This window comes from Kitasatospora sp. NPDC034023 (assembly GCF_055575795.1).
In genome coordinates this window covers 1-55,324 of record NZ_JBVIRY010000001.1, presented here as the reverse complement: position 1 = coordinate 55,324, position 55,324 = coordinate 1, and the positions used below count along the sequence as shown (strand labels likewise).

Sequence of the window (55,324 nt, the reverse complement as noted above, 5' to 3'; positions counted from 1 at the left end):
AACGCCTCGGCCACACCGCCGGCCGCGACCACGTGGTTGTCCTTCACCAGGGCGGCGTCGGACAGCGCCATCCGGTGGTTGGCGCCGCCGCCGCAGCGCACCGCGAACTTCTCCAGCGCCCGCAGGCCCGGGGTGGTCTTGCGGGTGTCGCGGACCACCGCGCCGGTGCCCTCCAGGGCGTCCGCCCAGGCGCGGGTCGCGGTGGCGATGCCGGACAGGTGGCAGAGCAGGTTGAGCGCGCTGCGCTCGGCGGTCAGCAGGTCGCGGGTGCGGGAGCGGACCGAGAGCAGCACCTGGCCGGCCTCGACCCGGTCACCGTCCTCGACGTGCCGCTCGACCTCGAACTCCTCCTCGCAGATCAGCGAGACGACCGCCTCGGCGACCCGCAGACCGGCCACCACGCCGGCCTGACGGGCGGTGAAGTCGGCGGTGGCGACGGCGTCGGCGGGCACGGTGGCCACCGAGGTGACGTCCTCGCCGCCGGCCAGGTCCTCGGCCAGCGCCAGGGTGGCGATGTCCTCGACCTCGACCGGGTCCAGCCCGGCCTGCTCCAGCAGCTCGGCCAGCTGCGGGTCCAGGCCGGTCTCGTAGCCCTCGCCGTCCCCGCAGGCGCAGCCGTCGCCGCAGCCGCCCTGGTCGGCCAGGGGGAGTTCCTCGTGGGAGTGGGTCATGGTTCTACTGCTCCTCAGGGGTGCTGACGGGGCCGCCGGTGGCGGCGAGGGTGGTGATCAGGTGGCGCCGCCAGTGGGCGTCGTCGCGCTCGGGGAAGTCCTCGCGCCAGTGGCAGCCGCGGGTCTCCTCGCGCTGCGCGGCGGCCGCGACCAGCGCGGTGGAGACCAGCAGCAGGTTGGCGGCCTCCCAGGTCTCCACCCGGGGGTCGGCCGGTTTCTCCTCGGCGACGTGTGCGTAGGCCTGCTCGGCGATCAGGGTGAGCCCGGCCGCGGCGTCGGCCATCGAGGCGGCCGAGCGCAGCACGCCCGCGCCGCGCGACATCAGCCGCTGGACGTCGGCGCGTGCCTCGGACGGCGGCAGCGGGACGGGGTGCGCGGCCTGCGCGGCGGCGACGTCCACGGCGCGCTCGGGCAGCTCGCCGGCCAGGTGCCGCCCGGCCAGGTCGGCCGCGATCCGCTCGGCGAAGACCAGGCCCTCCAGCAGCGAGTTGGAGGCCAGCCGGTTGGCGCCGTGCACCCCGGTGCAGGCGACCTCGCCGCAGGCGTACAGGCCGGGGACGGAGGTACGGCCGTGCCGGTCGGTGCGGACGCCGCCGGAGGCGTGGTGCGCGGCCGGGGCAACGGGGATCGGCTCGGTGACCGGGTCGATGCCGTGGGCGCGGCAGGCGGCGAGGATGGTCGGGAAGCGGTGCTCCCACATCTCGGCGCCGAAGTGCCGCCCGTCCAGGTACATGTGCTCGGCGCCCTGCTCCTGCATGCGCCGGGTGATCGCCTTGGCGACGATGTCGCGCGGGGCCAGCTCGGCCAGCTCGTGCTGCCCGACCATGAAGCGGACGCCGTCCGCGTCCACCAGGTGGGCGCCCTCGCCGCGGACGGCCTCGGAGACCAGCGGCTGCTGGCCCTCGGCCTCGGGGCCGAGCCAGAGCACGGTCGGGTGGAACTGGACGAACTCCAGGTCGGTGACGGCGGCGCCGGCCCGCAGCGCGAGCGCCACACCGTCGCCGGTGGAGACCGCCGGGTTGGTGGTGGCGGAGAAGACCTGGCCCATGCCGCCGGTGGCGAGCACCACCGCACGGGCCCGGACGGCGCCGACGCCGTCCCGCTGACCCTCGCCCATCACGTGCAGGGTGAGGCCGGCCGCGTGGCCCTCGGCGTCGGTCAGCAGGTCGAGCACCAGCGCGTGCTCGATCAGCTCCAGGTCCGGGTCGTCGCGGACGGCGGCGACCAGGGCGCGGGAGACCTCGGCGCCGGTGGCGTCCCCGCCCGCGTGCACGATCCGGCGGCGGTGGTGGCCGCCCTCGCGGGTGAGCAGGATCTCGCCGGCCTCGTCGCGGTCGAAGGCGGCGCCGACCGCGATCAGCCGGCGGACGGCGTCCGGGCCCTCGGTGACCATGGTGCGCACGGCCTCCTCGTCGCAGAGCCCGGCGCCGGCCACCAGAGTGTCGTCCAGGTGCTGCTCGGGGGTGTCCCCCTCGCCCAGGGCGGCGGCTATGCCGCCCTGGGCCCAGCGGGTGGAGCCTTCGTCCAGCATCGCCTTGGTGACCACCATGGCCCGCAGGCCGGCCTTGCGGACGTTGAGGGCGACGGTGAGACCGGCGATGCCGGAGCCGACCACCACCACGTCGGTGGCGGCGGTCCAGCCGGGGGCCGGGGCGGTGAGGCGATGCGTAACGGACATGGCTCAGTGGCTCCTTCAGCGAGAGGCGGCGTCGGCCGCGTCGTCCCGGCCACCGTACGCCGCGTCGCCGCGGAGCAGCCCGGTGCCCTCCTGGGCCTCCGCCGGGTCGCCGCCCAGGCCGGTGATCCGGTTCCGCTCGTCCACGAAGACGATGCTCGGCTCGTAGCCCTTGGCCTCGGCCGTGTCCATCTGCCCGTAGGCGATGAGGATGACCAGGTCGCCGGGGTGGACCAGCCGGGCGGCGGCGCCGTTGATGCCGATCACGCCGGAGCCGCGCGGGCCGGCGATGGTGTACGTCTCCAGCCGGGCGCCGTTGTTGATGTCGACGATGTGGACCAGCTCGCCGGGGAGCAGGTCGGCGGCGTCGAGCAGGTCCTCGTCCACCGTGACGGAGCCGACGTAGTGCAGGTCGGCCTGGGTCACGGTGGCCCGGTGGATCTTGGACTTGAGCATGGTGCGGAGCATGGGGTCACGCCTCCTGTGAGTGCATGCCTGAGGGCTGGGCTACCGAACGGTGGTGCTTAGCGAACGATGATGCGGACGTTGTCGATGAGGCGGGTCGAGCCCACCTGCGCGGCGACGGCCAGCACCGCCTCGCCCTGGAAGCCGTCCGCCGCTTCGCTGAAGTCGTGCGGGTCGATCAGGGCGAGGTAGTCAAGGGTGACACCCTCGGCGGCGTCCAGGACGGCCGAGGCGGCCTCGCGGACGGCCTTCGGGCCCTGGGCGGCGGCGTCCCGGCCGGCGAACAGGGCCTTGGACAGGGCCAGGGCGCGGGCGCGCTCCTCCTCCGAGAGGTAGCGGTTGCGCGAGGACAGCGCCAGGCCGTCCTCCTCGCGGGCGGTCGGCACGCCGACGATCTCGACGTCGAAGTCCAGGTCGGCGACCATCCGCTGGATGACCGCCAGCTGCTGGGCGTCCTTCTCGCCGAAGAAGGCGAAGTCCGGGTCGGTGATGTGCAGCAGCTTGGCGACCACGGTCAGCACGCCGTCGAAGTGGCCGGGCCGGGTGGCGCCCTCGAAACGCTCGCCCATCGGGCCCGCCACGATGCGCACCTGCGGCTCGCCGTTCGGGTAGACCTCCTCGACGGACGGCGCGAAGACCACGTCGGCGCCGTTCTCCTCGGCCAGCTTCACATCGTCGTCGAGGCTGCGCGGGTAGCGCTCCAGGTCCTCGCTCGGGCCGAACTGCAGCGGGTTGACGAAGACCGTCACCGCGACCCGGCCGTCCCGGCCGACCTGCTTGCGGGCGGCCCGGATCAGCGCGGCGTGGCCCTCGTGCAGCGCGCCCATGGTCATCACCACGGCGTTGTCCACCGGCTGCTCGTCCGGCCAGAACGCGGCCTCGAAGTCGTCCACGGTGCGGGTGACGACGGCCCGGTGGACCTTCGGCGTCCGCTGGGGCTTGTTCGGCTGCTTGCCGCGTGCCATCAGGGCTTCTCCTCGTTCAGTACGTCCAGCAGCGCCGCCGCCGACGTGTCGTCGATCGTTCCGTTGGCGAGCGCCCGCTGCGCGGTGGCGCGGGCCATCGCTCGGTACGCCGCCGGGATGTCGGGGGACACCGTACTGAGCTGCGCCAGGTGACGCCGTACGGTGCCCGCGTCGCCCCGGGCGACCGGGCCGGTGAGGGCCGCGTCGGCGGAGCGCAGGCTGTTGTCCAGGGCGGCGCCCAGCAGCGGGCCGAGCATCCGGCCGGGCTCGGCGACGCCGGCCGTGCGCAGCAGCTCCATCGCCTGGGCGACCAGGGTGACCAGGTGGTTCGCGCCGTGAGCGAGGGCGGTGTGGTAGAGCGGGCGGACCTCCTCGGGCACCCACTCGGGCTCGCCGCCCATCTCCACCACCAGCGCCTCGGCGACCGGCCGCAGCTCCTCGGGGGCGGTCACGCCGAACGGGCAGCCGGCCAGCCGGTCCAGGTCGACCGAGGTGCCGGTGAAGGTCATCGCCGGGTGCAGGGCCAGCGGCAGCGCCCCGGCCCGGGTGGCGGGCTCCAGGATGGCGACACCGTGCGCGCCGGAGGTGTGCACGACCAGCTGGCCGGGGCGGACGGCGCCGGTGGCGGCCAGCCCGACCACCAGGTCGGCCAGGGCGTCGTCCGGGACGGTCAGCAGGACCAGGTCGGCGGCGGCCAGCACCTGCGGCGGGGTGACGATCCGCACGCCCGGCAGCAGCGCCTCGGCGCGGCGGCGGGAGGTGGCGGACACCCCGGAGGCGGCGACCACGGTGTGCCCGGCGAGCTGCAGGGCGGCGCCGAGCGCGGGGCCGACCCGGCCGGTGCCGACCACGCCGACGGCGAGTCGGGCCGGACGGTTGCCGGGATCGCTCGGGTCGCCGAGGCCGTCGGCGAGCGGGGCGAACTCGCCGAATTCGGCGAAGTCGGACGGATCCACGCATCCACCCTTGTCGTGAATGACCGTTCCGGTCCACTCATCGGGTACCGGACGTACCGCCCCAGTCTACGGTCGGCGCCCGGACGCCGAGGAGGCTCAGTCGGTGGCCCCGGCGCGGATCAGCCCGGCCTCGTACGCCAGCACCACGGCCTGGACCCGGTCGCGCAGGCCGAGCTTGGCCAGGATCCGGCCGACGTGGGTCTTCACGGTGGCCTCGGAGAGCACCAGCCGGGCCGCGATCTCGCCGTTCGACAGGCCCTGGGCGACCACCAGGAACACCTCGCGCTCGCGCTCGGTCAGCGGGCCGAGGACGTCCGAGCCGGGCGCGCTCTGCGGGGTGGGCAGCACCTCGGCGAAGCGGTCGATCATCCGGCGGGTGGTGGTCGGGGCGACCACCGCGTCCCCGCCGTGCACCGCGCGGATCGCGGCCACCAGCTCGGTCGGCGGGACGTCCTTGAGCAGGAAACCGCTGGCGCCGGCCTTGAGCGCGGCGAAGGCGTACTCGTCCAGGTCGAAGGTGGTGAGGATCAGCACGTGCGGGGCGCCCGGCAGCGGGCTGCCGTCCTCGGCGAGGCAGATCCGGCGGGTCGCCTGCACGCCGTCCAGGCGCGGCATCCGGACGTCCATCAGGATCACGTCCACCGTGGTGTGCCGCAGCAGCTCCAGGGCCTGCGCGCCGTCGCCCGCCTCGGCGGTGATCTCGATGTCGCCCTGCGACTGCAGGATCATCCGGAACCCGGTGCGCAGCAGTTCCTGGTCGTCGACGAGCATCACGCGGATGGTCAAGGTGGCTCCTAGAGAGAGGGCGGAGGGTCAGTGTGCGGCCTTGAGCGGCAGGACGGCGCGGATCCGGAAGCCGCCGCCGGGGCGGGGGCCCACGTCGAGGCTGCCGCTGACCATGCCGACCCGCTCGCGCATGCCGATCAGGCCGTGGCCGAGACCGTCCGTGCCGCCGGAGGCCAGCTGTTCGTCGGTGCTGCCGCGCCCGTCGTCCTCCACCAGCACGGCCAGCTCGCGCTCGCCGAAGTCGACCGCGACCCGGGCGTGCACATCGGGGCCGCCGTGCTTGCGGACGTTGGTGAGCGCCTCCTGGACGATCCGGTAGACGGTCAGCTCGACACCGCGCGGCAGCTCGCGCGGGTGCCCGGAGGTCGCGTAGTCCACCTGCAGTCCGGCCGTGCGGACCTGCTCCAGCAGCTCCGGCAGCTCCTCCACGCCCGGCTGCGGCACGTACTCCTCGGCGGTGTCGGCGGTGCGCAGCACGCCCAGCAGGCGGCGCATCTCGACCAGCGCCTGGCGGCCGGTGGAGGCGATCGTGCCGAGCGCCTCCTTCGCCTGCTGCGGGGAGTTGTCGAGGACGTACGCGGCGCCGTCGGCCTGGACGATCATCACCGAGACGTTGTGCGCGACCACGTCGTGCAGCTCGCGGGCGATCCGGGCCCGCTCGGCGGCGACCGCCACCTTGGCCTGGGCGTCCCGCTCGCGCTCCAGCCGGGCGGCGCGGTCCTCCAGCTCGGTCAGGTAGGCGCGGCGCACCCGGGTCAGCCGGCCCCACGCCCAGCACAGGATGAACGGCGTGCTCATCAGCAGCATGATCAGCGCTGCTTCACCGAGGTTGTAGTCGCGGGAGATGTAGTGACCGGAGTTCTCGCGGACCGTCTTCATCGGGTGCATCTGCCAGAACACCAGCGGCCCGGCGGACAGCCCGGCGACCAGCGCCAGCCGCGAGGTCCACTTCTGGCCGAAGGCGGCGCCGGTGTAGGCGAAGACCAGGTAGGCGATCGAGGAGGCGCCCGGCTCGACGCCGGCGAGCACCTGGCTGACGCCGAGGCCGGTGGCGGCGGCCACGGTGACGTCGGGATAGCGCCGGCGGACGACCATCAGCGCGGGCAGCACCAGCGCGACCAGGATGTTCGCGTCGAAGCGCCAGCCGCCGTCGGGGAAGTTGCCGTCCGGGAGCAGGCCGAGGAAGAGCACGATCGCCGCCCATGCGGCGTCGACCACCATGGGGTGACGGCGGAGCCAGGCGTTGAGTCGATGCACGTGTCCAGCGTAGGCAGTCGCTCCACGTGTCCAGGTCCGCCGGTAGGGCGATCCGTCCTACTCCGTAGGTCGGAGAAGCCCCGGCTCCGATTGGGAGGGCCTTCCGGCTGCCGGGTAGCGTCCCGCCCCATGACTTGGATGCGGTGGGCGCCCGCCATGGAACAGGCCCTCTACGACCCCGACCGGGGCTTCTACCGCAGGCCCGAGGGCCCGGCCGGGCACTTCCGCACCTCGGTGCACGCCTCGCCGAGGTTCGCCCGTGCGGTGGCCCGGCTGCTCCTCCAGGTTGACGCGGCCCTCGGTCGTCCGGAGGAGCTGGCCTTCGTCGACGTCGGGGCCGGTCGGGGGGAACTGCTGACCGGGGTCCTGGCCGAGCTGCCCGCCGAGGTGCTGGCGCGGCTGCGCCCGTACGGCGTGGAGATCGCGGACCGCCCGGCCGGGCTCCCGTCCACAGCCCTGTGGACGGACGAGCTGCCGCAGGGCGTGACCGGGCTGCTGTTCGCCAACGAGTGGCTGGACAACGTGCCGCTGGACGCCGGCGAAGTGGACGAGGACGGAGTGCTGCGCTGCGTCGAGGTGGACACCGAGAGCGGAGCGCTGCGGCTGGGCGCGGAGGCGCCGGAGGCGGAATCGGCCTGGGCCGCGCGCTGGTGGCCGGTCTCGGAGCCCGGGGAGGTGGTGGAGTTCGGCGGACCGCGGGACGCCGCCTGGGCGCGGGCCGTCGCCGGACTGGAGCGCGGCCTGGCCGTCGCGGTCGACTACGGGCACACGGCGGGGCGGCGGCCGCCCCTCGGCACCTTCACCGGCTTCCGGGACGGCCGGGAGGTGTCCCCGGTGCCGGACGGCTCCTGCGACGTGACCGCGCACGTGGCCCTGGACGCCATCGCCGTCCCCGGTCTCCACAGCCTGTGGACGACGCAGCGCGAGGCCCTGCGCGCGCTCGGCGTGAGCGGCGGGCGCCCGCCGCTCCTGCTCGCCTCCACCGACCCGGCGGGCTACCTGCGGGCGCTGAGCGGGGCGGGGGAGGGGGCCGAGCTGACCGACCCGAACGGGCTGGGCGGCTTCGGGTGGCTGCTGCAGGCTGTCCGCATGCCGCCCCCTGAGATTTTGAGGAGGGCGGCGAGCTTGGAGCTCCTGCCGGGATGGCAGACTCTGGGGGCATGAGGGAGACCACGGTCGGCATCGGGGCGGGAGCCGAGAACGTCAGCGGCGCGGCGGGCACCACCGACATGGTGCTCAACATCGGCCCGCAGCACCCGGCCACGCACGGCGTGCTGCGGCTGCGCCTGCTGCTCGACGGCGAGCGCATCATCACCGCCGAGCCGGTGATCGGCTACATGCACCGGGGCGCGGAGAAGCTGTTCGAGGCCCGTGACTACCGGCAGATCATCATGCTGGCCAACCGGCACGACTGGCTCTCCGCCTTCTCCAACGAACTCGGCGTCGTCCTCGGCGTCGAGCGGATGCTCGGCATGGAGGTCCCCGAGCGGGCGGTCTGGATCCGCACCCTGCTCGCCGAACTCAACCGGGTGCTCAACCACCTGATGTTCCTCGGCTCCTACCCGCTGGAGCTCGGCGGCATCACCCCGATCTTCCACGCCTTCCACGGCCGCGAAGACCTCCAGCACGTCCTGGAGGAGGCTTCCGGCGGCCGGATGCACTACATGTTCAACCGGGTCGGCGGCCTCAAGGAGGACCTCCCGGCGGGCTGGCTCGGCCGGGTCCGCGCCGCCGTCGCCAAGGTGCGGTCGGAGATGCCGGTGTTCGAGGAACTCGTCCTCGGCAACGAGATCTTCCGCGCCCGCACCGCCGGCGTCGGCACCCTCACCCGGGCACAGGCCGAGGCCTACGGGGTCAGCGGCCCCATCGCCCGGGCCAGCGGCCTCGACCTCGACCTGCGCCGCGACGAGCCCTACCTCGCGTACGGCTCCGAGGAACTGCGGCAGGTGCTCACCGTGGTCACCCGCGAAGAGGGCGACTGCCTGGCCCGCTTCGAATGCCTGCTGGAACAGAGCCTCAACGCCCTGGACCTCGCCGACGCCTGCCTTGACAAGCTCGCCACCCTGCCGCCCGGCCCGGTCAACCAGCGGCTGCCCAAGGTGCTCAAGGCACCCGAGGGCAGCACCTACGCGTGGACCGAGAACCCGCTCGGGATCAACGGCTACTACCTGGTCTCGCGCGGCGACAAGACGCCCTGGCGGCTCAAGCTGCGCTCGGCGTCCTTCAACAACATCCAGGCGCTGACCGAACTGCTGCCGGGGACGCTGGTCGCGGACATGGTGGCGATCCTGGGGTCGATGTTCTTCGTCGTCGGGGACATCGACAAGTAGGTCAGTCCTTCTTGGCCTTCTTGCCCGTCCTGGTCGGGTCCGCCTTCTTGGCGGGGTCCTTCCTGATCGGGTCGGCCGGGTGCGGGGCGATCCTGCGGTCGCCCTTGGTGGCGATCCGCTCCTCGCACAGGCGGGCCAGCACGTCGTACGCCGCCCCGCCCATCAGCTCGGTGAGCTCGGGGCGGTAGCTGACGTACACCGGCTCCGCGCCCTGGTGGGCCGCCGGGGCGCCGGTGCACCACCAGTGCAGGTCGTGGCCGCCCGGGCCCCAGCCACGGCGGTCGTACTCGCCGATCGAGACCTGGAGGTAGCGGGTGTCGTCCGGGCGGTCGATCCAGTCGTAGGTGCGGCGGATCGGCAGCTGCCAGCAGACGTCCGGCTTGGTCTCCAGCGGCTCGCGGCCCTCCTTGAGTGCCAGCGCGTGCAGGGCGCAGCCGGCGCCGCCCGCGAAGTCCGGGCTGTTCACGAAGATGCAGGCGCCGTTGACCCGGCGGGTCTGGCGGTCGCCGTCCTCGTCCAGCATGGTGATGCCGCGGGCGCCGCCGTTACCGCCGTTGCCGGGGTCGGAGACCAGTCGGCCCTTGGCGTCGGTGCCCTCGGCGAAGTTCTCCCACAGCTCGGGCGTCAGCCGCGCCGCGTGGCCCAGGACGCGCTTCTCGTCGTCCTCGTCCGAGTAGTGCGCGCCCAGCGTGCAACAGCCGTCCGACTCGCCGCGGCCCTCACGGATGCCGTGGCAGCCCTGGCCGAACACGCAGGACCAGCGGGAGGTCAGCCAGGTGAGGTCGCAGCGGAACACCTGCTCCTCGTCGGCGGGGTCGGCGAACTCGACCCAGGCGCGCGGGAAGTCGAGCGGGACCTCGTCGCGCGGGATCTCGCGGCGCAGGGTCGGCATCGCGAGGTCGACGGGGGCGGGGGAGGCCGGGGGCTTCGCCTTGGCCTTCTTCTTGGACGTTTCTGCTGGTGCCACCCGGCAAGGGTAGAGCTTTCGCGGGCGTGGTGACGGGGTCGGTGCGCGTGGCGGCGGTTTCGGCACGGCGCTCGGGCCGGGTTCGGGCCGGGCTCAGGCCGGGTTCGGCGCCGGCTTCGGCACGGGGCCGGGCGGGGGCCCGGTACGGGTGAAGGCGGGGTGAAGAGGTCCGTCGGGCGCTGCGGGCAGGCCCGGGAGCGTGCCTAGGATGGCGGTCCGCTACGGGGAGGTACGGGGATGGCAGGCGGCAGCACCGGGGCGTCCGACCGCGCGGGCGGCGCGTTCGTCCTCAAGCCGTGGGAACTGCACGGCGAGGGGCGGGAGTTCGAGAAGATCGGGGGCGAGCTGACGAAGGCCGTCGCCGCCCTGGAACGGGACCTCGCCGCGCTCGGCGCCCCCTGGGGAACGGACACGCCGGGCAGCGGCTTCGCCACCGTGTACGGTCCGGCGCACGGCGAACTCGTCGGCGGGCTGCGGGGGTTGGCCGGACGGGTGGGGAAGGTCGGGACCGGGCTGCACGCGATGGCCGAGCGGACGACGGACACGGACACCTCGGCGGCGAGCGGCTTCGGCGGTGGGGTCGAGGGCGTGACCGGGCCCGGGCCCGGGGCGGCGGCGGTGTCCGCGGTCTATTCGACGACGGGGGCAACCCCGGGGGCGGCGCCCGCCGTCCCCAAGGACATGTCGGTCTGACGGACCCGGCTCGGAGGGGGAAGCGCGTGTCCCGGAAACTGCCCGAGGAACTGGCCCCGGTGCTGGCCAGGACCGGCCACCAGTGGCCGCAGGCCGACGAGGAGGGCCTGCGCAAGGCGGCCGGAGTCTGGCGGGAGTTCGGCAAGGAGGCCGACCGCCTCACCCGCCGCTGCGGCGAGTCCGTCCAGCGCGTCACCGCCGACAACTCCGGCCACGCGGTCGAAGCCTTCGGCGCGTACTGGCAGGCCTTCAGCGGCGGCGGCAAAGGCCACCTGGACGACGCGCACGCCGCGGTCGGGCTGGTCGCCGGCGCCTTCGACACGGCCGCGCGGGCCGTGGACACCTGCAAGGCCGAGATCATCGCGACCCTGCAACAGCTCGCCGCCGACCTCGCGCAGGCCGAGGAGCAGGCCGCCAAGGCCAAGGAGGCGGCGGGCAAGCTCGCCGCGGCGGCCGATGGCGCCCCCGGGCCGGGGGCGGAGAACAGCGGGGTGGTCGGCGGGCTGAAGAAGGCCGTCGGCGGCCTCGCGACCACGGTGCAGAACACCGCCACCGAACAGGTCGCGGCGGGCGTGGCGGCCGTCGTCGTCGACGCCGCCGCGCTGAAGATCGGCGGGCTGCTCGCCGAACTCGGCCGTGCCATGAAGGACGCGCTCGCCACCGTGCTCAAGGAACCGGCCGCCGTCGCCCTGCTCCGGCTCGGCACCGCGCAGGGGACGGGGATCACCGCCGCCTCGTACCGCACCGGCGCCTTCGACCCGCTCGCCGCCGGACTGCCCGTCGCCCTCGGCGAACCGGGCGTGCTCGGCGCGGACGGCACGGGGCTGGTCCTGCTCGCGGGCAAGGACGGCAAACAGCTGGTCGGCGTGCCCGGGCTCACCGTCAAGCTCGACGAACACGGGCAGCCCGTCCTCGGCCAGGACGGTCGGCCGGTCATCCTCCGGGCCGACGGCACGCCGGTGGGCGACCCCTCCGGGCTGCTGGTCGTCCCGGGGCCGGACGGCAAACCGGTCGTCGGGGTGGCCGACCTGGCCGTCCGGCTGGACGAGCACGGGCAGCCGGTGCTCACCGACGAACACGGCCAGGAGGTCCACGGGCTGCCCGTCGTGGGGCTGCCACCCGCCGGGCTGCCCGAGACACCGGACAAGCCGGCCACCGCGGACGGGAAGCCGGCCGACGGCACGGGGCCGGACGGCAAGCCGGATCCGAAGACGCCCGGCGTGGTGACCGTGGCCTCGGCCGTCGTGGCGGACCCGGGTGCGGTCGTGGGCGGGGCGGACACCGCCGTCGCCGCGAGCGCGCCCGCCGGTGCGGTGGCGGCGGGGGCCTCGTACGCGACCGGGGGCTGGCAGGGGCAACACCGGGCGGTGGCCGGCGGTGCCGACTGGACGCCGCCGGCGCGCGACGACGGGTCTCCCGGGCGGTCCGTCGCCGCGCCGGTCCGCCAGGGCGGCGGGTCGGCGGGCTGGGCGGACGGCGACTACCCGCTCCAGGCCCCTGCGGCTTCGGGTTCAGCTCCGGCTTCGGTTGCGACGTCGGCTTCGGCTCCGGCACACGGTGGGGGCGGTGGGGGCGGCGGGCCGGTGACCGTACGGACCGACTCGGTGAGCGCGCCGCCCGCGCCCAGTGCCGCGCAGTCCTCCAACAGCTCCTCCGGCTCCTCGTACACACCGGCGCCGGACGCCCCGCCGGCGATCCGGCCGGTCGGCGTCGCCGGGCCGTTCGGGACACCGGCGTACGGCGCCGGGTACCCGGTGGCCGGAGGGGTGGGTGCAGTCGGTGCGGTCGGGGCCGTTGGTGCGGTCGGGGCCGTTGGCGCGGTCGGGCCAGGGCCGCTCGCGGGCGGCGGCGGAGGGCCTGCCGCGCAGGTGGCGGCACCGTTCGGCAGCGGGACGGGTGCTGCCGCGCCGCAGCCCGCCGTCGGCGAACCCCGGCCGGGCGCTCCCGCACCCCGCACCCCGGTCGGCGCCGCGCCGCACCCCGTCACCGGTCCGCCGACCCCGGTTCCGGTCACACCGCCGATCGTCGGCACCACCCCGGTGCTCGGCCGGCCCGAGCCGCACCACGTCGACACCCGACGCCGGGACACTGCCGAGACCGTCGCCGACCCCACCCTCGCGTGGGGCGCCGTCCCGGTCGCGACCGCCCACGCCATGGCCCTCCAACTCGCCCTGCGCGCACGGCGCGGAGCCCACCCCGACGACCCGGCCGCCCAGCCGCGCAGCATCACCGACAGCCGCCCGTACGGGCTGCCCGGCGGGCTCGGCCCGGTCGACCCGGAACACCAGGCCGAACTCGAACGCCGCGCACCCCGCGACGCGGACGGGCTCCCGGTCCGCCACCCCCACCCGGCCATCGGCGGCTGGGCGGAGGCCGTCAACGCCGGCGGCTACCGCGAACCGGGCCGGGCCAACAACAGCCTGGAGATCGCCCTCTCCGCCGTCGAGTGTCACACCGGCCGACCCACCTGCGCCGCCCCGCGCATCCCCACCGAGGGGGACGCCGGCGAACGCGGCGGCCGGGACCGCGCCGAACGCGAACTCGGCGCCCCCTTCCGTGACCTGGGCGACGGCGACCAGGCCATCGACCGCCTCGCCGACGACCTCCGCCGCGCCGGCCACGGCTCTCAGGCCGTCCTCCTCACCCTGGACGCCTTCGGCCGCCCGCATGCCTGGAACGCCGTCAACCACCAGGACACCGTCACCTACCTCGACCACCAACTCGCCCGCCAGGGCCCCACCCCCCTCCACCCCGCCACCCACGGCCTCTGGGCCATCGCCCTCACCCCGGAAGGCCGCCCCCTCGCCCTCACCCCCACCGGCTAGCCACCCGCAGTTTGCGCAGGAAGTCGACCAGGCCGACTTCCTGCGCTCGCTCACCTCCGCCAGGGCAAATATGCAGACCGGTCTCCATATTGGCCGGATGGGGACGGAAAGCGTGCGTGCGTGAGAAGTCGACCGGGCCGACTTTTCGCGTGCTGGGTCGGTATGTAGACCGATCGCCGGGGTTGGGTGGGCGTTGCGCGAGAAGTCGGCGGGGTCGACTTCCTGTGTGCGGTGGGGGTCGGCTACCCGTAAATCTGTAGCTGGTCGCCATATTTTTGCCTATGTGCGTGGGAAGTCGGGCGGGCCGACTTTTCGTGCGTGGGCTCGCTGTGGATCTGTAGACCGGCCTTGATGGTCGTGCAGGGGTGGGCGGGATTTGCTCAGGCAGTCGGTGGGGTCGACTTTCTGCGTGAGCCGGCAGGGGAGTTCGGGTGGAGGCGGCACTCCTTGGTGTGAGGGCGTAGGGTCGCGGCGCGGTCGGGTTGGGTGTCGGGGACGGGGGTGGCCGGGTGGTTTCGCGGGCGCAGGCGGTGGCGGCGGGGCATCGGTGGATCAACGGGGATCTTCCGCAGGGCGCCGGGGTGGTGCGGCGGGTGTGCGCGCACGAGTTCGAGCTCGGGTGGGTGGTGTGGGCGGAGCCCGCGCGTGTGGAGGTGGATCCGCGGACCGGTGAGCGGCGGGCGCCCGAGGAGGTGGGGGCTGCCTGTGCCGTGGTGGACCGGGAGAGCGGGCGGTTCACGGTGTGGCCCTCGGTGCCGGTGGACGAAGTGGTCGGGCTGTACCGGGACTTCGTCGGCGCGGGCGGGTACGACCCGACCCGGCCGCCGGCGACCGGCCGCGGTGCCCGTGCCGAGCTGACGTACCGGGACGACGCGGGCGAGGAGCGGTCGCTGGCGCTGCGTTCGGCGGCGGGCCTGCCGCATCCGGCGCTGCGCGGCTGGTGGTGGCTGCGCGAGCAGGGGGTGGCGGCCGGGGACGTGCTGGCCGTCCGGACCGACCTGCGGATGAGCGCCCTGCCCGGCGGCTACTGGGCCCACGCGCTGGCCGCCGAACTGCCGGACGCCCGGGTCGACTTCGAGTTGCCGTACGGCCCGCGGTTCGACCACCGGGCCGCCGCCGTACGGGCGCTGCCCGCGCCCCCGGACGGGCCGGCCCGCAACCGGGTGCCCTTCCCCCGCCCGGTGCGGAACGCGCCGGACGAGCCCGACGCGGCGCTCGCCGCGCGGCTCGCGGAGCGGTTCGGCCCGGCGGGTGTGCAGCGTTTCGACCCGGCGGACGTGGCGCGGGCCGAACTGCCCGGGAACGCGGCCGCGTTGCTGCTGGCAGTGGGTGTGCCGACGGCCGTGCCGGGGTTCTTCGCCCTGCACCACCCCGGCGCGGAGGCGATCGCGGGCGGCACCCGCCCCGGCACCGTGCTGCCGCCGCTGGCGGCCCACCTGGCGGCGCTCGGCCGCGGCGCCCGGGTGGCCGAGCGCGAGCGTCCGGCGCTCGCCGGGCAGCTGGTGCTGGGGACGGACGGCTGGGCGCTGGTGGCCCTCGACACGGTGGACGGTGCCGTCCGGGCGGTGGATCCGGACTACGCGACCGCCCGCCACTGCAACGCGGACCTGCGCGCCTTCGTCCGCTGCCTGGAGGTGTTCGCCGGCTGGTGGCCCGCCCTGCGCGGCCTCGGCCCGGTGGCGGCGGGCGAGGCGGTGGACGGTCTGCAGCGTGCTCTGGTGGAGGCGGACGGTTCGGTCTTCGCCGATCCGGAGAACTGGTGGGCCGTCATCGTGGAGCAGCTGTGGGACGGCCTGCTGTGACGGGACGCCGGGGAACCTGACGCCGGGGGGCGAACGCCAGGGAGCCGGAGGCCGCCGAGGGCCCGGACGCCGCCCCGGACCAGCGTGAATACCGTCGCAACCCCCCTCGCCCGGGCCCGGATCGCGTAGCGTGGAGAGTTATGCGACTCGGTGTTCTCGACGTAGGTTCCAACACGGTCCACTTCCTCGTGGTGGACGCCCATCCGGGCGCCGCCCCGCTGCCCGCGTACTCCCACAAGGCCGAACTGCGCCTGGCCGAGCTGCTGGACGAGGACGGCTCGATAAACGAGGCCGGTATCGAGCGGCTGGTCGGCCACATCGCGTCCTCGCTGCGGGTCGCCGAGGACAAGGGTGTCGTCGACATCCTGCCGTTCGCCACCTCCGCCGTGCGCGAGGCCGCGAACGGCGAGGAGGTGCTGCGCCGGGTGACCGCCGAGACCGGTGTCGAGCTGCGGGTGCTCTCCGGGCAGGACGAGGCCCGGCTCACCTTCCTGGCGGTTCGCCGCTGGTTCGGCTGGTCCTCCGGCCGGCTGCTCAACCTGGACATCGGCGGCGGCTCGCTGGAGATCGGCTGCGGTCTGGACGAGCAGCCGGACGTCGCCTGCTCGCTGCCGCTGGGCGCCGGGCGGCTGACCGCCCGCTGGCTGCCCGGGGACGTCGCGGACCCGGACGGGCTGCGCGAGCTGAGACGCCACATCCGGGCCGAGATGGCCACCGTGGTCGGCGAGATCTCCCGGCTCGGGCCGCCGCAGCACGCGGTCGCCACCTCCAAGACCTTCAAGCAGCTGGCCCGGATGACCGGCGCCGCGCCCGCCGACGCCGGCCCGTACACCGACCGCCGGCTCACCCGCAGCGGGCTTGGCGCCTGGCTGCCGCGGCTGGCCACGATGACCGTCGCCGAGCGCGCCCAGATCCCCGGCGTCTCCGAGGGCCGTGCCAAGCAGTTGCTGGCCGGCGCGCTGGTCGCCGACGCCGCGATGGACCTGTTCGGCCTCGACGAGCTGGACGTCTGCCCGTGGGCGCTGCGCGAGGGCATCATCCTGCGCCGCCTGGACGCCATGGACAGCCCCGCCGACCGGCGCCGACCGGCGTTGACTCCGTAGGACGGCGTCCCGTTCGGAGCGAGCTCCGCTTACGCTGTCTCCCGTGGTGCAACCAGCGGGCGAGGACGGGACGCGGGAGGGCCGCGCTCCCGGGGACGGGCAGCCGCGGCCGGACAGCCCGCGCCGCCGGCTCGGCAAGGCGGTCAAGGGCGCCACCGCCGCGCAGGCCGCCAAGGCTGTGAAGGCGGCCCAGCGCACCACGAAGAAGGCCGCCACGAAGAAGGCTGCCACGAAGGACGCCCCGAAGACGGCCGCACCGAAGACCGCCGCGACGACGCGCACCGCCGCCGAGAAGCCGACCGCGAAGAAGCCGACCGCGAAGAAGCCGACCGCGAAGAAGCCGGCGACGAAGAAGACCACGGACAAGAAGGCCACGGACAAGAAGCCCCCGACGCAGCCGCCGGAGCAGCCCGGGGCGGCGCCCGCCCGCGGCCCGGCCCCCCGCAAGGCGGCCGCCAAGGCCGCGCCGCGGGAGACCCGCACCGCCCGGGCCGCCGGTGCCGCGAAGGCCGCCGTCCAGTCGGTGCGCTCGGTCAAGGCCGCCCGCCGGGACGCCGCCCGTCCGCCGTTGCTGCGCACCACCGACCGGCTGGTGCTGCCCCAGCACCCGGCGCTGCACATCCCCGACACCAAGGTGGCCCTGTCCACCGCTTCGGTGTACCCGGCGAGCACCGCCGTCGCTTTCGAGCTGGCGGCGAAGCTCGGCTACGACGGGGTCGAGGTGATGGTCTGGAACGATCCGGTCAGTCAGGACATCGAGGCGCTGCGCCGGCTCTCCGACGCCCATCAGCTGCCGATCCTGGCCGTGCACGCGCCCTGTCTGCTGATCACCCAGCGGGTGTGGACCACCGACCCGTGGACCAAGCTGGTCCGGGCCCGGGCGGCGGCCGAGAAGCTCGGCGCGAGCGCCGTCGTCGTCCATCCGCCGTTCCGCTGGCAGCGCCAGTACGCCCGGGACTTCGTCGAGGGCATCAACCGGATGGCGGGCGAGACCGACGTCCGCTTCGCCGTCGAGAACATGTACCCGTGGCGCTACCGCGACCGTGAGGTGCTGGCGTACGCGCCCGGCTGGGACGTCACCGACGAGGAGTACCGGCACTTCACCATCGACCTCTCGCACGTGGCGACGTCCCGGATCGACACCTTCGCCATGGTCGAGCGGATGGGCGACCGGCTCGCCCACGTGCACCTGGCCGACGGCAGCGGCTCCGGCAAGGACGAGCACCTGATCCCCGGCCGCGGCAAGCAGCCCTGCGCGGAGCTGCTGGAGCACCTCGCCCGTACCGGGTTCGACGGCCACGTGGTGCTGGAAGTCAACACCCGGCGCTCCGCGTCGCCCGCCGAACGCGAGGCCGATCTGGCCGAGGCCCTGGCTTTTACCCGCTTGCACCTGGCCACCTCCTCGCGCGTACGCTGAGCCGCACGGGCACGCCCCGCTGTGGGTACGAACTTCCGTACGGAGGGCGAGACATGACGGAGGAGCGGAACTACCGGGAGGCCGCCGGGAGCTTCGGCGCGGTGGCCGCCGAGTACGACCGGGGCCGCCCCGGCTACCCCGACGAGCTGTTCGACGCGCTGGAGCGGCTGTGGGGCCGGGGCCTCAAGGGCGCCCGGGTCCTGGACGTCGGCGCGGGCACCGGCATCGCCACCCGGCTGCTGGCCGCCAGGGGCGCGGACGTCGTCGCCGTCGAGCCCAGCTCCGGCATGGCCGCCCAGTTCCTGGCCTCCTCGCCCACGCTGCCGCTGGTCCGCGGCAGCGGCGACGACCTGCCCTTCCACGACCACTCCGCCGACCTGATCACCTACGCCCAGGCCTTCCACTGGACGTACCCCGAGCGGTCGGTCCCCGAGGCGCTCCGGGTCCTGCGGCCGGGCGGCGCCGTCGCCGTCTGGTGGAACGTGCACGACGAGACCGTGCCGTGGGTCCGGGCCCGGGACCGGCGGATGGCCGCCGCACTGCCCGCCCGCTACCGCGGCTACGGCGGGATCAGCGACCACACCAGCCACTTCGCGCCGGCCGGCCTCGCGGTCGAACGGGCGGTGCTGCACTGGGAGCGGCGGGTCACCGTCGACCACGTGCTGACCGACCTCACCTCCCGCTCGTACCTGGCCTCGTTGAGCCCCGAGGAGCGTGCGCCGGTGCTGGCCGCCGAGCGGGAGGCCATGCTCGTCGAGTTCCCGGACGGCATCGTGGTCGAGCCGTTCGCCCTCGACCTCACGGTGGCCGTCACCCCGGGGTGATCCCGCAGCGCCGCCCACCGACCAGCCGCCCACCTCCCTGCCGACTGCCCGCCGCCCCCGCCGGCCAGCCGCCCCCCGCCCACTGCCCGTCGACAACCCCCCGGCCCGCACGCCGGCCCGCACGCCGGCGGTACGACCGCATCGCGGACGGCCCGTCCGCCGCCCGGACGGCGGGCGTAGGCTCGGTAGCCACAGCGGCCCCCGCACCCTCCCACCGGCGGGGCGCCGGCGAGAGCCCGAAGGAGTGGAGCACAGTGCCCGAGCTGAGGTCCCGTACGGTCACCCACGGTCGCAACATGGCAGGCGCCCGGGCGCTTCTCCGGGCGGCCGGTGTAGCCCGCGAGGACTTCGGCAAGCCGATCATCGCGGTCGCCAACTCCTTCACGGAGTTCGTCCCCGGCCACACCCACCTCCAGCCGGTGGGCCGGATCGTCTCCGAGGCGATCAAGCAGGCGGGCGGCATCCCGCGCGAGTTCAACACCATCGCCGTGGACGACGGCATCGCGATGGGCCACGGCGGCATGCTCTACTCGCTGCCCTCGCGCGACCTGATCGCCGACTCGGTCGAGTACATGGTCAACGCGCACTGCGCGGACGCCCTGATCTGCATCTCCAACTGCGACAAGATCACCCCGGGCATGCTGATGGCCGCGCTGCGCCTGAACATCCCGACCGTCTTCGTCTCCGGCGGTCCGATGGAGGCCGGCAAGGCCACCCTGGTCGACGGCACCGTGCGCAAGCTCGACCTGGTCGACGCGATCTCGCAGGCCGTCAACGAGAACGTCTCCGACGAGGACATCGCGATCATCGAGGAGAACGCCTGCCCGACCTGCGGTTCGTGTTCCGGCATGTTCACCGCCAACTCGATGAACTGCCTCACCGAGGCCATCGGCCTCTCGCTGCCCGGCAACGGTTCGGTGCTCGCCACCCACACGGCCCGCCGGGCGCTGTACGAGAACGCCGGGCAGACCGTCGTCGCGATCGCGAACCGCTACTACGACGGTGACGACGCCTCCGTCCTGCCCCGGGCGATCGCCACCCGCGCCGCCTTCGAGAACGCCATGGCCCTGGACATCGCCATGGGCGGCTCGACCAACACGATCCTGCACCTGCTCGCCGCCGCCCAGGAGGCCGAGCTGGACTTCGACCTGCGGGCCATCGACGCGATCTCCCGCAAGGTGCCCTGCCTGTCCAAGGTCGCGCCGAACGGCTCGTACTACATGGAGGACGTCCACCGGGCCGGCGGCATCCCGGCGATCCTCGGCGAGCTGTACCGCGGCGGGCTGCTCAACGAGGACGTCCACACCGTGCACGCCGACTCGCTCGCCGAGTGGCTCAAGACCTGGGACGTGCGCGGCGGCTCGCCCTCCGCCGAGGCCGTCGAGCTGTGGCACGCCGCCCCCGGCTGCGTCCGCTCCTCCGAGGCCTTCTCCCAGTCCGAGCGCTGGGAGTCGCTGGACACCGACGCCGCCAAGGGCTGCATCCGCGGCGTCGAGCACGCCTACTCCGTCGAGGGCGGCCTGGCCGTGCTGCACGGCAACCTCGCCGAGGACGGCTGCATCGTGAAGACCGCCGGCGTGGACGAGTCGATCTGGACCTTCAGCGGCCCGGCCGTCGTCGTCGAGTCCCAGGAGGACGCGGTCGAGGCGATCCTGGCCAAGCGGATCAAGGAGGGCGACGTCGTCGTCATCCGCTACGAGGGCCCCAAGGGCGGCCCGGGCATGCAGGAGATGCTCTACCCGACGTCCTTCCTCAAGGGCCGCGGCCTCGGCAAGGCCTGCGCGCTGGTCACCGACGGCCGTTTCTCCGGCGGCACCTCGGGTCTGTCCATCGGCCACGCCTCCCCGGAGGCGGCCTCCGGCGGCACCATCGCCCTCGTCGAGGACGGCGACACCATCGCCATCGACATCCCCGGCCGGACCATCTCCCTGGAGGTCCCGGACGAGGTCCTCGCCGAGCGCCGCCGCGCCCTGGAGGCCTCGGGCGGCTACCGCCCGAAGAACCGCGAGCGCCAGGTCAGCCAGGCCCTGCGCGCCTACGCCGCGATGGCCACCTCCGCCGACAAGGGCGCCGTCCGCGACGTGACCAAGCTCGGCTGAGCCCCGGCAGTACGCGAAGGAGCCGTCCCGCAGGCCGGGACGGCTCCTTCGCCGTAGGGGACGGCTCCTCCGTCGGTTCGGACGGCTCCTCCGCCGGATGGGGCGGTCGGGTGATAATCGACGGCGTGAGCGAGCAGCCCCCCACCCCCGCGCCCAAGGCCGTCGGCGCCCCCAAGACCGTCGGCGCGCCCGAGCCGGAGCCGATCCGCTGGTTCGGCACCAGCTGGCTGAACCGGGACGGCGGCTACTGGCCGCGCCGGGTCGCCGTGTCCGTCGGCGCCCTGGCCGCGACCGCCGCCGTGGTGCTGGTGCTGCGGTTCGGCGTCGAGGGCATCGCCCTCTCCGACAACGGGACCTTCGTCAACGGGCTGATGACCGCCGCCATCGCGATCTGCTCGATGATGTCCGTCCGGCGCACCTGGAAGCTGCTCACCGAGGGCAGGGACCAGCTGACCGGCTGGATGGCCGAGGACAAGTCGCTCGGCGCGGTCTGGCTCATCGGCAGCGCCGGCGCCCTGGCCGCCTACTTCGCCCGCAGCCTGGTCGAGGCGCCGGGCGAGGCGGTGCGCCGCGCCGCGTACCAGCGGGCCGTCGCCCAGTACGAGAAGCGCCAGGCCGGCCGCAGCGGCCGGCCCGACGCCAGGGCCAAGCGCAAGCGCTGACCGGTCAGTAGCGGCTGATCGTGCCGCACTCGTCGGTCTGCTGGATGTCCTTGCTGCGGTCGTACGGGTCGATGGCCGGGCCGGTCGGCCGGGAGCCGGGGGTGTCCGGTCGCAGCGCCGCGAACTGGTCGAACTGCGGGTGGAAGAAGCCGTCGTAGACGTCGCAGGCCGAGTTGGCGGGGTCCGTCTGGCTCTTGGCGTACACGATCTTCTTCGGCTGGACCTGGTAGCGGCCCGGGTCGTAGAAGCGGAACGTGTCCGCCCGCCGCACGATCGTGCGGGTGGTCCAGGTGTCCCCGGCCACGTCGTCCGTCGGCGCGAGCAGACCCGCCGGCACGAGGAGACCCGCCGGCTTGGCCGTGCCGCCGCCCTGCGGCGCGGCGGGCTTCGTCGGCTGCGGGGCGGGGGTCGTCGGCTGGGGCGACCCGGCCCGCTTGGCGGCCTCGGGGCCGGGGCGCAGCGCGTACACGAAGCTGAAGTCGGTGTGGATCAGGACGCCCTTGTCCCCGTCGCCTTCGTAGGTCATCCGGCCCTGCACCTTGACCGTGTCGCCCACCGGGATCGCGTCGCGCGGGTCGAACCGGCTGAACCAGTTGGTCGGGTCGTTGTCCTTGGACGGGTGCTCCAGTGCGGCCTTCGCGCCGTCCTGGTCCTCCCGCTCCAGCAGTGCCAGGGCGGCGTCCGGACGGCCGCCGGCGACCACCTTGGGGTCGAGGTTGGCGGCGATCAGGTAGTCCTTGACGGACTGCAGTTGGGCGGCGACCTGGGCGGTGGAGAAGACGCCGGTGGCCTGTGCCTCGGGGAGGACGAAGGCCTCGGCGCCGTTCGGCCAGCCCTCGGCGAGGGACCCGGCCCAGGGGTGGTCGACGGTCGGCTGCTGTTCGTCGACCTTCGGCGGCGCGGTGGTCGGCCGGGCCGTCTCGGGGGCGACGGTCGGCGCGGGGGTGTGGGCCGAGGAGGAGCCGCCGTAGTGGTCCGAGTACCAGTTGCGCAGCCCGTTGACGTTCAGGGCCGCGAGCAGCACGGTGACGGTCAGCACGACGTAGAGCGGTGTGCGCCACGGCAGTTGGCGACTGCGCGGGCGCGGGTTGCCCCAGGGGTCGACCGCTTGGGGCTTCGGCTTGCGCCCGAAGCGGCGCTTGGCCTTCTTCGCCGGGCCGTCGTTGACCGAGCGGCGGCCGCCCGGGTCGACCGGCGGGGTGTGCTTCCACCGGGCGGTGAGCATGCGGGTGCGCCCGCTCTGTTCCTTGACGGCGGCGCCCCGGACGAATTCGTCGTCCAGGACGAGGTCGGCGAACGGGTCCTTCGCACCCGTTCCGGACGGGTCGGACCCGCCCGGCTCGTCGCCCCTGACGGGGCGCGGTTCCGGATCTTCGGCTATCGGCATCGCGCCAGTATGACGACGGGGTGTGACGATGCGCTGATCGGGGGCGCTCCACGTGGTGAACTCGTGCCCGCCGGGTGGCGCTTCACCCTGTTTCGTCCTGAACCGTGCCGGTGCGTCAGCCCTTGCGGCGGGCCTGCTTCACCGACCCCACCACCCCGGCGATCGCCAGCAGGAGGCCGGCGGGCAGCAGCGAGATGAAGAAGGAGCCGAACAGACCGGAGTCGCCGAGGAACAGCTGCGCCAGGGTGTTCAGTGCCAGCAGCCCGCCGGCCGCCGGGAGGGCCGACTGCCACGGGTGGTCGTTCGCCCAGCGGCGCAGCCGCCGGTCGGCGGTGTCGCGGCGCAGTTGCCCGCCGACGGTGCCGACCAGGAAGAAGAAGAACAGCGCCCAGCCGGCCGGTCCGGCCAGCATGCTCAGCGACCAGCTCCCGGAGATCGCCTCGATCCCCAGGGAGGTCGCCCCCACCACCGCACCGACCCCCGCGGCGGTTCGCCACGGGCCCACGGTCGCCGAGGCGACGGCGAGTTGCCGGTTCTCACGTCGGGACATTTCGTCGTGTGCCATGGTTCAACGGTGCGCCCGCCCGGCCCCGGAGGCCATAGGGGAACCCCCTGGTTTTCTCCCTAGGGGCGGGAAGGTCGACAAGGCGCGACAAGGCGCGACAAGGCGCGGCGACGGCCGAGCGAGCGGCGCACCCCGCCGGGCCCGGCGACCACGAACCGGACGGTCCCGCCGGGCGCCGACGTACGGTGCGAGGATGGCCGCAGTACCAAGGCAAGGAGCGGACCATGGGCAGCAGCGCAGCACGCGGACAGAAGATCGCCTTCCTGGGCACCGGCAAGATCGGCGAGGCCCTGCTCTCCGGCCTGCTGCGGGCGGGCAAGAACCCGGCGGACGTCCTGGTGACCGCCCGCCGCCCCGAGCGCGCGGTCGAACTCGCCGCCCGGTACGGCGTGGTGGCGGTCTCCAACGCCGAGGCCGCCAAGCTCGCCGACACCCTGATCCTCGCGGTCAAGCCGCAGGACATGGGCACCCTGCTGGAGGAGCTGGCCCCGCACGTCGGTGCGGACCGGCTGGTGATCTCGGCCGCGGCCGGCGTCCCGACGGCCTGGTTCGAGGAGCGGCTGGCGGCCGGCACTCCGGTGGTCCGGGTGATGCCCAACACGCCGGTCCTGGTGGACGAGGGGATGAGCGTCATCTCGGCGGGCTCGCACGCCACCGAGGAGCACCTGGCGCGCACCGAGGAGATCTTCAGCTCGGTCGGCAAGGCGCTGCGGCTGCCGGAGTCCCAGCAGGACGCGGCCACCGCGCTCTCCGGCTCCGGCCCGGCCTACTTCTACTTCCTGGTCGAGGCGATGACCGACGCGGGGATCCTGCTCGGCCTGCCCCGCCAGGTGGCGCACGACCTGATCGTGCAGTCCGCGATCGGCGCGTCGGTGATGCTGCGGGACTCCGGCGAGCACCCGGTGAAGCTACGCGAGGCGGTCACCTCCCCGGCCGGCACCACCATCGCGGCCATCCGCGAGCTGGAGAACCACGGTGTGCGGGCCGCGCTGCTGGGCGCCCTGGAGGCGGCCCGGGACCGTTCCAGGGAGCTGGCCTCCGGCGGGAAGTAGTCCGCGGCGGCCGGGGCAGAAGTCCCTGCGCGACCCCTCCCGCAATCGCGGCGCACCGCCTACGCTCTCGCCAACATCGTCCTACCGGGCGGTAGCGAGGTCGCCGGGAGGCCCGTGTGGAGGTCCGTATGAGTGCCGCGCCGTCCGCGGTCCCGCCCGGCCTGCGGGTGGGGCGGGCCGCACTCGCCGTCAGCTTCCTGCTGCAGGGCACCACCTTCGCGCTGCTGGTCACCTGTATCCCGGAGCTGCAGCACCGGTACGGGCTGAGCGACGGGCTGCTGCCGGTCTTCCTGGCCGCCGTGCCGATCCTGGCCGGGGTCGGCTCGATCACCTCCGAGCAGCTGGTGAAGCGCACCGGCGCGCGGGCCGTGCTGCGGGTGGTCCAACCCGCCGTCTGCCTCAGCCTGGCGGCGGCCGGGCTCGGTGACACGCTGTGGCAACTCGCCCTCGCGCTGGGGGCGTTCGGGCTGCTGGTGGGGGCACTGGACGCCAGTATGAACATGCTCGGGGTGGGCCTGCAGCACCGCTACGGCCGCTCGATCATGATCGGCTTCCATGCCGCGTTCAGCCTGGGCGGCATCGTCGGCGCGGCCCTGGCGGGCCTCGGCTCGCACTACGACCTCGGGCTGCCGGTGCTGTTCGGCACGGCCGCCGCGGTGATCGCCCCGCTCGCGGTGGTCACCGGCACCAGCTTCGCGGGCCCGGCCGAACTCGGCGACGCCGTCCGGGAGGCCGCCGAGGCCGCCGCCCGGTCCATCCCCTGGCGGCCGCTGCTGCCGCTCTGCCTGGCGATGGCCTTCGCGTACATCGCCGACGCCTCGGTCTCCAACTACAGCGTCAAGTACCTCACCGACGGCCTGGGCAGCCGCGAGGACCTCGCCAAGCTCTCCTACCTCGGCTACATGGTCGCGATGCTGCTCGGCCGCGCTCTGGGCGACCGCGCGGTGCAGCGCTTCGGCGCCGTCCTGGTGGTCCGCGCGGGTGCGGCGCTGGCCGCGCTCGGTTTCGGGGTGGCCGCGGTGGCGCCCGCCGCCTGGGCGGGCGTCGCCGGGTTCACCGTGCTCGGCTTCGGCATCTGCGCGATCATCCCGCAGGTCTTCGCGGCCGGCGGCCGGCTCTTCCCGGCCGACTCGGACGCCGCGGTGGCCCGGCTCAACCTCTTCAACTACGTGGGTTTCCTGATCGGTTCGCCGCTGGTCGGGGCGATCGCCGACGCGAGCTCCTACCGCTGGGCGCTGCTGGCCCCGATGCTGCTGGTGCTCGCCGTCCTGCCGCTGGCGGACCGCTTCGCCCCGGCACCGGCGCTGGCCCCCGCCGCCGCGTGACGACGGGGGCCGTTGGCGGGACGGGGGTCAGCTGATCACGGTCTGCAGCTCGGGCAGCCCGGAGAGCGAGCCGCCCTCCCTGACGTCGGTCGGACTGCCCACCTGGCCGAACTCGTAGTAGAGGTAGGTCGCCCAGTTCACCGTGTAGGGCCCGGCGCCCCACGACGGGGTGTCGGCGATCTTGACGGTGAGCGTGACGGTCCTGGTCGCTCCCGGCGCGATCGGCGCGTTGAAGTGGAAGTTGGCGCTGTTCCCGCTGATCACGCAGTCGACCGTGTCCCCGGTGCAGCTCGTGACGGTGAAGGCGCCGCTGGTGTTGGCGGGCCAGGTCGGCGAGATGGTCTCGTAGCCGAAGTAGATGTCGCTGGTCTCGGTGTTGGTGAGGGACAGCGTCAGGGTCAGCTGGTCACCGGCCTTCGCGGTCGACCTGTCGACGGCGAAAGCGGGTCCGCTGACCGCGGCGGAGGCCGGCTGGGCGGCAAAGAACAGGCCAAGTCCCAGTATTGCAGCGAGAATTACCCCAAGGCGTTGCACGCTGAATGGCTTCATGGCGGAGAGGATAGGGAGCCGGATAGCTTTTGTCTGTACCGCCTCAACAAAGCGCTTCCGCCCCGGCGCGCCCTGGCGGCGGCCCGGCCACCGCCACCCGCTACGGTGGAGGCCATGCCCGAAGCCGAGCGTGACACCCCCTGCGGCCTGCACCTCTTCTGGGACGAGGCCGTCACCGCCTACGACTTCGGCCCCGGCCACCCGATGGACCCGACCCGGCTGGCGCTCACCATGCGTCTGGTCGAGGCCCTCGGGCTGGACGGCGGTCCCGGGGTGACCGTCCGGTCCGGGCCGGCCGCCGGCGAGTCCACCCTCCAGCTGGTGCACACCCGGGAGTACGTCGAGGCGGTCAAGCACGCCGCCGCCCACCCCGATCGGACCGACCCCCGGCACGGCCTCGGCACCGACGACAACTGGTCCTTCCCCGCGATCCACTCGGCCTCCGCGCTGATCGCCGGCCAGTCGGTGGCCGCCGCCGAGGCGGTCTGGCGCGGCGAGACCCCGCACGCCGTCAACTTCGCCGGCGGACTGCACCACGCGATGCCCGGCAAGGCCTCCGGTTTCTGCATCTACAACGACCCCGCGCTGGCCATCGCCCGGCTGCTCGAACTCGGCGCCGAGCGGGTCGCCTACGTCGACGTGGACGTCCACCACGGCGACGGCGTCCAGGAGGCCTTCTGGAACGACCCCCGGGTGCTCACCGTCTCCCTGCACGAGCACCCCGCCACGCTCTTCCCGCAGACCGGCTGGCCGATGGAGACCGGCGGCCCGGACGCCCCCGGCTCCGCCGCCAACCTGCCGCTGCCGGCCGGCACCGGCGACGCCGGCTGGCTGCGCGCCTTCCACGCCCTGGTGCCCGACCTGCTCGACGCCTTCCGGCCGCAGGTCCTGGTCACCCAGCACGGCGCCGACACCCATGTGGAGGACCCGCTCGCCCACCTCGCCGTCACCGTGGACGCCCAGCGGCTGATCGCCGAGGAGCTGCACGACCTCGCCCACCGCCACGCCGACGGCCGCTGGGTGGCCACCGGCGGGGGCGGCTACGCGGTGGTCGACGTCGTCCCGCGCACCTGGACCCACCTGGTCGCCACCGCCGCCGGACGACCCGTCGACCCCGCCACCGAGACCCCCGAGTCCTGGCGCGCCGAGGTCTACCGCCGTACCCGCCGCCCGGCCCCGCTGCGGATGACCGACGGCGCCCGCCCGGCCTGGCGCGACTTCGACGCGGGTTACGATCCGGCCGACCGGCTCGATCAGGCCATCCTCGCGAGCCGCCGCGCGGTGTTCCCCCACCACGGTCTGCTGGCCTGAACCCGCCGCCCCGGCCGGGCAGCGAGGGCGCCCCGGCCGCCCGCCCGCCGGGCCGTGCGTACGCCGACCCGTGCGATCCGCCGAGTGGCTACGTACTGCAACAGTCCTATCTCTCACCGTACGAGGACTGCACCTCCCCTCTTCCCACTGGTACCACCCATAACTACTCTGGGGATACACGTGTGCCGGTGGAGTCACCGGAGGGGAAGCCGGTGCCTTGCACACGGGTAAGGGTCGGGTGATGGTCATGAGTTCCCTGGAGCGTCCCCTGCAGGAAGTCGTCTTCCTGACCGTGGCGGAGGTCGCTGCGGTCATGCGGGTGTCCAAGATGACGGTGTACCGGTTGGTGCACAGCGGAGAACTGCCGGCCATCCGGGTCGGACGGTCCTTCCGGGTGCCCCAGCAGGCGGTGCACGAGTACCTCAAGGAGTCGTACGTGCGGCTCGAGAGCGCGTAGGACCGGGCCGGCGGGGGCGGGTCCGCAGCCGCGGGCCCACCCCCGTTCGTCCCCGTTCGCCCTGGATTTCCCGCGAGTTTCCCGGCTACCGGGAGCGGGATTACGGCCTTCGCGCCATGGACGGTAGGCTAGGCCCTCACGTCAGTCGTATGGACTCCGTCTCTCACGGACGAGAGTCTCAGTGAGCGAGGGTTGTTCCGTGGGCTCTGTCATCAAGAAGCGTCGCAAGCGTATGGCCAAGAAGAAGCACCGCAAGCTTCTCAAGCGCACTCGCGTTCAGCGTCGCAACAAGAAGTAAGCGCCCCCGGCCGCGCCCAGCGCGTCCAGCGCTTCCACCGCCCGCCCTGGCCCTCGTGGCCCGGGCGGGCGGTGTCGTTTCCCGGCCCGGCAGGGCGGCGCGGTACGGTGCACACAGGCCGCTCGGGTCGAGGAATGGGGTGCAGCACCGTGGGCGTGGTCGTGCTCGTCACCGGCGTGGCGCGCCGTCTCGGTGCCCGCTTCGCCGCCGAGGTCCGTCGCCGTCCGGGCGTGGACCTGGTCGTCGGCGTGGACGTGCAGCCGCCCCGGGTGCCGGCCGAGGAGCCGGCCGGCCCGGCCGCCCCGTACCGCTTCCACCAGCTCGACCTGCGGCGCCCGGCGCTCGCCCGGGTGCTCGCCGAGCACCGGGTGGACACCGTCGTGCACCTCAGCGTCAGCGCCACCGGCCTGGGCTCCACCAACCGCTCCGCGGTGAAGGAGTCCAACGTCATCGGCACCATGCAGCTGCTCGGCGCCTGCCAGAAGGCACCCGGGGTGCGTCGGCTGGTGGTGAAGTCGACGACCGGCGTGTACGGCTCCGCGCCCCGTGACCCGGCGGTGTTCAGCGAGCGGATCCAGCCGAAGGACCCGCCCGGCGGGGGCTTCGCCAAGGACGCGGCGGAGGTCGAGGGGTACGTCCGGGGCTTCGCCCGGCGCCGCCCTGACGTCGCGGTGACGGTGCTGCGCTTCGCCAACATCGTCGGTCCGAACGCGGACACCCCGCTCGGCGAGTACTTCGCGCTCCCGGTGCTGCCGACCGTCCTCGGCTACGACCCGCGGCTGCAGTTCGTCCACGAGGACGACGCCGTCGCCGTGCTCTGCCGGGCCGTGGGCGAGCCCGAACCGGGCACCGTCAACACCGGGACCTTCAACGTGGCGGGGGAGGGCGTCCTGCTGCTCTCCCAGTGCGCCCGCCGGCTCGGCCGGCCCACCCTGCCGCTGCTGCTGCCCGCGGTCAGCTGGATGGCCGTCCTGGCCCGGCAGACCCGGCTGGTGGACGTCTCGCCGGAGCAGCTGCGGCTGCTCACCCACGGCCGGGTGGTGGACACCACGCGGCTGCGCGAGACCTTCGGCTACCGCCCGGCGTTCACCACCCCCGAGGCCTTCGCCGACTTCGCCGCCGCCCGGGGCCCGGGCCTGCTGCCGCCCGGGCGGCTGGCCGCCGTCACCGACCGGCTGACCGCCCTGCTCGGCCCGGAAGGGGCGGCCGCCGCCGACGACGCCTCCGCCGTACCGAACCGCCCCCGCCGACCGAGGAGCTGAACCCGCGATGAGTGCCGCAGCCGAGAACGCGTCGGGCGAGGCCAAGGTCATCCCGATCGAGTCCGCCCCCAGCTGGTCCGAGCCCGAGGGCCCGGGCCCCGGCCTGGCCGACCGGCTCGCCGGGGCCGTCGGCGGGGCGCTGTCCGGGCCGCTCGGCCCGGCGGCCACCCGGCTGTTCGGCAAGGGCTGGGAGGGCCGCGCCGCCGAGGGGCTGGCCTTCCTGCGCCGCCGGGTCACCGGCGACTACGAGGTGGACGAGTTCGGCTTCGACCGGGAGCTCACCGAGGAGGTGCTGCTCGCGCTGCTGCGCCCACTGGCCGAGAAGTACTTCCGGATCGACGTCCAGGGCGCGGAGAACATCCCGGCCGAGGGCGGCGCGCTGATCGTCGCCAACCACTCCGGGACGATCCCGCTGGACGCGCTGATGACCCAGGTGGCCATCCACGACCACCACCCGAACCGGCGGCACCTGCGGATGCTCGCCGCCGACCTGGTCTTCGTGCTGCCCGGCATCAACGAGCTGGCCCGCAAGGCCGGCCACACGCTGGCCTGCAACGAGGACGCCCAGGCGCTGCTGGAGCGCGGCGAGGTGGTCGGGGTCTGGCCGGAGGGCTTCAAGGGCATCGGCAAGCCCTTCTCCGAGCGCTACAAGCTCCAGCGCTTCGGCCGGGGCGGCTTCGTTGCCTCGGCGCTGCGGGCGCGGGTGCCGATCGTGCCGTGCTCGATCGTCGGGGCGGAGGAGACCTACCCGATGATCGGCAACGTGAAGACGCTGGCCCGGCTGCTGGGCCTTCCGTACGTGCCGATCACGCCGACCTTCCCCTGGCTGGGCCCGCTGGGGATGCTGCCGCTGCCGACCAAGTGGACGATCCGATTCGGCGAGCCGATCGCCACCGACGGGTACCCGGCGGAGGCGGCGGACGACCCGATGCTGGTCTTCGACCTGGCCGACGAGGTGCGCGAGACCATCCAGCACACGCTCTACCAGCTGCTGATGCAGCGCCGCTCGGTGTTCTTCTGACCGTCCGTACCAGCGCGGGGGTGCGGCAGCGCACGAGCGTACGGAGCGGGCCCGGCGGATATCGCACTCCGCCGGGCCCGCCGCACAACCCCGGTCAGCCGCCGAGGATCCGCAACCCGGGCAGCAGGCCCGGGACCAATGGGGGCACCTCGACGCCCTGCTGCCGGGCCTCGTCCGGGACTCCGGGCGTGCCGGACGGCTTCGGCGCCGACGGCGGGGCCGCGTCGGGGTTCGGCGAGGGCTTGGCGCCGGTGAGCCCGCCGGTGAGGTCGCCGACCAGCCCGTTGACGGCGTCCGGGGCGCTGGTGGGCAGGGTGCTCGGCAGGCCGGCGCCCTTGCCGCCGCTGCCGCCGGCGCCGGGGTTGGCCGGGGCGTGTTCGGTGGCACCGGGGCGGTTGCCGCCGGTGGCGCCGCTGCCCGGGGCCTGGCCGCCGCCCTGGGTCGCGCCGGAGCCGTCGGCCGGGGTACCGGCGGGGGAGCCGCCGGTCCGGTCGGAGGAGCCGCCGCCCGCCCCGGAGCCTGCCGTGCCACCGCTGTTGGCGGGGGGCTGGGCCAGGCGCAGGGGCGCGACGTCCTCGCTTATGTCGTCGAAGAGCTGGTTCACCAGGGAGGCCTGCTGGGTGAGTTGCACGGGCAGCTTGCCCTGCAGCTCGGTCCAGCGGCCGTCCTCGTCCTGGGCGAAGCCGGCCAGCGCGCGCATCGGCTCGAGCGAGCCGTTGCTGCGGTAGACCGAGCGCAGCAGCTCGCGGCCCTTGAGGGCGTCGGCGTGCATGTCGTCCAGGGCGTGGCGGACCTGCTCGACGGTGCCCGGGCTGAGCCCGCCCGCCGGGCCGGTGCGGCCGACCAGGACCTTCGCCTCGCCGAGCCGGGTGGCGGCGTTGTCGAGCAGCAGCTCGCCGCGCTCCGAATCGGAGCCCGCGAAGTCCAGTCGGAGCCCTTCGAGGCCGCGCTTCAGCCCGTACAGCGTGTCACCGGGTACGGAGCCGGTGCTCGCGGCGGCGGCACCGGCCAGGCTGCCGACGGCGAGCCCGGCCACGAGTCCGCCGATCGCGAACCGGCGGCTCCAGCGGCCGCGTGGCGCGCTCCGGATCGCCCGGTGGCGGCGCTGGCGGGGCACCGCGGCCCCCGGTCCGCCGGCGAAGGCCTGTTCGAACGCGGCCATCAGCTGGGCGCGTTGGACCGTCCGGACCTCGCGGTCCAGCACCGGTCCGGGCAGCGCTTCCAGTGCGTCGGTCAGGCCGACCAGTTCGGCCATCGCGGCCGAACCGGGGCCGGTACCTGCGGCGTTGGCCGATTCCGCGTCGGTTGCAGCGCGTTGCTCCGTCCGGTGGGCCTCCAGCACCTCGGCGAAGGCCTTCGCCCGCCGGTGCTCCAGCACGTTTGCCGTCACGGGCCACACCTCCCTTCGTCGTTGTCGACACCCCGGCCTGCCGGACGGTTGCCCCGGCTGGCCAAAGCCACTCCATCGGGTGACAGGTCACAATTCGGCTTGACCGTACGCCTGGTGGAGGCTTGCACTCTGGCCAACGATCGGTGCGGGCGGTCGGTTACGCACGGCTGATCATCGGATCGACCGTTCACTCTGACGTGTCGGTCGGGTGCGGACGGTGACGGCCGGCCGGGCGACACCCCGGCTGTGTCCCCCTCGGTCACGACAGGCTCACCGCGCGTCGGGCGGGAGCAGCCGGGCCAGGGTGCGGACGGCGCGGTACTGGAGGGTCTTGATGGCGCCCTCGTTCTTGCCCATGATCCTGGCCGTCTCGGCGACCGAGAGCCCCTGCAGGAAGCGCAACGTGACGCACTCCTGCTGCTGCGGGTTGAGCCGGCGCACGGCGTCCAGCAGGGCGGCGTTGGAGAGCGACTCCAGCACCGACTCCTCGGGGCTGCGCTCGCATTCGTTGGAGTCGAGCATCTCGCCGGTGGTGACCTCCAGCCGGAAGCGGCTGGACTTGAAGTGGTCGGCGACCAGGTTGCGGGCGATGGTGACCAGCCAGGCGCCGAAGTCGCGACCCTGCCAGGTGAAGGTGCCGATCCGGCGCAGCGCGCGCAGGAACGTCTCGCTGGTGAGGTCCTCGGCCGTGGCCCGGCTGCCTACCCGGTAGTAGATGTAGCGGTACACGGTGTCCGCGTAGTGGTCGTAGAGCCGGCCGAAGGCCTCGCTCTCGCCGGCCTGGGCCCGCTCGACCAGCTCCATGATCGGGTTGTGCTCGGTCTCGTAGCCGGGGCCGGTCGTGGTCCGGGCGCGGCCGCGGCCGACGCCGGTGCTGCCGGTGCGGCCGCGCGAGCCGGTGCCCGTCGAGCCGGTGCCGGTCGAGCCGGCGGCGGTGGTGCGCAGGGCCAGGCCGGGGCCGTGCGGGTGGTTGAACGATCCGCCGGCGGGTGCGAGTTGGGGCGAGGCGGCGAGCTGGCTGCGGAGCAGGTTGCGCAGCATGTCCAGACCGGTGGAGATCTGCCGCTCGGCGGTCGGACGGCTGCGGTGGCCGGTACGGGGGCGCAGGGGCGCGGACGACGGGCGGGAGGGTGCAGGCGCGTCGTTCCGGACGGGTGGGTACACGGGACTCCCAGAGGCAGAACTGTGGACGGATCACCTCCGCCTGCGCGGAGAGCACTCCCCGAAGCATCCGTTCGAGCGGGACGCGTGGGTGACGTGCATCCAGGAGAGAATAACGCTTTGTGCAATGACAGCTACACCGTGTGGTTGAAGTGGTCGTTTGGGATCCATTTGTTGCGCATATTCGGCTGACACTGACCGGAGCTGTCATCGTTCATCCGGCTCAACGTGATCGAACAGGCGCCCAGGGTGACCAATTCGGCGGCCTGGCGGGCGGTTTCCCAGCCTTGGGGCTCCGCAACCCCTGACTTTCCCGGCCTGGCGAACAATCAGAACCGGTCACCAGCAGACAGGTTCGCACATGGGGCCCGGACTGTCCTGTCACGCACGGGAGTTCGCCCGTACGAGCGGCCAGGTCAGGGCCCTGGTTGACGTCCGGTCACCCGCGCGGGCGAGCTCGTCGGGTGACCTCGCGCAAGCGCGCCTGACGGCTCCGGCGAGGGGATCGGGCGGGAAATCAGGCGTGGCGGCGACGGCGGTACAGCGCCACCCCGGCCGCCGTCGCGCCGGCCAGCACCCCGACCGCGGCCGCCGCCGGCAGCCCCACCCGGGCCGCCTTCCGACCGGTGCGGAAGTCCCGCACCCGCCACCCCTGGGCCCGGGCGTGGCGGCGCAGCGCGCCGTCCGGGTTGACCACGTACGGGTGGCCGACCAGCGAGAGCATCGGGATGTCGTTGGCCGAGTCGCTGTACGCGGCGCAGCGGTCGAGGTCGAGGCGTTCGCGGCGGGCCAGCGCGCCGACGGCGGCGGCCTTGGCCGGGCCGTGCAGCAGGTCGCCGACCAGTCGGCCCGTGTAGTGGCCGTCCCGGGCCTCGGCGACGGTGCCGAGCGCGCCGGTCATGCCGAGCCGCCGGGCGATGATCCGGGCCACCTCCAGCGGGGCGGCGGTGACCAGCCAGACCCGCTGGCCGGCGTCCAGGTGCATCTGGACCAGGGCGCGGGTGCCCGGCCAGATCTTGTCGGCGACGACCTCCTCGAAGATCTGCTCGCAGATCTCCTCCAGGTCGGCGGCGCGCTTGCCGGCGACGATGCCGAGGGCGGTGTTCCGGGCGTCCGAGATGTGGTCCGGGTCCTCGGCGCCGTGCAGCCGGAACCAGGCCTGCTGCCAGGCGAAGCGGGCGATGTCGCGGCGGGTGAGGAAGCCGCGGCGGTAGAGGCCGACGCCGAGGTAGAAGACCGCGGCCCCGCGCAGGATGGTGTTGTCGCAGTCGAAGAAGGCGGCGGCGCGGGGGTCGTCCGGGTCCGGGGTGTGGTTCTCGGTGGGCGCCTGGGGGGTCCTGGGGGCCCTGGGGGCCTTCCCGGGCTTGGCCGTGGCCGGCGCCTCGGCGGTGTCCGGCGCGGTCTCCGCCGCGGGGGTCGGGACGGGCTCGGGCTCGGCGCGCAGCGCGGCCTCGGCCGCCTCGGCCGCGGCCTCGCCCGCCAGGGCGCTCCGCTCGCTGGTGGAACGTCTTGCCTGGGTGAGCCTTCGGAGCACGGCCATGGCACCGAGCATAGCCAGCCGGGCGCGGAGCGGCCGTGACGGTGCCGTGCCCGAGAGGTGAACAGCTCCACCGCGCGCGGGGGCGGGTGCGCGGTGGGCGCAGAATGGGGCGGTGAGCCCACTGCTGCGACGTAAGAGCCCCGAGCCCGCGGACCGTACCGTGACCCTGGTCGGCAAGCCCGGCTGCCACCTGTGCGACGAGGCCCGCGAGGTGATCGTCCGGGTGACGGGCGAGCTGGGGGCGTCCTTCGAGGAGAAGGACATCACCCAGGACGAGGAGCTGTACCGCCGCTACTGGGAGCAGATCCCGGTCACCCTGATCGACGGCCGTCAGCACGACTTCTGGCGGGTCGACGAGCGCCGGCTGCGCACGGCCCTGGGCGGCTGACCCGGCCGCCCGCGCGGGCACCGCCGCCCCCGCCACTCGGCGGGGGCGCTTCGCCGAATCGTTGCCAAAGACACTCCGTTTCGGCGTGCGGCGGGGCGGGTTGGTCGGCTTACGATCGAACGCGTTTGCGCCCGAGGGGGGCTGAGCACACGAGGAGTGCCGCCATGCTTCCCGGCCCGACCCCTGCGACACCCGAAACCCCGCCCGGGGCCCGGGGCTTCGCCGTGGTCGACGTGGAGGCGACCGGCCGCAGTCCGTGGCGGCACCGGGTGGTCGAGGTCGCGGTGGTGCTGCTCGACGAGCGGCTGCGCCCCGAGGGGGAGTTCGCCACCCTGCTGGATCCGCTGGGTCCGGTCGGCCCGACCCATGTGCACCGGATACGGCAGTGCGACGTCGAGGGCGCCCCGCGTTTCCGTGAGATCGCCCCGCGGCTGCTGGAGCTGCTGGCCGGCCGGGTGCTGGTCGGCCACCACGTCAGCTGCGACCACGCCTTCCTCGAGCGTGAGTTCGCCCGGATCGGGGTGTCGCTGCCGCCCGTCCCGCTGTTGTGCACGATGCGGCTGGCCGGCGCCCACCTGCCGGAGGCCCGCAGTCACGGCCTGGCGGCCTGCGTGGAGGCGGCGGGCCTCGGCTGGTACCCGGCGCACACCGCGTTGGGCGACGCCCGGGTGACCGCCGAACTGCTGCGGTACTGCCTGGGCGCCACGTCCTGTCCGCCGGACGACTGGGCGGGCCCGCTGCGCGAGGCGGCCCGGGTGCCCTGGCCGCGGCTGGGCCGGGCCCGCTCCCGCCCGTCCGGCGAGGCCGTCCCGTTGCTGCGCCGGGAGGCGCCGTACGGCCCCTGGCTGCCCGGTTCCCGGGCCCCGGAGGTGGTGCTGACGCAGGCCGGTGCTATGGGTTCGACGGCGTGATGCGCATCACTGTGCGGGGACAAAACGGACACCATCTTTGTGCACACGTTCACAAACGCATAGCCTGGCTGCCAAAGCCCAGCTTCACCCACAGGAGCACCGTGGCAATCGGCCGATCACCACAGAGCAGTTCGCAGACGCCCGACCAGGGCGCCGCGCGCCGACCCTCGCGTGCCCGGGGCATCCCGGAGGCGACCGTCGCCCGCCTGCCCCTCTACCTGCGGGCCCTCACCGCGCTCTCCGAGCGCTCGGTGCCGACCGTCTCCTCCGAGGAGCTGGCCGCGGCGGCCGGCGTGAACTCGGCGAAGCTGCGCAAGGACTTCTCCTACCTCGGCTCGTACGGCACCCGCGGCGTCGGCTACGACGTCGAGTACCTCGTCTACCAGATCTCCCGCGAGCTGGGCCTGACCCAGGACTGGCCGGTCGTCATCGTCGGCATCGGGAACCTCGGCCACGCCCTCGCCAACTACGGCGGCTTCGCCTCCCGAGGCTTCCGGGTGGCCGCCCTGCTCGACGCCGACCCGAACGTGGTCGGCACCAGCGCGGCCGGCCTGCCGGTGCGCCACATGGACGAGCTGGAGTCGATCGTCGAGAGCCAGCACGTCTCCATCGGCGTGATCACCACCCCGCCCGGCGCCGCCCAGCAGGTGTGCGACCGACTGGTCGAGGCGGGCGTCACCAGCATCCTGAACTTCGCCCCGACCGTGCTGACCGTCCCGGACGGCGTGGACGTGCGCAAGGTGGACCTCTCCATCGAGCTGCAGATCCTGGCCTTCCACGAGCAGCGCAAGGCCGGCGAGGAGCCGGACGACCGCGCCGAGTCGGTCCTCGACCGCGCCCCCGGCCCGGTCCGCGCGGCCGCCGCCAAGCTGCGCCGTGCGGCCGGCGGCAACGGCAAGGGCCGCGGCACCGCCGAGTCGGCGGCCAAGGACCCGGTCGAGCCGGCCAAGGGAAAGTCCGCCAAGGGCGGCGACGGGGATCTCTCCGCGGTGATGCCCGCATGAACACCGAGAGCTGTGGGGGGCGGGCATGAGCCTTCTCGTCGTAGGGCTGAGCCATCGCACGGCCCCGGTCGGGGTGCTGGAGCGCGCCGCGCTGACCGGTGACGTGCCGACCCGGCTGCTGCACGACGCGGCCGCCACCGCGACCGTCGCCGAAGCCGCGCTGCTGAACACCTGCAACCGGATCGAGCTGTACGCGGACGTGGACAAGTTCCACGCCGGCGTCGCCGAGCTGTCGCTGCTGCTGGCCCACCACAGCGGGGTGGACCTGGAGGAGCTGACCTCCCACCTGTACGTCCACTACGAGGACCGCGCCGTCCACCACCTCTTCTCGGTGGCCTGCGGCCTGGACTCGATGGTGGTCGGCGAGGGCCAGATCCTCGGCCAGCTGCGCGACGCCCTGGCCAAGGCCCAGGAGGAGCACACCGCCGGGCGCGGCCTGAACGAGCTGTTCCAGCAGGCGCTGCGGGTCGGCAAGCGGGCGCACAGCGAGACCGGCATCGACAAGGCCGGCCAGTCGCTGGTCACCTTCGGCCTGGAGCAGGTCGCGGCGGGCGCGGGCGAGATCGCCGGCAAGCGCGCGCTGGTGGTCGGCGCCGGCTCGATGAGCTCGCTGGCTGCCGCCACCCTGATCCGCTCCGGCGTGACCGACCTGCTGATCGCCAACCGGACGCCGGCCCGCGCCGAGCGGCTGGTCGAGATCCTCGGCCCGGACGTGGCCCGCACCCTGGACCTCGCCAAGGTGCCGGAGGCGCTGGCCGACGTGGACCTGGTGATCTCCTGCACCGGCGCGGCCGGCGTGGTGGTCAAGGCCGAGGACGTGGCCGCCGCCGTCGCCCTCCGCTCGGCCGCCGAGCCGCTCGCCCTGCTCGACCTGGCCATGCCGCGCGACGTCGACCACGCCGTGCACGAGCTGGACGGCGCCCTGCTGGTCGACCTGGAGAGCCTCTCCCACGCGCACGCCGCCACCCCCGGCGCCGGCGACGTCGACCAGGTCACCCGGATCGTCGCCGACGAGGTGAGCGCCTTCGGCGCCGCCCAGCGGGCCGCCCGGATCGCGCCGACCGTGGTCGCGCTGCGCTCGATGGCCTCCGACGTGGTCGCCGCCGAGCTGGGCCGGCTGGAGTCCCGGCTGCCCGACCTGGACGAGCGCTCCCGCGCCGAGATCGGCCAGACCGTCCGCCGCGTCGTCGACAAGCTGCTGCACGCCCCGACCGTCCGGGTGAAGCAGCTGGCCGCCGAGCCCGGCGGCGCCTCCTACGCGGAGGCACTGCGCGAGCTCTTCGACCTCGACCCGGCGGCCGTGCACGCCGTGTCCGGAACGCCCGTCGGCGGCGCGCCCCAGCCCTCCGCCGGGGGCACCAGATGAACCGTCAGCCATCCCACGAGTACCACCGGGACGATCACCTCATGAATGGTCAACCGATCACGGAGCAGCCCTCCGCCGCCGCACCCCTGCGGCTCGGCACACGGCGCAGCGCCCTCGCCATGGCCCAGTCGGGCATGGTGGCCCGCGAGGTGACCAGGGTCACCGGGCGCCCTGTCGAGCTGGTCGAGATCACCACCTACGGCGACACCTCCCGGGAGGCGCTGGCGCAGATCGGCGGCACCGGCGTGTTCGTCTCCGCACTGCGGGACGCGCTGCTGGAGGGCCGGATCGACTTCGCCGTGCACTCGCTCAAGGACCTGCCCACCGCCGCCCCCGCGGGCCTGGTGCTGGCCGCCGTCCCCGAGCGCGAGGACGTCCGGGACGCCCTGGTCGCGGCCGAGGGCCTGAACCTGGACGAGCTGGTCGAGAAGCTGGCCGGCGCCGGCCGCCCGGCCCGGATCGGCACCGGTTCGCCCCGCCGGATGGCGCAGCTGAACGCCTGGGCCACCGCCCGCGGCGCCCAGCTGGAGACCGTCGCGATCCGCGGCAACGTGGACACCCGGATCGGCTACGTGACCGACGGCGAGCTGGACGCGGTGGTGCTGGCGACGGCCGGCCTGAACCGGCTCGGCCGCAGTGCCGAGATCTCCCAGCACCTCGACCCCGAGCTGATGATCCCGGCCCCCGGCCAGGGCGCGCTCGCGATCGAGTGCACCGCCGGGAACACGGACCTGACCGCCGCGCTCGCGGCCCTGGACCACGCCCCCACCCGGGTCGCCGTGGCCGCCGAGCGCGCCCTGCTGGCCACCCTGGAGGCCGGCTGCTCGGCGCCGGTGGCCGCGCTGGCCACCTGGGGCCGGCAGAACGAACTGCGGCTGGACGGCGTGGTCGGCGACCCCGACGGCTCCGCCCTGCTGAAGATGTCCGCCAACGGTCCGATCGTCCTCGACGAGGCCGCCGAGCAGCAGGCGGCGGCCCTCGGCCGCGCGCTGGCTGACCGGCTGCTCGGCGCGGGCGCGGCCACCCTGATGGGGGAGCGAGCCCGATGAGCCCCACCGCCGCCACCGACGCCCTGTTCCCCGCAGGGCAGCCCGCCACCGGACGGTGCACCTTCCTGGGCGCGGGCCCCGGCGACCCGGGCCTGCTGACCCTGCGCGCGGTCGAGGTGCTGTCCACGGCCGACGTCCTGGTCGCCGACCCGCTGACCGCCGCCGCCGTGCGCAGCCACTGTCCGGCCGCCGTGCAGGTGCACACCCCGGCCGTCGAGGGCATCGACTTCGACCTGGCCAAGGTGGTCGCCGAGGCCGTCCGCTCGGGCAAGCACGTGGTCCGCACCGTCGACGGCGACCCGGGCCTGGACGGCTGCGCCGCCGAGGAGATGCTCAGCTGCGCGGGCGACGGGATCCCCTTCGAGGTGATCCCGGGCGTCGCCCAGTCGGTCGGCGTCCCGGCCTACGCGGGCGTCCCGCTGCGCGTCGGGGCCGGCACCGACGTGCGCTTCGTGGACGGCGCCCAGCTGCTGTCCGGCGGCCCGGTGGACCTGGGCGCGCCGGAGACCACCCTGGTGGTCCGCACCACCCTGGGCCAGCTGCCGGCCACCGCCAACGCGCTGGTCTCCAACGGGCGCAAGCCGGACTCGGCGCTCAGCGCGACGCTCTCCGGCACCACCACCCGCCAGCGGACCTTCACCTCCACGCTGGCCGGCATCGCGGCCGACCTGAAGGCCGCCCGGGTGCTGCCCTCGCCGGTCTCCGCCCCGGTCGACCCGGCCACCTCGGTGATAGCCGTGGTGGGCGAGCAGGTCGCCCACCGGGCCTCGCACTCGTGGTTCGAGACCAAGCCGCTGTTCGGCTGGAACGTCCTCGTGCCGCGCACCAAGGAGCAGGCCACCGGCCTGTCCGAGCAGCTGCGCTCGTACGGCGCGGTGCCGCAGGAGGTGCCGACCATCGCGGTCGAGCCGCCGCGCACCCCGCAGCAGATGGAGCGGGCCATCAAGGGCCTGGTCACCGGCCGCTACGAGTGGATCGCCTTCACCTCGGTGAACGCGGTGCGCGCCGTCCGGGAGAAGTTCGAGGAGTACGGCCTGGACGCCCGCGCGTTCGCCGGGATCAAGGTCGCGGCGGTCGGCGAGACCACCGCGCAGGCCCTGGTGGACTTCGGCGTGAAGCCGGACCTGGTGCCCTCCGGCGAGCAGTCCGCCGCCGGTCTGCTGGAGGACTGGCCGCCGTACGACCCGGTCTTCGACCCGATCGACCGGGTGCTGCTGCCGCGCGCCGACATCGCCACCGAGACCCTGGTGGCCGGCCTGGTCGAGCTCGGCTGGGAGGTCGACGACGTGACGGCGTACCGGACGGTGCGCGCCTCGCCGCCGCCGGCCGAGACTCGTGAGGCGATCAAGGGCGGCGGCTTCGACGCGGTGCTGTTCACCTCGTCCTCGACCGTCCGGAACCTGGTCGGCATCGCGGGCAAGCCGCACAACGTCACGGTCATCGCCTGCATCGGCCCGGCCACCGCCAAGACCGCCGAGGAGCACGGCCTGCGGGTCGATGTGATGGCCCCGGCTCCGTCGGCCGCCGCGCTGGCCCAGGCCCTGGCAGACTTCGGGGCCAAGCGCCGCGACACCGCGACGGCCGCCGGTGAACCGGTCTACCGGCCCAGCGAGCGCCGTCCCGGTTCGCGCCGCAAGGCCCGCTGAGGGCCCGCCCCAACCCCGGCCGGGGGCGGCGAGCCGTCGCCCCCGGCACTGCACAACCGTTCGGAGAGAGAAGCCGTGTCCGCTGAATTCCCGTACGTACGCCCGCGCCGACTGCGGCAGAGCCCGGCGATGCGCCGCCTGGTCGCCGAGACCCGGCTGCACCCGGCGGAGCTGATCCTGCCGCTGTTCGTCCGCGAGGGCGTCAGCGAGCCCGTCCCGGTCAGCTCGATGCCGGGCGTGGTCCAGCACTCCCGGGACACCCTGCGCAAGGCCGTCGTGGAGGCGGCCGAGGCGGGCCTGGGCGGCGTCATGCTGTTCGGTGTCCCGCAGGTGCAGGACGCGATCGGCAGCGAGGGCACCAACCCGGACGGCATCCTGCAGCAGGCGATCCGGGACGTGGTCTCCGAGGTCGGCGACTCGCTGGTGGTCATGTCGGACCTCTGCCTGGACGAGTACACCGACCACGGCCACTGCGGCGTGCTGGCCGCCGACGGCAGCGTGGACAACGACGCCACCCTGGAGCGCTACGCCGAGATGGCCCGGGTGCAGGCCGACGCCGGCGTCCACCTGGTCGGCCCCTCCGGCATGATGGACGGTCAGATCGCCGTCGTCCGGCGGGCGTTGGACGAGGCCGGCCACCAGGACGTGGGCATCCTCGCCTACACGGCCAAGTATGCCTCGGCCTTCTTCGGCCCGTTCCGCGAGGCCGTCGGATCCTCGCTCAAGGGCGACCGCAAGAGCTACCAGCAGGACCCGGCCAACGCCCGCGAGGCGCTGCGCGAGCTGGAGCAGGACCTCGCCGAGGGCGCCGACCTGGTGATGGTCAAGCCGGCCATGGCCTACCTGGACATCCTGCGCCAGGTCGCCGACGCCTCCCCGGTGCCGGTCGCCGCGTACCAGGTGTCCGGCGAGTACGCGATGGTCGAGGCGGCCGCCGCGAACGGCTGGATCGACCGGGAGCGGATGATCATGGAGACGCTCACCTCGATCCGCCGGGCCGGCGCCGAGCAGATCCTCACCTACTGGGCCGTCGAGGCCGCCGCGATGCTGAAGCAGAGGTAACTCGCAGGCCGAACGCAGAAGGCCGGGCCGCTCCCCGTCGGGGGCGGCCCGGCCTTCCGGGTTCTACTCCCAGCCGTTGACGTGGGCGAAGCCCTCGCCGCGGCCCGTCAGGTCGGTGGAGGTGGCGGCGCCGCAGCCGAAGCCGCCCGCGGTGGTGTTGCTGGTGTGGGCGAGGCCGAAGCCCTCGCCGGCCACGAACGGCTCGTCGGCGGTGGCGACGACCGCGCCGCCGCCGACCAGGCCCACGTGGGCGAAGGCGGGGGTGGCGGCACCGGCGAGTGCCAGCGCGGCGGTGGCGGTCAGCGCGGCCTTGGCCAGCATGCTCTTCATGGATCTGCCCTCTCTCTGGGAGCGCCCGCACGGGCGCTCTGACACGTGTTCACATCCGGCCGCTCGGCCCGACGCCCCGCCGGGCCGGACGGCCGGTCACCCGGCCGGTCCGCTGCTGCGGCCGACCGGACACTTCGTCCGCCAAGCCCGGAGGGCCCGGGGAGACCTTCCTCCCCGGGCCCTCCGTCCGTGCGGTGCCCCTTGATCAGCCGATCAGGTGCGAGATACCCGCGTCGCCCGAGGACTGGGTGTTCTGGCCGACGTTGCAGATCTGCTTCGGGGTGCTGTTCAGGATCGGCACCTCGATCGGAACCGCGGCACCGGCAGCGGCGATGGCGATGTTGTGGATCTCGGGCAGGCAGATGTTCGGGTTGTCCAGGGTGTGGAAGTTCGGGCTGCCGTTGCCGTGGGTGCCGGTCTGGTTGGTGCCGCCGTTGCCCTGGACCGTGGTGGCGGCGCCGTCCGAGTCGACGATGGCGGAGGCCGAGCCCGCGGACATCGCGATGGCGGCGGCGGCCAGGCCGGCGGCGGCGAGGGACTTCTTGATCATTTCCGGTTTTTCCTCTCGAAGGGTGAATCGGGGGACGATTCGAAGGGTGGTTCAGGGGCCCTGCAGGGGAGTGCAGTTCTGGGGGGGCGTCAGCCGACCAGGTGGGAGACGCCCGCGTCGCCGTGGCTCTGGGTGCCCTGGCCCTGGGTGCAGTACTGCCTGCCACCGCTGTTGGCGATCGGGACCTCGACCGGGATGGCCAGACCGACCCCGCTCACGGCGATGTTGTGGATCTCGGGCAGGCAGATGTTCGCGTTGTCCAGGAAGTGGAAGTTCGGGCTGTTGTTGCCGACCGTGCCGGTGAAGTTGGTGCCACCGTTGCCCTCGATGGAGGCGGCGGCGCCGTCCGCGTCACCGATGGCCGAGGCGGGCGCGGCTGCGGCGGCCAGCGCGGCGACGGCCAGGCCGGCGGCGGCGAAGGACTTCTGGATCATGGGGAGATCCCTCTCTGAAATGCTCTTGGTTTCCGTGCGTACAACGCGTAGAACGAACGCTCAGACCCGGTCTGCAGTCACTGACGTCCAGATCAAAGAATGACGGCACGGAAGGTTACGGGGATTTTTGAAAAGAGTCCGGGAGGCGCGGCGACAGGGGGTTTCCGGTCGGATTATTGGGCCGAACCAGTTAACCGGCGCAATCCGCGCTCCCGGTCACTCGTTGAGACAGATTGTTTTCCGGCTGCGCCCGCGTAGCCGTTCCTCAGTGAACCCCAGTACGGACAGCAGAACGGTGAAAAGCATGAAGTTCTCCAAGCGGGCCGGCGCGATGTTGCTGGCGGTCGGTGCGGGCATGCTCGCCTCCCAGGGACCGGCCTGCGCCGCCCCGGTCGGCCTCGACCACGTCGGAGCCCTGGAGGACGCACTGGCCACCCAGCAGGTCCCCGCGGACGTGCCGCTCACCCCGCTGGGCAGCCATGTCTCGGCCGGCATCCCGACCTCGCTGCTCATGCCGCCGGTGCCCGGCCGGACCACCAGCACCAGCACCGAGCTGGTCCCGGAGCGGATCGTCCCCCAGCTGAGCACCGGCAAGGTCGGCCCGAGCGCCAAGGCCGAGCTGCCGCTCCCGCTGGTCGACCAGGGCGCCGACCTCGGCCAGGTGCTGCTGGACGCCCCGACCGCGCCGCTGCACGCCGACACCCCCGGCCTCAGCCTCGGCAAGCCGCTCTCGCTCGCCCAGGACGGCGCCGGCCAGCTCGCCGACGGCCGGCTCAAGGTCGGCGAGGTCGACCCGAGGCTGCTCACCGGCGCCGTGCAGGCCGTCCCCGGGGCCAGCGCGAGCCTCGGCGGCGACGACCAGCGGCTCTCCGTCACCGACGAGGTGAACGACCTGACGGCGACCACCGCCGCCACCACCGCCGGTGTGGTGCAGCAGACCGGACTGTCCGACCCCGCAGCCGCCACCGCGACCGCCACCGGGGTGCTGCAGTAGGCCGGGCTGACCGGCCTGACCCAGCTCTGACCAGCCGTCGGGCGCACCAGGAGCCCGGCACCCCGCCGCGCGAGCGGGGTACCGGGCTCCTGGTGCGCCCGACGGCTCAGCCCGGCAGGGCGCCGGTCAGCCCGCCGACCAGCGGCAGGTCCTTGACGCCGCCGCCCGCGCTCAGCGGACCGGTCAGCGTGCCGGTGCCGACCGGGGCCAGGCCCTGGTCCGGCTGGACGGTCGCGCCGTTGTTGAGCACGTCGGCCGAGGAGTTGGCCCACGGGTCCAGGCGCAGGCTCTTGAGCGGCGCGACGCCGTAGCCGAGCCCGGCCGTCGTCCCGTTCAGTGCCTGCCCGACGTCGGTCTTGGCCAGCGAGGCCGGGCCCGCCGCGGGCGGCTGGCCCGAGGCGGTGGCGGCCTGCGCGGAACCGGCGCCGAGCAGTACTGCCGCGCCGACGGCGGCGGCCAGGCCCGCCCCGCTCTTCATCGAAACCATGCGGATCACCCTTCGGTGGATCGGTGTCCCGGACGGTCGGAAGTCGCCCGGGGATGCCGAACTGCCCCCCGGCCGGCTGGTCGGGGGGCAGTTCGGCCGGAACACGTGCCGATCGGGGATCAGCAGTCGTCCGCGGGCTTCGGGTGCATCTCCACGTTGGCGCAGCTGTTGCCGAACGCCGGGTTCAGCAGGCCGCCCGCGCTGATGGTGTTGCCGCACAGGTTGAGCGGGATGTGGATCGGCACCTGGATCTGGTTGCCGGAGAGCACGCCGGGGGAGCCGGCGGCCACACCCTCGGCGCCCGCGCTGGCGGCGGCGGAGCCCGCCGCGCCCAGCACCAGGCCGGCGGCGGCGGCGGAGAGGATGGCGACCTTCTTCACGTTCTGCATGGGGGTTGATCTCCTCGATCACACATGGTTGGAGCGTGCCGCCCCCCGGCGCTGCGGAGCGCGGCACGTGCTCGGTGAATCAGCTGTCGCCGGTGCGGCGACCGCCGGTTCAGCCGGCGTTGACGCAGGTGTTGCCGAACGCCGGGTTCAGCAGGCCGCCCGCGCCGATGCTGTTGCCGCACAGGTTGATCGGGACGTGGATCGGCACCTGGATCTGGTTGCCGGAGAGCACGCCGGGGGAGCCGGCGGCCACACCCTCGGCGCCCGCGCTGGCGAACGCGCCGCCGGCGGCACCGAGCACCAGGCCGGTGGCGGCCAGCGACAGGGCGGCGGCCTTCTTGAGGTTACGCATGAATTTCCTCCGAGTTTCTGCCCGACGGAAGGGAAATGTCGGGAGCCGGGCGAGCACGAATACTCGCCTGATGGCTTCAGGGATCGCCGTGATTGTCACTCCGACGGCGCACACCGGCGTGTTCCGCCCATGGCTCGGGCGTCGACGCAGCCGCCGCGTTGTTTCCGGTGCCTCGCGAACGATTTCCGCGCGGCCGGGAACGATTCGGACAAAGGCGCGACCGGGAATTCCCGGTCAGGCGTTCAGGCGGTGTCGTCGAACGCCGGGTTCTTGGGGGGCCCGCCACGTCGACCGACTTGCCGGTGGCCTCGGTGCCGACGGGCCGTGGGCGAGCTGCGCATGGGCGGTACTCGATTTCATTGAGTAGGGCCGGTTGGATCGTCTTCGCCAGGGAGAACGAGGCGGCGCGCGGGGGGAAACGGTCCGGCCCGTCGATCACCCGAATGCCGGTCAGAGGCTCCGCTGCTCCGGACGGGTGACAGTGCGCGCACCGTCGCAACCGGTCCGGACGGGTGTCGTTCTTGATGTCGCACTCCCCGTGCATCTCTGTTGAACAGTCAGGAGGCTCACATGAGCATCAAGAAGACCGCCGCCGTCGGCGCGGCCGTGGTGGGCATCGTGGCCGCCGGCGCCGGCACCGCGATGGCCAGCTCCGGCGCCGAGGGTGTCGCCGCCGGTTCCCCCGGTGTCATCTCCGGCAACCAGATCCAGGTGCCGATCCACATCCCGCTCAACCTGTGCGGCAACACCGTCGACGCCGCCGGCCTGCTGAACCCCGCGTTCGGCAACCACTGCGCCAACGTGGGCTGAGTCCACACCCGGTTCGGCCGGTGAGAGCCGCCGTTGCGCGTTTCCCTCCTGGGGCGCGGAACGGCGGCTCTTCTTTCTGTGCCCGCACGTTCCGGTGGTCGCGCGGTCACGCGGACTGCGTGTCAGAAGTCTTGTTGGACTACTTGTCAGTACCTAGAATCCGAGTCCTGCTCACCTTCCTGCTCTCCCCTTGGCCCGCGCCGCTCGGCGCCCACCCGGCCGGGCGGTTCCCCACCCCGCAAGGAGTCGCGTGTGATCAGGTCCCGCCTGTCGGCGGCGCTCGCCACCGGCGCCCTCATAGCCACCCTCGGCCTGGCCGGCGCCCCCGCCGCCCTCGCCGACTCCGCCCCCGCCCCGGCACCCGGCGCCGTCAAACCGGCAGCGGTCGTCGCCCTCGGCGACAGCGCCATCTCCGGGGAGGGCGCCGGCACCGACACCGGCGACGGTTACTTCCCGGACACCGACAGCCCCACCGACTACTGCCACCGGCACCCCAAGTCGGAGATCTTCGTCACCGACATCCCCGGGGTCACCCCGATCGACCTCGCCTGCTCCGGCGCCCAGACCGGCGACCTGGTCAGCGACCCCGAGCTGGCGAAGATCACCGGCGCGGGCAGCGGCGACTTCGGCGAGCCCAAACAGGACGTCAAGCTCGCCGACGCGGCGTCCAAGTACGACGTCAAGCTGGTCGTGGTGACGATCGGCGCCAACGACGACTTCGACTTCAGCGGCATCATGATGCACTGCCTGGCGCAGTACTTCCCGGTCCCCAAGGACCAGGGCTGCCGCGACACCATCGGCAGCGACGAGATCCTCCGGCGGGCCAAGGGCGTCCAGCCCAAGGTCGTCGCGGCGCTGCAGAACATCCGGCAGACCATGCGCAAGGCCGGCTACGCCGACTCCTCGTACCAGCTGGTCTACCAGTCGTACTTCAACCCGATCACCCCGGACATCCGGCGCAACGACTACCTCGGCAAGGTCGCCGACGGCTGCCCGGCCTTCCCCGAGGACCTCGCCTGGGGCCACAACTGGGTGGTCCCGACCCTGAGCGACGCGCTGCGCGGCGCGGCCGAACAGGTGCCCGGCGTCCGGTACCTGGACCAGCGGCGGGTCGCCTTCGGGCACGAGGTCTGCGCGGAGTGGACCAGTTCCCCGTACGAGTACTCCAACGGGGACGTCATCAACCTCTCCGAGTGGGTGCGCAACGGCTGCGACTCGCAGATCGGCATCCCCGGCCTGTGCATGAACATGGTCCGCCAGTCGTACCACCTGCGGGTGGCCGGCTACCGCGGCGAGGGCGTCTGCCTCGGCCAGTTCTACGCCCGGCCCGAACTGACGCAGGCCTACTGCACGCTCAACCAGCAGAACACCACGTCGATCCAGCCGCTCACCCCCGGGAAACCCTTCGGTGACGGCCCCGAGGACGGCGCCTGGTACCAGCTGACCAACGCGGGCACCGGCAACGCCCTGGACCTCACCGGCGGCGGCACCTACGGCGACTCCACCAACGGCCGGGCCGCCATCAGCTACCCGGCCGGCGGCGGGCTGAACCAGTCCTTCGTGCTGGAGGCCAAGGCCGGCGGCAGCTACGAACTCGACTTCAGCGGCAACCGCGACATGTGCCTGGACGCCAACGCGGCCGCCACCGCCCCCGGCACCCGGATCCAGCAGTGGCGCTGCAACGGCGGCGGCAACCAGCACTGGGTCTTCAAGCCGGCCGGCGACGGCCGCTACAAGATCGCCGACTCCCAGGACCAGAGCAGGGTCCTGGCAGCCGGCAGCACCCTCGACGCCAAGGGCAACCCCTACGTCGAGCTGGCCACCGACACCGGCGCCGCCAACCAGCTCTGGCAGCTCACCAAGCTCGGCATCGTCTACGTCCAGGGCTGACCCCCCGGGCACCGCTCAGGCCGTCGCCGCCCCCAACCGGGCGGCGACGGCCGCACCCACCGGGTACGGCGTCTCGACCGGCAGCAGCGCCGGGTCCCGCTCCAGCCGCACCCGCCCGGCCAGCTCGGTGACGTCCGAGATCCGCCGGATCCACTCGTCCGCGTACCGCCGCACCGCCTCGCCGCGCAGTCCGACCTGGACCGCCCGGTGGTCCAGCGGCCGCAGGTGGAGGTCGCGCTCCGGGTCCCACTGCACCCGGACCGGGCTGTGCCGCAGCTCCCGCTTCCACGCGGCCTGCGAGTCGTGCACCCGGCCGGTGTAGGCGCTCAGCACCGCCTGCTCCAGCGCCCAGTCGAAGCCCTCCCGGCTGATCTCCAGCGCCAGCACCCGCTCCTGCCCGGGGCTCCTTCCCCAGTCGCTGCGGTGCATCATCCAGAGGAACGACGGCTTGATCCAGGTCATCCGGTCGCGCTTGAACGCCTCCGGGAACCGCCCGTCGGCCGCCGCGGGCTCGGCGATCTCCGGTGGAAACGCCTGGTAGACGGTGATCGTGTCGGCGGTGTGGGCGGCCCGGATCCGGCGGGTCGGCGGGGTGCTCGGCATACCCGGAATCGTCGCGGGCGCCGCCGCCGGGGCGCCAGCGGTTTTCCCGCCAGGGGTGTGCCGTAGGCTCACGGGAAAATCGTTGCGCCGGAGCCGCGCGGACCACGAGCGGGGCGGGGAGTACCCAGAGCAGATGAGCACGGCATCGAGCACCGAGTCGTCCAGCACCGAGCCCGGGGCGTCCGCCGCGGCGACGCCGGCGCCGTCCGAGGAGCGGACGGCCCAGCGGCCCGGGCGGTTCGGGGCGCTGGTGGACCGGTTCGCGCCCGCGCTGGGCGCGTACGCGGTGGTCAAGGCCATCGGCCTGACCGTCTTCATGCTGCTGCTCTCGCACACCGGCGACTACCTGAAGAAGCAGCCGGGGCGCGGCGGCGGCGCCAACCCCTGGGACGTGCTGAGCACGTGGGACGGCGTCTGGTACCAGCGGATCGCCGACAACGGGTACGACCCGCAGCTGATTCCGCTGCACGGCTTCCCGCTGGCCACCTACTACGAGAACTCGGCCGCCTTCTTCCCGCTCTACCCGTGGCTGATGCGGCTGGTCGGCGCGGTCACCGGGCTCGGCTCGTACGGTTCCGGGATCGTGGTCTCGGTGCTCGCCTCGCTGGTCGCGGCGGCCGGGATCTTCGCGATCGCCGAGCGGCTCGGCGGTTTCCGGGCGGGTGTGACGGCCGCGGTGATCTGGGGCCTGTTCCCGGGTTCCGGCGTGGAGTGGGCGGTCTACTCGGACTCGCTGTTCGTGGCGCTGTCCGCCTGGGCCTGCTACTGCGTGATGACCCACCGCTGGCTGACGGCCGGTCTGCTGGCGCTGGTGGCGGGCCTCAACCGGCCGACCGCCGCCGCGCTGATCGCCGCCGTGTCGATCGCCGCGCTGGTCGCGCTGGTGCGCCGGACCGACGGGGTGGCCCGTCCGCTGACCGCGATGCTGATCACCCCGTGGGGCCTGATCGGCTTCGTCGCCTGGGTCGGCTGGAAGATGGGCGACTGGGGCGGCTACTTCAAGCTCCAGCGGGGCGCGTGGAACCGCTACTTCGACGGCGGTGCCTCCACGCTCCGCACGATCATGGACGTGATCACCGGCCACTGGGACTTCTGGCAGTCCAACCCCGTCCCGGACCTGATCGCCATCGCCCTGCTGATGGCCCTGCCCGGACTGCTGGTGCTGCTCTGGCGGGCCCGGCCGCCGCTGGTCCTGTGGGTCTACACCGCGCTCACCATCGCCACCGCGCTGAGCAGCAACCAGATCTTCGGCAACATCTCGCGGTACCTGTTGCCGGCCTTCCCGCTCTGCATCGGCCTGGCGTTCGCGTTGCGCCGGGTGCGGGTGTCCTCGCTGGTCGGGCTGTTCGCGATGCCCGTGATCGCGGCCGGGTGGTACGCCGGCTATGCGCTGTTCGAGTTGGGCATTCCGTAGACCCGGCTTTGGTTGGCAACGGGATCATCCGGCAGCAGACGGGCCGTTGCTAACCTCGGACGTATGACGACGACCCCGCCCGTACGGCAGATCCGCGACATCTCCGGCCTGCTGGACCACGCGAGCCACGTGCTGGCCACGCGCATGTCGGCCGCTTTCACCGAGCTCGGGATCACCCCCCGCGCGTACTGCGTGCTGTTCCACGCGCAGGAGGCCGAACGCACCCAGATCCAGCTGGCCGAGCTGAGCGACCTGGACAAGACCACGATGGTGGTCACGGTGGACGAGCTGGAGAAGGCGGGCCTGGCCGAGCGCCGGCCGTCCGCGACCGACCGCCGGGCCCGGGTCATCTCCGTCACCGAGGCGGGCGCCCGCGCCGTGGTGCAGGGCACCGCGATCGCGGACCGGGTGCACCGTGAGGTGCTGGAGTCGCTGCCGCAGCCCGAGCGCGAGGTGTTCGTCTCGGCGCTGTCGCACCTGGTGGACGGCCCTCTCGCGGAGCCGGTGGAGAGCGACCGCACCGTACGCCGGGCCCGTCGTTCCCGCGGGTAGGCCCACTTCGCCGAGCACCTCGCACACCTGCTCCCGAGATAGATAGTCCCGAACAAAACAATCTGATAGCGTTCTACTCGGTACTCGACGAACCGGGAGAACCGCCATGACCACGCACGCCCCGGCCGCACCCCTCGCGGCCCTCGCCCGCTCCCGCACCCTCGCCCTCGCGGTGCTCTGCGCGGGAATGCTGATGATCATCCTGGACGGCTCGATCGTCACCGTGGCCCTGCCGGCCATCCAGGAGGACCTCGGCTTCTCGCCGTCCGGGCTGACCTGGACCGTCAACGCCTACCTGATCGCCTTCGGCGGCCTGCTCCTGCTGGCCGGCCGGCTCGGCGACCTGATCGGCCGCAAGCGGGTCTTCGTCGCCGGGCTCGCCGTCTTCACCGCCGCCTCGCTGCTCTGCGCCGTCGCCACCAGCCCCGGGCTGCTGATCGGCGCCCGCTTCCTCCAGGGCGTCGGCGGCGCGCTCGCCTCCTCGGTCAGCCTCGGCATGATCGTCACGCTCTTCCCCGAACCGCGCGAACGCGGCCGCGCGATCGGCGCGTTCAGCTTCGTCGGTGCGGCCGGCGCCTCGATCGGCCAGGTGCTCGGCGGGGTCCTCACCCAGGCCCTCAACTGGCACTGGATCTTCCTGATCAACCTGCCGCTCGGCATCGCCGCCGCCCTGCTCGCCGTCCGGGTGCTGGAGTCCGAGCGCGGCCCCGGCCTGCGGGCCGGCGCCGACGCCCTCGGCGCCGCGCTGATCACCGCCGCCCTGATGCTCGGCGTCTACACGATCGTCGGCACCGGCGAGCACGGCTGGGCCTCCGCCCGCACCCTCGGCCTGGGCGCGCTCGCCGTCGCCCTGCTGGCCGCGTTCCTGTGGCACGAGGGCCGGGCCGCCCAGCCGCTGCTGCCGCTGCGGATGTTCCGCTCCCGCAACGTCTCCGGCGCCAATCTCGTCCAGGTCCTGACCATCTCCGGGATGTTCGGCTTCCAGATCCTGGTCGCCCTCTACCTGCAGAACGTCCTCGGCTACGGGGCCGCCGCCACCGGCCTCGCGATGCTGCCGGCCGCGGTCGCCATCGGCGCGGTGTCCCTGCTGCTGTCGGCCCGGCTGAGTGCGCGCTTCGGCGAGCGCCGCGTCCTGCCGGCCGGTCTCGCCCTGCTGGTCGCCGCGCTCGGCCTGCTGGCCCGGCTGCCCGCCGACGCCGACTACGCCGTTCACCTGCTGCCGACCATGCTGCTCGTCGGCGGTGGCGGCCTGGTGCTCTCCACCCTCGCCGTCCTCGGCATGTCGGGCGCCGGTCCGGACGACGCGGGCGCCGCCTCCGGCCTCTTCAACACCACTCAGCAGATCGGCGGCGCGCTCGGGGTCGCCGTCCTCACCACCCTCGCCGACGGCCGCACCGCCACCCTGGCCGCGGCCGGGCAGGCCGGCGCCGACGCCCTTGCCGGCGGCTTCCGGCTCGCCTTCGGGATCGCCGCCGGCCTGCTCACCGCGGCGCTGCTGGTCGCCGCCACCGTGCTCAAGTCGACCGCCACCGAAGAGAATTGATGTCAAGTCGACTCGCCTCACCCCGGCCCGTGTCCAGCGGTTCGGGGCGCGGCGCTGCGGCCATTGCCGCGGTCGGCGTCACGGCCGGTGTTGCGAGCGGCGTCGCGGGTGGCCTTACGGCCAGACCAGGCAGTACAGCTGGTGCCCGGCGTCGTGCAGCCGGTTGGCGAAGTCCTGCCACTCGTGCAGCATGCTGTAGATCACGAAGGCGTCCCGCGGCCCGCGCCGGTCCGGCACGGTGGACCAGATGAAGGCGGCGGCGCCGAGCTCGGTCTCGTCCGCCTTGCGGAGCGGTTCGACGACGTTGTGGGGGAGTTGGACGACGGCGTAGTCCGGGTGCAGCACGACGAGTTCCAGCGGGGGCACCTGGTGCAGCGGGACGCCCTGGATCCCGGTGAGGACCATGGCGCTCATGGTCTCCGGCTTGATCTTGGTGGAGAGGTGGCCGGTGGGGGAGCCGCTGGTCTCCATCAGGTCGCCGAGCCGCCCCAGCGAGCCGAGTTCGCCGGCGTCCAGGCCGAGTCCGCCCGGGCCGAGGGCGGTGGGGACTCTGGCGGCGGTGGCGCGGTCGGGGGCGCCGAAGTATTTGTACGTCACCCCCACGCGTCCCTCACCCCGCCTCTCGCCGCCGCGGCGACCACGTCCCGTACCCGCTCCCGTACCCCCGCGTGCGGTCTCGGCGGGCCTGCGGGAGCCCCCCGCGGCCTCGTCGTAACCGTCCTGCGCCTCGGACACTCGGACCATCCTCACCGGAATTCGCCGGAATCGACAGACCCCCGCACGTCCGGCGTCCCTCCGGACGTGCTCCTTACCCGTCATGCGCCGCCGTACCCACTCGCGGTACGCGGCAGTCCTCTCCACACCCCTGTACACAAACCGGAGCGCTCGCGCACTCTGTGTACACAGTCTGACTGGTCCGTCCTCCGGAGCGCTCAGCGGCCCCGTCCGTACGGACTGTACGGACAACCGTACAGACAACGGTGCCCGGATCATCGTTCCAGATGATCGGGTCCGACATGCAGAGGGCAAGGACACGATTTGAGACCATGTCTCCCGTGAGCTACCCGTACGAAGCCCCCCAGTCCCAGTCGCTGTTCGATCGCGCCTCCGTGGTGACGCCCGGCGGCGTCAACTCCCCGGTGCGCGCCTTCCGCGCGGTCGGCGGCACGCCGCGCTTCATGGTGTCCGGCACCGGCCCCTACCTGACCGACGCCGACGGCCGCGAGTACGTCGACCTGGTGTGCTCGTGGGGTCCGATGATCCTCGGCCACGCGCACCCCGCGGTGATCGACGCCGTCCAGCGGGCCGTCACCCGCGGCACCTCCTTCGGCACGCCCGGCGAGGGCGAGGTCGAGCTGGCCGAGGAGATCGTCGCCCGGGTCGCCCCGGTCGAGCAGGTCCGCCTGGTCTCCTCCGGCACCGAGGCCACCATGTCCGCGATCCGGCTGGCCCGCGGTTTCACCGGCCGGGCGAAGGTGGTGAAGTTCGCCGGCTGCTACCACGGTCACGTGGACGCCCTGCTGGCCGCCGCCGGTTCCGGTGTGGCGACCTTCGGCCTGCCGGACACCCCGGGTGTCACCGGCGCCCAGGCCGGCGACACCATCGTGCTGCCGTACAACGACCTGGCCGCCGTCGAGCAGGCCTTCGCGGCGCACCCGGGCGAGATCGCCTGTGTGATCACCGAGGCCTCGCCCGGCAACATGGGCGTCGTCCCGCCGCTGCCCGGCTTCAACGGGGGCCTGGCCCGGCTCTGCCGGGACAACGGCGCGCTGTTCATCTCCGACGAGGTGATGACCGGCTTCCGCGTCTCCAAGGCCGGCTGGTACGGCCTGGAGGCCGCGAACGAGGGCTGGGCGCCGGACCTGCTGACCTTCGGCAAGGTCATGGGCGGCGGCTTCCCGGCCGCGGCCTTCGGCGGCCGCGCCGACGTGATGGCGCACCTGGCCCCGGCCGGCCCGGTCTACCAGGCGGGCACCCTGTCCGGGAACCCGATCGCCACCGCGGCCGGCCTGGCCCAGCTGCGCGGCTGCACCGACGAGGTGTACGCGAAGGTGGACGCCGTCGCCGCCGAGGTGTCCGGCCTGGTCGCCGAGGCGCTCGCCAAGGAGGGCGTGGCGCACCGGCTGCAGACCGCCGGGAACATGTTCTCGGTGTTCTTCACCGACGCCGCCGTGACCGACTACGACCAGGCGAAGGCCCAGGAGGCGTACCGTTTCACCGCCTTCTTCCACGCGATGCTGGCCGAGGGCGTCTACCTGCCGCCGTCCGCGTTCGAGTCCTGGTTCGTCTCGGCGTCCCACGACGAGCGGGCGATCGAGCGGATCGCCGCCGCCCTGCCGGTCGCCGCGCGCGCCGCTGCCGCCGCCACGGCCTAGGGACTGTTCTGAATTCAGATCATGAGTTCGTGGATTCGGGCGCTTCGGCGGTGCTGCTGCTGGTAGAAGAAGGCCATGACACGCGGAGATCTGACGGACGGTGAGTGGGAGCTGGTCGAGCCGTTCCTGCCGATGGCGGCGACAGGGCCGATCCCGGACCTGCGGCGGCAGTTCGATGCGATCATGTGGCGGTTCCGGGTGGGCAGTCCCTGGCGGGACATCCCCGAGCGGTACGGCAACTGGTCCACGATCTACGGCCAGTTCCACTCCTGGGCGCTCAAGGGCGTCTTCCAGGTCTTGATGGACGGGATGATCGCTGAGGCCGCCGCGCGCGGCCAGGTTGACTTGTCGCTGGTCAGC

At 73.6% G+C, this 55,324-nt stretch carries 54 protein-coding genes (1 of these 54 cut by a window edge); 32 read left to right on the top strand and 22 right to left on the bottom strand.

The genetic code is table 11. From position 1 onward, the window contains the following. The 7 genes from nadC to ACZ52R_RS00240 form a co-directional block, all read right to left on the bottom strand. Positions 1 to 671 carry the 5' portion of a carboxylating nicotinate-nucleotide diphosphorylase gene (gene nadC, locus ACZ52R_RS00270; protein WP_360495731.1) on the bottom strand. It extends 298 nt beyond the left edge of the window, so the window shows 671 of its 969 coding nt (coding positions 1-671); its start codon is at positions 669 to 671; its stop codon lies beyond the left edge, outside the window. 4 nt (positions 672 to 675) lie between these two features. Further along, a complete protein-coding gene (locus tag ACZ52R_RS00265; RefSeq protein WP_465615945.1) occupies positions 676 to 2,349 on the bottom strand; it encodes an L-aspartate oxidase in 1,674 nt (557 codons plus the stop codon). 15 nt (positions 2,350 to 2,364) lie between these two features. Then, positions 2,365 to 2,814, bottom strand: coding sequence for an aspartate 1-decarboxylase (gene panD, locus ACZ52R_RS00260; RefSeq protein WP_360495726.1), 450 nt, complete (start codon positions 2,812 to 2,814; stop codon positions 2,365 to 2,367). A gap of 56 nt (positions 2,815 to 2,870) precedes the next feature. After that, positions 2,871 to 3,776 carry a pantoate--beta-alanine ligase gene (gene panC / locus ACZ52R_RS00255; protein ID WP_465615947.1) on the bottom strand — a complete coding sequence of 302 codons (906 nt, stop codon included), beginning with the start codon at positions 3,774 to 3,776 and terminating at the stop codon, positions 2,871 to 2,873. Continuing rightward, positions 3,776 to 4,627 carry a Rossmann-like and DUF2520 domain-containing protein gene (locus ACZ52R_RS00250; protein WP_465752563.1) on the bottom strand — a complete coding sequence of 284 codons (852 nt, stop codon included), beginning with the start codon at positions 4,625 to 4,627 and terminating at the stop codon, positions 3,776 to 3,778. Before ACZ52R_RS00250 ends, panC begins: the two co-directional genes overlap by 1 nt. 201 nt (positions 4,628 to 4,828) lie before the next feature. Beyond that, positions 4,829 to 5,518 (bottom strand): response regulator, encoded by a 690-nt coding sequence (locus ACZ52R_RS00245; RefSeq protein WP_465752302.1) that lies wholly within the window; start codon positions 5,516 to 5,518, stop codon positions 4,829 to 4,831. A gap of 27 nt (positions 5,519 to 5,545) precedes the next feature. Next, positions 5,546 to 6,775 carry a sensor histidine kinase gene (locus ACZ52R_RS00240; protein ID WP_360495715.1) on the bottom strand — a complete coding sequence of 410 codons (1,230 nt, stop codon included), beginning with the start codon at positions 6,773 to 6,775 and terminating at the stop codon, positions 5,546 to 5,548. Between the two features lie 129 nt (positions 6,776 to 6,904). Between ACZ52R_RS00240 and ACZ52R_RS00235 the strand changes: the two genes are divergently transcribed. Together ACZ52R_RS00235 and ACZ52R_RS00230 are read left to right on the top strand one after the other, a co-directional pair. Further along, on the top strand, positions 6,905 to 7,939 hold the full coding sequence (locus ACZ52R_RS00235; protein ID WP_465615950.1) for an SAM-dependent methyltransferase: 1,035 nt from the start codon (positions 6,905 to 6,907) through the stop codon (positions 7,937 to 7,939). Further along, positions 7,936 to 9,105 (top strand): NADH-quinone oxidoreductase subunit D, encoded by a 1,170-nt coding sequence (locus tag ACZ52R_RS00230; protein WP_360495709.1) that lies wholly within the window; start codon positions 7,936 to 7,938, stop codon positions 9,103 to 9,105. Before ACZ52R_RS00235 ends, ACZ52R_RS00230 begins: the two co-directional genes overlap by 4 nt. A 1-nt stretch (position 9,106) precedes the next feature. Here ACZ52R_RS00230 and ACZ52R_RS00225 read toward each other — a convergent pair whose 3' ends face one another. Next, the gene (locus ACZ52R_RS00225) at positions 9,107 to 9,997 is read right to left on the bottom strand and encodes a DUF3109 family protein (protein WP_465616356.1); all 891 of its coding nucleotides are present in this window, start codon (positions 9,995 to 9,997) and stop codon (positions 9,107 to 9,109) included. A 312-nt stretch (positions 9,998 to 10,309) separates the two neighbouring features. Here ACZ52R_RS00225 and ACZ52R_RS00220 point away from each other — a divergent pair, with 312 nt between their 5' ends. From ACZ52R_RS00220 to ACZ52R_RS00185, 8 genes are all read left to right on the top strand, one after another. Beyond that, on the top strand, positions 10,310 to 10,765 hold the full coding sequence (locus ACZ52R_RS00220; protein WP_465615952.1) for a WXG100 family type VII secretion target: 456 nt from the start codon (positions 10,310 to 10,312) through the stop codon (positions 10,763 to 10,765). Between the two features lie 26 nt (positions 10,766 to 10,791). Then, positions 10,792 to 13,590 (top strand): toxin glutamine deamidase domain-containing protein, encoded by a 2,799-nt coding sequence (locus ACZ52R_RS00215; RefSeq protein WP_465662509.1) that lies wholly within the window; start codon positions 10,792 to 10,794, stop codon positions 13,588 to 13,590. A gap of 509 nt (positions 13,591 to 14,099) precedes the next feature. Beyond that, positions 14,100 to 15,392, top strand: a complete 1,293-nt coding sequence (locus ACZ52R_RS00210) for an SUKH-4 family immunity protein (protein WP_465662507.1) — start codon at positions 14,100 to 14,102, stop codon at positions 15,390 to 15,392. Positions 15,393 to 15,532: 140 nt separating this feature from the next. Then, positions 15,533 to 16,495 (top strand): Ppx/GppA family phosphatase, encoded by a 963-nt coding sequence (locus ACZ52R_RS00205; protein ID WP_465615958.1) that lies wholly within the window; start codon positions 15,533 to 15,535, stop codon positions 16,493 to 16,495. A 613-nt stretch (positions 16,496 to 17,108) separates the two neighbouring features. Beyond that, positions 17,109 to 17,912, top strand: a complete 804-nt coding sequence (locus ACZ52R_RS00200) for a sugar phosphate isomerase/epimerase family protein (RefSeq protein ID WP_360496078.1) — start codon at positions 17,109 to 17,111, stop codon at positions 17,910 to 17,912. Between the two features lie 53 nt (positions 17,913 to 17,965). Next, complete coding sequence (locus tag ACZ52R_RS00195; RefSeq protein ID WP_465615960.1) at positions 17,966 to 18,736, top strand: class I SAM-dependent methyltransferase; 771 nt, start codon at positions 17,966 to 17,968, stop codon at positions 18,734 to 18,736. Between the two features lie 254 nt (positions 18,737 to 18,990). Beyond that, complete coding sequence (gene ilvD, locus ACZ52R_RS00190) at positions 18,991 to 20,835, top strand: dihydroxy-acid dehydratase (protein WP_465615962.1); 1,845 nt, start codon at positions 18,991 to 18,993, stop codon at positions 20,833 to 20,835. A gap of 125 nt (positions 20,836 to 20,960) precedes the next feature. Beyond that, positions 20,961 to 21,497 carry a hypothetical protein gene (locus tag ACZ52R_RS00185; RefSeq protein WP_465615964.1) on the top strand — a complete coding sequence of 179 codons (537 nt, stop codon included), beginning with the start codon at positions 20,961 to 20,963 and terminating at the stop codon, positions 21,495 to 21,497. A gap of 4 nt (positions 21,498 to 21,501) precedes the next feature. Here ACZ52R_RS00185 and ACZ52R_RS00180 read toward each other — a convergent pair whose 3' ends face one another. Both ACZ52R_RS00180 and ACZ52R_RS00175 read right to left on the bottom strand, forming a co-directional pair. Then, positions 21,502 to 22,884 carry an SCO2583/SCO2584 N-terminal domain-containing protein gene (locus ACZ52R_RS00180; RefSeq protein WP_465662503.1) on the bottom strand — a complete coding sequence of 461 codons (1,383 nt, stop codon included), beginning with the start codon at positions 22,882 to 22,884 and terminating at the stop codon, positions 21,502 to 21,504. 115 nt (positions 22,885 to 22,999) lie between these two features. Further along, complete coding sequence (locus tag ACZ52R_RS00175) at positions 23,000 to 23,449, bottom strand: hypothetical protein (RefSeq protein WP_465615968.1); 450 nt, start codon at positions 23,447 to 23,449, stop codon at positions 23,000 to 23,002. A gap of 224 nt (positions 23,450 to 23,673) precedes the next feature. Here ACZ52R_RS00175 and proC point away from each other — a divergent pair, with 224 nt between their 5' ends. Continuing rightward, entirely contained in the window at positions 23,674 to 24,501 is an 828-nt protein-coding gene (gene proC / locus ACZ52R_RS00170) for a pyrroline-5-carboxylate reductase (protein WP_465615970.1), read from the top strand. Between the two features lie 128 nt (positions 24,502 to 24,629). Next, on the top strand, positions 24,630 to 25,826 hold the full coding sequence (locus ACZ52R_RS00165) for an MFS transporter (RefSeq protein WP_465615972.1): 1,197 nt from the start codon (positions 24,630 to 24,632) through the stop codon (positions 25,824 to 25,826). Between the two features lie 27 nt (positions 25,827 to 25,853). Here the strand turns inward: ACZ52R_RS00165 and ACZ52R_RS00160 are convergent, their stop codons facing one another. Continuing rightward, a complete protein-coding gene (locus tag ACZ52R_RS00160) occupies positions 25,854 to 26,375 on the bottom strand; it encodes a hypothetical protein (protein WP_465615974.1) in 522 nt (173 codons plus the stop codon). A gap of 114 nt (positions 26,376 to 26,489) precedes the next feature. On the opposite strand from ACZ52R_RS00160, the gene ACZ52R_RS00155 reads away from it, so the two are divergent. The 5 genes from ACZ52R_RS00155 (at position 26,490) to ACZ52R_RS00135 (ending at position 30,724) form a co-directional block, all read left to right on the top strand. Further along, positions 26,490 to 27,686: an acetoin utilization protein AcuC gene (locus ACZ52R_RS00155; protein ID WP_465662499.1), complete on the top strand. Its 1,197-nt coding sequence runs from the start codon at positions 26,490 to 26,492 to the stop codon at positions 27,684 to 27,686. Positions 27,687 to 27,933: 247 nt separating this feature from the next. After that, on the top strand, positions 27,934 to 28,143 hold the full coding sequence (locus tag ACZ52R_RS00150) for a helix-turn-helix domain-containing protein (RefSeq protein WP_360495668.1): 210 nt from the start codon (positions 27,934 to 27,936) through the stop codon (positions 28,141 to 28,143). Between the two features lie 181 nt (positions 28,144 to 28,324). Beyond that, complete coding sequence (locus ACZ52R_RS00145) at positions 28,325 to 28,441, top strand: 30S ribosomal protein bS22 (RefSeq protein WP_425311139.1); 117 nt, start codon at positions 28,325 to 28,327, stop codon at positions 28,439 to 28,441. Positions 28,442 to 28,590: 149 nt separating this feature from the next. Continuing rightward, on the top strand, positions 28,591 to 29,703 hold the full coding sequence (locus ACZ52R_RS00140) for an NAD-dependent epimerase/dehydratase family protein (protein WP_465616358.1): 1,113 nt from the start codon (positions 28,591 to 28,593) through the stop codon (positions 29,701 to 29,703). Between the two features lie 7 nt (positions 29,704 to 29,710). Then, the gene (locus ACZ52R_RS00135; protein ID WP_465615978.1) at positions 29,711 to 30,724 is read left to right on the top strand and encodes a lysophospholipid acyltransferase family protein; all 1,014 of its coding nucleotides are present in this window, start codon (positions 29,711 to 29,713) and stop codon (positions 30,722 to 30,724) included. A 94-nt stretch (positions 30,725 to 30,818) separates the two neighbouring features. On the opposite strand, the gene ACZ52R_RS00130 is transcribed toward ACZ52R_RS00135, so the two are convergent. The 3 genes from ACZ52R_RS00130 to ACZ52R_RS00120 all read right to left on the bottom strand — a co-directional run bounded on the left by ACZ52R_RS00130 (position 30,819) and on the right by ACZ52R_RS00120 (position 34,815). After that, on the bottom strand, positions 30,819 to 32,114 hold the full coding sequence (locus ACZ52R_RS00130; protein ID WP_465752300.1) for a DUF5667 domain-containing protein: 1,296 nt from the start codon (positions 32,112 to 32,114) through the stop codon (positions 30,819 to 30,821). 270 nt (positions 32,115 to 32,384) lie between these two features. Further along, complete coding sequence (locus ACZ52R_RS00125; RefSeq protein ID WP_396289559.1) at positions 32,385 to 33,155, bottom strand: ECF subfamily RNA polymerase sigma factor, BldN family; 771 nt, start codon at positions 33,153 to 33,155, stop codon at positions 32,385 to 32,387. Between the two features lie 637 nt (positions 33,156 to 33,792). After that, a complete protein-coding gene (locus tag ACZ52R_RS00120; RefSeq protein WP_465615982.1) occupies positions 33,793 to 34,815 on the bottom strand; it encodes an HAD family hydrolase in 1,023 nt (340 codons plus the stop codon). A gap of 112 nt (positions 34,816 to 34,927) precedes the next feature. On the opposite strand from ACZ52R_RS00120, the gene ACZ52R_RS00115 reads away from it, so the two are divergent. The 7 genes from ACZ52R_RS00115 to hemB all read left to right on the top strand — a co-directional run bounded on the left by ACZ52R_RS00115 (position 34,928) and on the right by hemB (position 42,241). Next, complete coding sequence (locus tag ACZ52R_RS00115) at positions 34,928 to 35,203, top strand: glutaredoxin family protein (protein WP_360495653.1); 276 nt, start codon at positions 34,928 to 34,930, stop codon at positions 35,201 to 35,203. A gap of 164 nt (positions 35,204 to 35,367) precedes the next feature. Beyond that, positions 35,368 to 36,114 (top strand): 3'-5' exonuclease, encoded by a 747-nt coding sequence (locus ACZ52R_RS00110; RefSeq protein WP_465615984.1) that lies wholly within the window; start codon positions 35,368 to 35,370, stop codon positions 36,112 to 36,114. Between the two features lie 101 nt (positions 36,115 to 36,215). Continuing rightward, positions 36,216 to 37,118, top strand: coding sequence for a redox-sensing transcriptional repressor Rex (locus tag ACZ52R_RS00105; protein ID WP_360495647.1), 903 nt, complete (start codon positions 36,216 to 36,218; stop codon positions 37,116 to 37,118). A 25-nt stretch (positions 37,119 to 37,143) separates the two neighbouring features. Beyond that, positions 37,144 to 38,484 carry a glutamyl-tRNA reductase gene (locus ACZ52R_RS00100; protein ID WP_360495644.1) on the top strand — a complete coding sequence of 447 codons (1,341 nt, stop codon included), beginning with the start codon at positions 37,144 to 37,146 and terminating at the stop codon, positions 38,482 to 38,484. 41 nt (positions 38,485 to 38,525) lie between these two features. Then, the gene (hemC, locus tag ACZ52R_RS00095; protein WP_465752298.1) at positions 38,526 to 39,533 is read left to right on the top strand and encodes a hydroxymethylbilane synthase; all 1,008 of its coding nucleotides are present in this window, start codon (positions 38,526 to 38,528) and stop codon (positions 39,531 to 39,533) included. Next, positions 39,530 to 41,179: a bifunctional uroporphyrinogen-III C-methyltransferase/uroporphyrinogen-III synthase gene (locus tag ACZ52R_RS00090; protein WP_360495638.1), complete on the top strand. Its 1,650-nt coding sequence runs from the start codon at positions 39,530 to 39,532 to the stop codon at positions 41,177 to 41,179. Before hemC ends, ACZ52R_RS00090 begins: the two co-directional genes overlap by 4 nt. Positions 41,180 to 41,254: 75 nt before the next feature. After that, positions 41,255 to 42,241, top strand: a complete 987-nt coding sequence (hemB, locus tag ACZ52R_RS00085) for a porphobilinogen synthase (protein ID WP_465615990.1) — start codon at positions 41,255 to 41,257, stop codon at positions 42,239 to 42,241. A 63-nt stretch (positions 42,242 to 42,304) separates the two neighbouring features. Here the strand turns inward: hemB and ACZ52R_RS00080 are convergent, their stop codons facing one another. The 3 genes from ACZ52R_RS00080 to ACZ52R_RS00070 all read right to left on the bottom strand — a co-directional run bounded on the left by ACZ52R_RS00080 (position 42,305) and on the right by ACZ52R_RS00070 (position 43,555). Further along, positions 42,305 to 42,571, bottom strand: a complete 267-nt coding sequence (locus ACZ52R_RS00080; protein WP_465615992.1) for a hypothetical protein — start codon at positions 42,569 to 42,571, stop codon at positions 42,305 to 42,307. 205 nt (positions 42,572 to 42,776) lie between these two features. Beyond that, complete coding sequence (locus ACZ52R_RS00075; protein ID WP_465662490.1) at positions 42,777 to 43,121, bottom strand: rodlet layer protein; 345 nt, start codon at positions 43,119 to 43,121, stop codon at positions 42,777 to 42,779. A gap of 89 nt (positions 43,122 to 43,210) precedes the next feature. Then, positions 43,211 to 43,555 carry a rodlet layer protein gene (locus ACZ52R_RS00070; protein WP_280675437.1) on the bottom strand — a complete coding sequence of 115 codons (345 nt, stop codon included), beginning with the start codon at positions 43,553 to 43,555 and terminating at the stop codon, positions 43,211 to 43,213. 304 nt (positions 43,556 to 43,859) lie between these two features. On the opposite strand from ACZ52R_RS00070, the gene ACZ52R_RS00065 reads away from it, so the two are divergent. Further along, the gene (locus tag ACZ52R_RS00065) at positions 43,860 to 44,549 is read left to right on the top strand and encodes a hypothetical protein (protein WP_465662488.1); all 690 of its coding nucleotides are present in this window, start codon (positions 43,860 to 43,862) and stop codon (positions 44,547 to 44,549) included. Between the two features lie 106 nt (positions 44,550 to 44,655). Here ACZ52R_RS00065 and ACZ52R_RS00060 read toward each other — a convergent pair whose 3' ends face one another. The 3 genes from ACZ52R_RS00060 to ACZ52R_RS00050 all read right to left on the bottom strand — a co-directional run bounded on the left by ACZ52R_RS00060 (position 44,656) and on the right by ACZ52R_RS00050 (position 45,777). After that, entirely contained in the window at positions 44,656 to 45,036 is a 381-nt protein-coding gene (locus tag ACZ52R_RS00060; protein WP_465615998.1) for a hypothetical protein, read from the bottom strand. Positions 45,037 to 45,155: 119 nt separating this feature from the next. Next, a complete protein-coding gene (locus ACZ52R_RS00055) occupies positions 45,156 to 45,425 on the bottom strand; it encodes a chaplin (RefSeq protein WP_465616000.1) in 270 nt (89 codons plus the stop codon). A gap of 109 nt (positions 45,426 to 45,534) precedes the next feature. After that, positions 45,535 to 45,777 (bottom strand): chaplin, encoded by a 243-nt coding sequence (locus ACZ52R_RS00050; protein WP_465616002.1) that lies wholly within the window; start codon positions 45,775 to 45,777, stop codon positions 45,535 to 45,537. Positions 45,778 to 46,347: 570 nt separating this feature from the next. On the opposite strand from ACZ52R_RS00050, the gene ACZ52R_RS00045 reads away from it, so the two are divergent. Beyond that, positions 46,348 to 46,587: a chaplin gene (locus ACZ52R_RS00045; protein WP_465616004.1), complete on the top strand. Its 240-nt coding sequence runs from the start codon at positions 46,348 to 46,350 to the stop codon at positions 46,585 to 46,587. Positions 46,588 to 46,839: 252 nt separating this feature from the next. Next, entirely contained in the window at positions 46,840 to 48,477 is a 1,638-nt protein-coding gene (locus ACZ52R_RS00040) for an RICIN domain-containing protein (protein ID WP_465616006.1), read from the top strand. Positions 48,478 to 48,492: 15 nt separating this feature from the next. On the opposite strand, the gene ACZ52R_RS00035 is transcribed toward ACZ52R_RS00040, so the two are convergent. After that, the gene (locus tag ACZ52R_RS00035) at positions 48,493 to 49,080 is read right to left on the bottom strand and encodes a DUF4291 domain-containing protein (protein WP_465616008.1); all 588 of its coding nucleotides are present in this window, start codon (positions 49,078 to 49,080) and stop codon (positions 48,493 to 48,495) included. A gap of 133 nt (positions 49,081 to 49,213) precedes the next feature. Between ACZ52R_RS00035 and ACZ52R_RS00030 the strand changes: the two genes are divergently transcribed. The 3 genes from ACZ52R_RS00030 (at position 49,214) to ACZ52R_RS00020 (ending at position 52,589) form a co-directional block, all read left to right on the top strand. Then, positions 49,214 to 50,494 (top strand): hypothetical protein, encoded by a 1,281-nt coding sequence (locus ACZ52R_RS00030; RefSeq protein WP_465616010.1) that lies wholly within the window; start codon positions 49,214 to 49,216, stop codon positions 50,492 to 50,494. Between the two features lie 63 nt (positions 50,495 to 50,557). Then, complete coding sequence (locus tag ACZ52R_RS00025; RefSeq protein WP_360495600.1) at positions 50,558 to 51,046, top strand: MarR family winged helix-turn-helix transcriptional regulator; 489 nt, start codon at positions 50,558 to 50,560, stop codon at positions 51,044 to 51,046. A 106-nt stretch (positions 51,047 to 51,152) separates the two neighbouring features. After that, positions 51,153 to 52,589: an MFS transporter gene (locus ACZ52R_RS00020; RefSeq protein WP_465752296.1), complete on the top strand. Its 1,437-nt coding sequence runs from the start codon at positions 51,153 to 51,155 to the stop codon at positions 52,587 to 52,589. A gap of 114 nt (positions 52,590 to 52,703) precedes the next feature. Here the strand turns inward: ACZ52R_RS00020 and ACZ52R_RS00015 are convergent, their stop codons facing one another. After that, entirely contained in the window at positions 52,704 to 53,186 is a 483-nt protein-coding gene (locus ACZ52R_RS00015) for a hypothetical protein (protein ID WP_121174810.1), read from the bottom strand. Positions 53,187 to 53,635: 449 nt separating this feature from the next. On the opposite strand from ACZ52R_RS00015, the gene hemL reads away from it, so the two are divergent. Together hemL and ACZ52R_RS00005 are read left to right on the top strand one after the other, a co-directional pair. Next, a complete protein-coding gene (gene hemL / locus ACZ52R_RS00010) occupies positions 53,636 to 54,964 on the top strand; it encodes a glutamate-1-semialdehyde 2,1-aminomutase (RefSeq protein WP_465662484.1) in 1,329 nt (442 codons plus the stop codon). Between the two features lie 75 nt (positions 54,965 to 55,039). Beyond that, on the top strand, positions 55,040 to 55,324 hold a 285-nt coding region (locus ACZ52R_RS00005), incomplete at its 3' end, for a transposase (protein WP_465752294.1).

Coding starts and splice junctions, on each gene's coding strand:
- ACZ52R_RS00155 (WP_465662499.1), top strand. CDS start 26,490: ATGCCCGAAGCCGAGCGTGACACCCCCTGCGGCCTGCACCTCTTCTGG.
- ACZ52R_RS00235 (WP_465615950.1), top strand. CDS start 6,905: ATGACTTGGATGCGGTGGGCGCCCGCCATGGAACAGGCCCTCTACGAC.
- panC (WP_465615947.1), bottom strand. CDS start 3,776: ATGGCACGCGGCAAGCAGCCGAACAAGCCCCAGCGGACGCCGAAGGTC.
- proC (WP_465615970.1), top strand. CDS start 23,674: ATGGGCAGCAGCGCAGCACGCGGACAGAAGATCGCCTTCCTGGGCACC.
- ACZ52R_RS00160 (WP_465615974.1), bottom strand. CDS start 26,375: ATGAAGCCATTCAGCGTGCAACGCCTTGGGGTAATTCTCGCTGCAATA.
- ACZ52R_RS00120 (WP_465615982.1), bottom strand. CDS start 34,815: ATGGCCGTGCTCCGAAGGCTCACCCAGGCAAGACGTTCCACCAGCGAG.
- panD (WP_360495726.1), bottom strand. CDS start 2,814: ATGCTCCGCACCATGCTCAAGTCCAAGATCCACCGGGCCACCGTGACC.
- ACZ52R_RS00180 (WP_465662503.1), bottom strand. CDS start 22,884: ATGCCGATAGCCGAAGATCCGGAACCGCGCCCCGTCAGGGGCGACGAG.
- ACZ52R_RS00165 (WP_465615972.1), top strand. CDS start 24,630: ATGAGTGCCGCGCCGTCCGCGGTCCCGCCCGGCCTGCGGGTGGGGCGG.
- ACZ52R_RS00225 (WP_465616356.1), bottom strand. CDS start 9,997: ATGCCGACCCTGCGCCGCGAGATCCCGCGCGACGAGGTCCCGCTCGAC.
- ACZ52R_RS00025 (WP_360495600.1), top strand. CDS start 50,558: ATGACGACGACCCCGCCCGTACGGCAGATCCGCGACATCTCCGGCCTG.
- ACZ52R_RS00020 (WP_465752296.1), top strand. CDS start 51,153: ATGACCACGCACGCCCCGGCCGCACCCCTCGCGGCCCTCGCCCGCTCC.
- ACZ52R_RS00110 (WP_465615984.1), top strand. CDS start 35,368: ATGCTTCCCGGCCCGACCCCTGCGACACCCGAAACCCCGCCCGGGGCC.
- ACZ52R_RS00060 (WP_465615998.1), bottom strand. CDS start 45,036: ATGGTTTCGATGAAGAGCGGGGCGGGCCTGGCCGCCGCCGTCGGCGCG.
- ACZ52R_RS00080 (WP_465615992.1), bottom strand. CDS start 42,571: ATGAAGAGCATGCTGGCCAAGGCCGCGCTGACCGCCACCGCCGCGCTG.
- ACZ52R_RS00050 (WP_465616002.1), bottom strand. CDS start 45,777: ATGCGTAACCTCAAGAAGGCCGCCGCCCTGTCGCTGGCCGCCACCGGC.
- ACZ52R_RS00030 (WP_465616010.1), top strand. CDS start 49,214: ATGAGCACGGCATCGAGCACCGAGTCGTCCAGCACCGAGCCCGGGGCG.
- hemC (WP_465752298.1), top strand. CDS start 38,526: ATGAATGGTCAACCGATCACGGAGCAGCCCTCCGCCGCCGCACCCCTG.
- ACZ52R_RS00065 (WP_465662488.1), top strand. CDS start 43,860: ATGAAGTTCTCCAAGCGGGCCGGCGCGATGTTGCTGGCGGTCGGTGCG.
- ACZ52R_RS00195 (WP_465615960.1), top strand. CDS start 17,966: ATGACGGAGGAGCGGAACTACCGGGAGGCCGCCGGGAGCTTCGGCGCG.
- ACZ52R_RS00055 (WP_465616000.1), bottom strand. CDS start 45,425: ATGCAGAACGTGAAGAAGGTCGCCATCCTCTCCGCCGCCGCCGCCGGC.
- ACZ52R_RS00150 (WP_360495668.1), top strand. CDS start 27,934: ATGAGTTCCCTGGAGCGTCCCCTGCAGGAAGTCGTCTTCCTGACCGTG.
- ACZ52R_RS00135 (WP_465615978.1), top strand. CDS start 29,711: ATGAGTGCCGCAGCCGAGAACGCGTCGGGCGAGGCCAAGGTCATCCCG.
- ACZ52R_RS00035 (WP_465616008.1), bottom strand. CDS start 49,080: ATGCCGAGCACCCCGCCGACCCGCCGGATCCGGGCCGCCCACACCGCC.
- ACZ52R_RS00090 (WP_360495638.1), top strand. CDS start 39,530: ATGAGCCCCACCGCCGCCACCGACGCCCTGTTCCCCGCAGGGCAGCCC.
- ACZ52R_RS00045 (WP_465616004.1), top strand. CDS start 46,348: ATGAGCATCAAGAAGACCGCCGCCGTCGGCGCGGCCGTGGTGGGCATC.
- ACZ52R_RS00230 (WP_360495709.1), top strand. CDS start 7,936: ATGAGGGAGACCACGGTCGGCATCGGGGCGGGAGCCGAGAACGTCAGC.
- ACZ52R_RS00175 (WP_465615968.1), bottom strand. CDS start 23,449: ATGGCACACGACGAAATGTCCCGACGTGAGAACCGGCAACTCGCCGTC.
- ACZ52R_RS00205 (WP_465615958.1), top strand. CDS start 15,533: ATGCGACTCGGTGTTCTCGACGTAGGTTCCAACACGGTCCACTTCCTC.
- ACZ52R_RS00100 (WP_360495644.1), top strand. CDS start 37,144: ATGAGCCTTCTCGTCGTAGGGCTGAGCCATCGCACGGCCCCGGTCGGG.
- ACZ52R_RS00125 (WP_396289559.1), bottom strand. CDS start 33,155: ATGCTGCGCAACCTGCTCCGCAGCCAGCTCGCCGCCTCGCCCCAACTC.
- ACZ52R_RS00075 (WP_465662490.1), bottom strand. CDS start 43,121: ATGATCAAGAAGTCCCTCGCCGCCGCCGGCCTGGCCGCCGCCGCCATC.
- ACZ52R_RS00070 (WP_280675437.1), bottom strand. CDS start 43,555: ATGATCCAGAAGTCCTTCGCCGCCGCCGGCCTGGCCGTCGCCGCGCTG.
- hemL (WP_465662484.1), top strand. CDS start 53,636: ATGTCTCCCGTGAGCTACCCGTACGAAGCCCCCCAGTCCCAGTCGCTG.
- ACZ52R_RS00220 (WP_465615952.1), top strand. CDS start 10,310: ATGGCAGGCGGCAGCACCGGGGCGTCCGACCGCGCGGGCGGCGCGTTC.
- ACZ52R_RS00265 (WP_465615945.1), bottom strand. CDS start 2,349: ATGTCCGTTACGCATCGCCTCACCGCCCCGGCCCCCGGCTGGACCGCC.